We start from the raw sequence: 57,671 nt of genomic DNA on the forward strand, positions 1-57,671 counted from the left end.
GCAGTTGTAACTACGTACTGATAAGTCTAATTCTTCAATTGTCATTTCTAACATTTGAACTTTATTATCTTCTTCTTTAGCTACCAATATTTCAGCAGCTTTTGCTTCTTCAGACATTTCCATGAATAATTCTAAGTGTGAAATTAGAATTTTTGATGCTAATGCTAAAGCGTCGTTAGCTGTAATTGAACCATTAGTAGTAACATCTAAGATTAGTTTATCAAAGTCAGCACTTTGACCTACCCTAGTTTTTTCTACTGTATAGTTAACTTTTGATACTGGTGTATAAATTGAATCGATTGGAATAACTCCGATTGGTAAGTCACGTTTTTTGTTACCATCAGCTGGTACAAATCCACGTCCTTTTCCAACGTAAATAATCATTTCAAACTGTCCACCTTCTGATACTGTTGCAATGTGTTGATCAGTATTTACTACTTCGATATCAGAATCGATAGCGATGTCTGCTGCAGTAACAACTGCTGGACCTTTAACACTGATTGAAACTTGTTTTTCTTCTTCAGAATGAACTACAAACGCAATGTTTTTAACGTTCATAATGATTTCAGTAACATCTTCTACAACACCTTTAATTGCTTGGAATTCGTGTTGAACTCCCTCAATATCGATGCTTCTTGCTGCTGCTCCTGGTAATGATGAGATTAACATTCTTCTCAATGAATTACCTAATGTAGTTCCATATCCACGTTCAAGTGGTTCAACTACAAAGCGACCAAATCTTTTATCTGATGATTCTTCAATGATTTGAATTTTTGGTTTTTCTATTGCTAACATTATGTTAAACCTCCTAAATTTTGTCTATGTTATTATTATACACGACGACGTTTAGGTGGGCGACATCCATTGTGAGGAACTGGAGTTACGTCTTTGATTGATGTAACTTCTAATCCAGCAGATTGTAATGCACGAATTGCTGCTTCACGTCCTGCACCTGGACCTTTAACTGTTACATCTACATATTTCATTCCGTGTTCCATAGCTTGTTTAGCTGCTGCTTCACTTGCCATTTGTGCTGCGAATGGAGTAGATTTTCTAGAACCTTTGAATCCTAGCGCTCCTGCACTTGACCATGATACTGCATTACCATGTTCATCTGTAATTGTTACGATTGAGTTGTTGAATGTAGAACGAATGTGTGCAACACCATTTTGTATATTTTTTTTCACACGACGTTTACGTGATTGTTGTTTACGAGCCATAGTTGTGTTTCTCCTCCTATCCTAATTATTTTTTCTTGTTCGCAACTGTTTTCTTAGGACCTTTACGAGTACGAGAGTTGTTCTTAGTATTTTGCCCTCTTACTGGTAGTCCACGACGGTGACGGATTCCTCTGTAACATCCGATTTCCATTAGACGTTTGATGTTTAATGAAACTTCACGACGTAAGTCACCTTCTGTTTTGTAGTTATCTACGATTTCACGAATTTTATCTAGTTGTTCACCTGTTAAGTCTTTAACTCTCACATCTTCAGAAACTCCAGCTTCTTTTAAGATTTTTTGAGAAGTTTTTAAACCTATACCATATACATAAGTTAGTGATATAACAACGCGTTTTTCACGCGGAATATCGACTCCTGCTATACGTGCCATTAAGTTTGCACCTCCTAATTAATTATCCTTGTTTTTGTTTATGTTTTGCGTTTTCGCAAATCACTAATACTTTACCACCACGACGAATTACTTTACATTTGTCACAGATTTTTTTTACTGATGGTCTTACTTTCATCGTTATTTCCTCCTTGAGTTTATAACTTACTTGAATCTATAAGTTATTCTACCTTTTGTCAGGTCATACGGACTCATTTCTACTGTAACTTTATCACCTGGTAAAATTCTTATATAATTCATTCTGATTTTTCCAGAAACATGAGCTAAAATAATATGACCATTTTCTAATTCTACTTTAAACATTGCATTCGGCAAGTTTTCTACTACTAAACCTTCTACTTCAATGACATCTTTTGCCATACTTTTCCTCCCTGACTATTTCAGTTTATCTAATATATTTTGTACGTCTTGGAAAACTACTTTGATGTCTTGGTCACCATTAATATTTTCAACTACACCTTCTTTTTGACTATAAAAGTCTAATAACGGTTTTGTTTGTTTAATATTAACTTCTAAGCGATTTCCAACTGTTTCTTCGTTGTCATCACTTCTTTGGTACAGTTCACCACCATCATTATCACAAACACCTTCAACTTTTGGAGGGTTGAAAATCAAGTGATAAGTGTTTCCACATTGTTTACAGATTCTTCTACCTGTTAAACGAGGTAACAGAATAGCTGGATCTACATCGATGTTTAATACTTTATCGATTTTTCTATTAGTTTTTGCTAAAATTTGATCAAGGGCTTCAGCTTGTTCTACTGTTCTTGGAAAACCGTCAAGTAAAAAGCCTTCTTTTGCATCTTCTTGATTCAATCTTTCTTCAACTAATCCTATAGTTACACTGTCAGGAACAAGTTGTCCTTTATCAATATAACTTTTTGCTTCTTTTCCAAGCGGAGTCTCATTTTTAATAGCAGCTCTAAACATATCTCCAGTTGAAATATGCGGAATTGGATAATTCGCTTTAATTTGCTCTGCTTGAGTACCTTTACCCGCTCCTGGTAATCCCATTAAAATAATATTCATCATAATTATTTACCACCTTTTCGTCCTGTAATGAAACTTCTATAGTTCTTCTCTGTTAATTGAGTATTAAGTTGTTTAACTGTCTCTAGCGCTACACTGACAACAATTATTAAACTTGTACCACCAATTTGAACAGATGCTGGTAATTTTGCAATGCTGGTGAATATTGTCGGAAGAACCGAAACAGCTGCTAGGAATATTGAACCTACAAACGTTAGTCTGTATAAAATACCTGTAATGTATTGTTCAGTTTTTTTACCTGGTCTAACCCCTGGAACAAAACTTCCTTGTTTTCTTAAATTATCAGCCATTTTTTCTGGGTTAACTTGAACCATTACATAGAAGTAACAGAACGCAATAATTAATACTACGTATAATGTTAATCCTAGAACATGACTGAAATCGAAATATGATACAATTCTTTGTAACTTTTCGTTATTAGGTGCGAATATCGCAATAGTTCTAGGTAATTGTAAGAATGCGATAGCGAAGATTACTGGGATAACCCCTGCACTATTCACTTTTAGAGGCAAGTAAGTTGATCTTGCTCCTAACATTCTACGACCTGCTCTCGCTTGAGAGTATTGAATAGGAATTTTACGGTTTGCTTCTTGTATATATACTACAGCAGCAACGATACCTATTACAATAATTGCTACAATAACAATTTTTAAAATTGCTAATGTTAAGTTCTCAGCATCTTTAATTTGAGATTCATAAACTTGTATGAATTCCATTGGTAAACGAGCAATAATACCCGCTAAGATAATGATAGATACACCATTACCAACACCATATTGAGATATCTGATCACCAATCCATAGTAATAATGCTGTACCAGCTGTTAATACTACGGCTACTGTAATGAATCCTAGAATTGAAGTATCTTTAATTAATCCTTGATAAGCATTATTAAATCCATAAGACATAATAAGCGATTGGATAAATGCTAAGATAATTGCTAAGACTCTTGTTAGTTTTTGAGTTTTTTTATGTCCAACTTCACCTTGTTTAGACCACTCTGTTAATGAAGGAATAACATCCATTTGCATAAGTTGAATTACGATAGACGCTGTAATGTAGGGCATAATACCCATAGCGAATACAGAAAACTGTTGTAAAGCTCCTCCTGCAAATGTGTTAAATATTCCGAATAATCCAGATGCGTCTTGGTTTTTTAGGACGTCTGCATCTACCCCAGGTACCGGTAAATAAGAACCGATACGGAATAATAATATACCAAATAGGGTAAATAAGATTTTGTTACGAGTTTCTTTAACTTTAAATAAATTTAGTGATGCACTAAACATATATTATAGCACCTCGCAAACTCCTCCAGCTGCTTCGATAGCTTCTTTTGCTGAAGATGAGAATTTGTGAGCTTGTACAGTTAATTTTTTCTCTAATTTACCGTTAGCTAATACTTTAACACCTGAAAGTTCTTTTTTAATAACTTTAGTATCTAATAATAGAGCAGGTGATACTACAGTACCATCTTCAAATTTGTTTAAGTCGTTAAGATTTACAACTGCAAATTCTTTTCTATTTACATTGTTAAATCCACGTTTTGGAATACGTCTGAATAATGGGTTTTGTCCACCTTCAAATCCTGGGCGAACTCCACCACCACTACGTGCTTTTTGTCCTTTTTGACCACGTCCTGAAGTTTTACCATTTCCTGATCCAATCCCACGACCTACTCTGTTACGCTCTTTACGAGAACCTTCAACTGGTTGTAATTCATGTAATTTCATTTAGACTAGCACCTCCTTGTATTAATAATTCTTATTTTTCTTCTACTGTTACTAAGTGTGAAACTTTGTTAATCATACCACGAATCGCAGCGTTGTCTTTGTGTTCAACTGTTTGGTGCATTTTTTTAAGACCAAGAGCTTCAACTACTTTTCTTTGATTCTTTGGACGACCAATAGTACTACGAGTTAGGGTTACTTTTAATGTCATGTTCTTTTCCCTCCTCTTATCCTAATAATTCTTCCACAGATTTACCACGTAAAGCTGCTACGTGTTCAACTGTTTGTAATCTTGTTAATCCTTCGATTGTAGCACGAACCATGTTTACTGGTGTGTTTGAACCTAGAGATTTTGATAAGATATTTGAAATACCTGATAATTCTAATACGGCACGAACTGGTCCACCAGCGATAACCCCTGTACCAGGTGCAGCTGGTTTGATTAATACTGAACCTGCTCCAAATTGCCCGATGATTTCGTGAGGTATTGTTCCGTTAACTACTGGTACAGTAATTAAGTTGTGTTTTGCAGCTTCAACTGCTTTTCTGATTGCATCTGGTACCTCTTGAGCTTTACCAGTACCAAATCCTACGCGACCATTTTTGTCACCTACTACTACTAAAGCAGAGAAACGGAAACGACGTCCACCTTTAACAACTTTAGCTACACGACGAATGGCAACTACGCGTTCTTCAAATTCTTTTTTGATTTCTTCTTGACGCATCTACTTATTTCCCTCCTTTATTAGAATACAAGTCCGTTTTCACGTGCTGCTTCAGCTAATGCTTTAACACGTCCGTGATATAGGTATCCTCCACGGTCGAAAACAACTTTTTCAATTCCTTTAGTTTTAGCTACTTCTGCGATTAATTTTCCAACTTCTTTAGCTGCTTCTACACTTGATTTAGAAACATTTTCAAGTTTTAATGAAGAAGCTGATGCTAATGTAACACCTTTAGTGTCATCAATAATTTGTGCGTAAATGTTTGTGTTTGAACGGTATACGTTTAAACGTGGAACTTCTGTAGTTCCTTGAACTTTAACACGTACTCTTGCGTGTCTTTTTTTACGAACTTTATTTTTATCAAGTTTCGTAATCATATTTGAAACACTCCTTTCTGTTATCTATTATTTACCAGTTTTTCCTTCTTTACGGCGAACATATTCACCAACGTAGCGAATACCTTTACCTTTGTAAGGTTCTGGAGGACGTACTGCACGAACTTTAGCTGCGTATTGTCCTACTACTTCTTTGTTAATACCTTCGATACTAACTTTAGTGTTTCCTTCAACACCTAATTTAATTCCATCGATTTCTTCGAATTCAACTGGGTGAGAGTATCCAACACTTAGTACTAATTTTTTACCTTGCATTTGAGCACGGTATCCAACCCCGATTAATTCAAGTTCTTTTTTGAATCCAGTTGATACACCTTCAATCATGTTTGCTAAGATAGCACGAGTTGTTCCGTGTACTGTACGGTGACGTTTTGAGTCAGATGGACGTACTACTGTGATTTCACTTCCTTCAATGTTGAAAGTCATGTCTTTATCAAATTGTTGTTTTAATTCACCTTTAGGTCCTTTAACTGTTGCGAAGTTATCAACGATGCTAACTTCAACCCCTGCAGGTACTGTAATAACTTTATTACCTATACGTGACATTTAATTGGCACCTCCTTATAATATTACCAGATGTAAGCTAATACTTCTCCACCTGTGTTATTTTTACGAGCAACTTTATCAGTTACAACTCCAGTTGAAGTTGATACGATTGCTATTCCTAGTCCGTTTAATACTCTTGGCAGTTCATCTGCTTTAGCGTATACACGTAAACCAGGTTTTGAAATTCTTTTAATTCCTTTAATTACTCTTTCACCTTTTGAGTATTTAAGAGTAAGTTTAAGTTTTCCTTGTTTGTTATCTTCGATGTATTCTACATCATTGATGAAACCTTCTTGTTTTAAGATTTCTGCAATTTGCTTTTTAATATTTGACGCAGGTAATTCTAATGTTTCGTGTTTAACCATGTTAGCATTACGAATACGTGTTAGCATATCTGCGATAGGATCTGTCATTGTCATTAGGATAAATCCTCCTTTCTTCTACTAATATATTACCAACTTGCTTTTTTAACTCCAGGAATTTGTCCTTTGTAAGCTAATTCACGGAATTTAATACGGCTGATTCCAAATTTTCCAATGTATCCGTGAGGACGTCCAGTTATGCTACAACGATTGTGTAAACGAGCTGGAGCTGAGTTTTTTGGAAGTTTGCTAAGTCCAATGTAATCACCTTTAGCTTTTAATTCCGCTCTTTTAGCTGCATACTTGTCAACTAATTTTTGGCGTTTTAATTCACGCTCTACCATTGCTTTTTTAGCCATGTGTCTTTTACCTCACCTTTCTTATTTTGCGAATGGCATTCCACATTGTGTTAATAACTCACGAGCTTCTTCATCAGTGTTAGCTGTAGTTACTATAACGATGTCCATACCACGTACTTTACTTACTTTATCGTAATCAATTTCAGGGAAAATTAATTGTTCTTTAACACCTAGTGTGTAGTTACCACGACCATCGAATGCTTTTTTAGAAACACCGTGGAAGTCACGTACACGTGGAAGTGCTACAGTTACTAATTTGTCGAAGAATTCATACATTCTTTCTCCACGTAAAGTAACTTTAGCCCCGATAGGCATACCTTCACGAAGTCTGTAAGTAGCGATTGATTTTTTAGCTCTTGTTACTAATGGTTTTTGACCAGAAATTAAAGCTAATTCTGCTACTGCGTTGTCTAGGGCTTTAGAGTTTTGCACAGCATCACCTACACCCATGTTAATTACGATTTTTTCAATTTTTGGTACTTGCATTACACTGCTGTACTCAAATTTTGTCATTAATTCTTTTGTTATCTCAGATTTAAATTTATCTTCTAAACGAGCCATCTAAAATAGTGCCTCCTTTCTTCAACTATTATTATATTTCTTTTCCTGATTTTACTGCGATACGTACTTTCTTACCATCTTTTGTTTCGAAACGTACTCTTGTCGCTTTTCCAGTTTCAGGATCTTGTAACATTACGTTTGATACGTGAATTGCTGCTTCTTTTTCAACGATTCCACCTTGAGGTGCATCTTGAGAATTTTTAACGTGTTTTTTAATGATGTTAACACCTTCTACAACAACACGATCTTTTTTAGGTTGTGCTTCGATTACTGTACCAACTTTACCTTTGTCTTTACCAGTAATTACTACAACTTTATCACCTTTTTTAATGAACATTTCTTGTTAACCTCCTTCTTTACTGTACTTTTTTTATATTATAATACTTCTGGAGCTAGTGATACGATTTTCATGTAGTTACCGTCTCTTAATTCACGAGCAACTGGTCCGAAAATACGTGTACCACGTGGGCTCTTATCATCACGGATAATTACACAAGCATTTTCATCAAATTTAATATATGAACCGTCGTTACGACGAGCTCCTGTTTTTGTACGAACGATTACGGCTTTAACTACTTCACCTTTTTTAACAACTCCACCTGGTGTTGCTTTTTTAACAGAACATACAATTACGTCACCAATATTAGCAACTTTACGTCCTGAACCACCTAGAACTTTAATTGTTAAAACTTCTTTTGCTCCTGAGTTATCAGCCACTTTTAAGCGTGTTTCTTGTTGAATCATGCGCTTTTTGCCTCCTTCTTAGGGTTTATCCTAGTTTTATTAGATTATAACTGCTTCTTCTACTACTTCTACTAAACGGAAGTTTTTAGTTGCAGATAATGGACGAGTTTCCATTATTTTAACGATATCATTTAATTTAGCAACATTGTTTTCATCATGTGCTTTGAATTTTTTAGAATATTTTACACGTTTACCGTATAGAGGATGTTTTTTGTAAGTTTCTACTAAAACTGTGATTGTTTTGTCCATTTTATCAGAAACTACTTTTCCAACGTAAACTTTTCTATCATTTCTCTCAGTCATGTTTGCCTCCTATTATTATTTATTCGCTAATTCTCTTTCGCGAATAACAGTTTTCATACGAGCGATTGATTTTCTAACTTGACTAATACGAGCTGTATTTTCTAATTGACCAGTTGCCAATTGGAAGCGTAAGTTGAAAAGCTCTTCTTTTAATTCTTTGATTTTTGCTTCTAACTCTTGTGAAGTTAATTCTCTAATCATTGATTTGAATTCATTTGTTTTCATTATGCTTCACCACCTGTTTCTTCACGTTTTACAAATTTACATTTAACAGGTAACTTGTGAGATGCAAGTCTTAGAGCTTCACGTGCAACTTCTTCACTTACTCCAGCAACTTCGAACATCACTCTACCTGGTTTAACGATTGCAACCCATCCTTCTACTGCACCTTTACCAGATCCCATACGCACTTCTAATGGTTTTTTAGTGTAAGGCATGTGAGGGAAGATCTTAATCCAAACTTTACCACCACGTTTCATATAACGAGTCATCGCTATACGAGCAGCTTCTATTTGACGAGAAGTAACTCTTGCTGCAGTAGTCGCTTGTAATCCATATTCACCGAAATCTACTACGTTTCCGCCTTTAGATTTACCTTTTGTTGATTGTCTGTGTTGACGACGATATTTAACACGTTTAGGCATTAACATAAATTAGTTACCTCCTTTTTCAGATTTTCTAGTTGGTAATACTTCACCACGGTTAATCCAAACTTTAACTCCAAGTTTACCATAAGTTGTATCTGCTTCTTCGTGAGCGTAATCGATGTCTGCTCTTAATGTGTGTAGTGGCACTGAACCTTCTGAGTAGTGTTCTGCACGAGCGATATCTGCTCCACCAAGACGTCCTGATACTTGAGTTTTGATTCCTTTAGCTCCTGCTCTCATAGCTCTTTGGATAGCTTGTTTTTGAGCACGACGGAATGATACACGAGCTTCTAATTGACGAGCAATGTTTTCAGCTACTAATTTAGCGTCGATATCAACTTTTTTGATTTCAACTACATTAATGTGTACTCTTTTTCCAGTTAATTTGTTTAATTCTAATCTTAATTTATCGATTTCAGAACCACCTTTACCGATAACCATACCTGGTTTACCAGTGTGTACTGAAATGTTTACTTTCTTATCAAATCTTTCAATTTCTACTTTAGAAACTGAAGCGTCTTTTAATTGTTTACTGATGAACTCACGGATTTTGAAATCTTCGTGTAAGTTAGCAGCGAAATCTTTTTCCGCATACCATTTTGAATCCCAATCACGAATAACTCCAACACGTAAGCCTATTGGATGTACTTTTTGACCCACAGTTTGTAGCCTCCTTTAACTAGTTTAGCTTTTATAATTTCTTAATTTTTATTATTTGTTATCACTTAAAACGATAGTGATGTGACTTGTTCTTTTGTTGATTGAACTTGCAGCACCTTTTGCTCTTGGACGGAATCTTTTAAGAGTTGGTCCTTCATTTGCAAATGCTTGTGATACTACTAAGTCTTCTACATTCATTCCATAGTTGTGTTCAGCGTTAGCAGCAGCTGATTTAATAACTTTAGCTACTGGTAAAGAAGCTGATTTAGTTGTGAATTCTAAAATTCCTAATGCTTCGCCCACTTTTTTTCCACGTACTAAGTCTAATACTAGTCTTACTTTACGAGGAGCGATGCGGACTGTCTTAGCGATTGCTTTTGACTCCATGAATGTGCCTCCTTGATTTTACTAATTTCTATAATTATCTTCTTGTTTTTCTGTCGTCTGCTACGTGACCTTTGTAAGTTCTTGTTGGTGCAAACTCACCTAATTTGTGTCCTACCATATCTTCAGTCACATATACAGGTACATGTTTTCTTCCGTCATATACTGCAAAAGTAAGTCCTATGAATGTTGGGAAGATTGTTGAACGACGAGACCAAGTTTTAATTACTTGTTTCTTTTCTTGTTCGTTCATTTTTTCAACTTTTGCTAATAAGTGGTGATCAGCGAATGGTCCTTTTTTTAAACTACGAGCCATTGTGTTATCTCCTTTCCGATACTTTGCATACTTAAGGGTGTGGTAAAGAGCACTTGCTCCTCACCAACTAACCTTTGATTAATTTTATTATTTAGTTCTAGCACGTACGATAAATTTGTTTGAACGAGCTTTTTTAGAACGAGTTTTCTTACCAAGAGTAGGTTTACCCCATGGTGACATAGGTGATTTACGTCCGATTGAAGTACGTCCTTCACCACCACCGTGTGGGTGATCGTTCGGGTTCATAACAGATCCACGTACAGTTGGTCTTTTACCTAACCAACGAGTTCTACCGGCTTTACCGATATTTACTAGTCCGTGTTGTTCGTTACCAACTTCACCGATTGTTGCACGGCAAGTTGCTAAGATCATTCTTACTTCTCCTGATTTAAGACGTACTAATACGTATTTACCTTCTTTACCAAGTACTTGAGCACTTGCTCCAGCAGAACGTACTAATTGTCCACCTTTACCAGGTTTAAGTTCGATGTTGTGAATTAATGTCCCTACAGGGATGTTTGCTAGTGGTAATGCATTACCAACTTTAATATCAGCTGTTTCACCAGATACTAAGATTTGTCCTACTTTAAGTTCTTTAGGAGCGATGATGTATCTTTTTTCTCCATCTACATAGTGTAATAGAGCGATGTTCGCTGAACGGTTTGGATCGTACTCGATAGTAGCAACTTTTGCTGGTACGTTGTCTTTATTTCTCTTGAAGTCAATAATACGGTATTGTTTTTTGTGTCCTCCACCGTGGTGACGAACAGTAATTTTACCTTGGTTATTTCTTCCCGCTTTTTTCGGTAGCGGCGCTAATAATGACTTTTCTGGTTTGTTAGTTGTAATTTCTGCAAAATCTAATGATGTCATGTTACGACGACCGTTAGTTATAGCTTTATATACTTTAATTGCCATTTGTCATTTTTCCTCCTTAGTGGTATTTGTTATTCTTAAGCGAATAATCCTTCGATTGTTTGTCCTTCTGCTAACTTAACGATAGCTTTTCTACGTTTGTTAGTGTAACCACCGTATCTTCCAACACGACGGAATTTTGGTTTGTAGTTCATTACGTTTACTTTCTCAACTTTAACTCCGAAGATTTCTTCGATAGCTTGTTTAATTTGAGTTTTGTGAGCGCGTGTGTCTACTAGGAAAGTGTATTTATTTTCTTGCATTAATAAATAACTTTTTTCAGTTAGTACTGGGCGTTTGATAATATCGCGTGCTTCCATTATGCTAATACCTCCCCAACTTTTTCTACTGCATCTTTAGTGAATACAACTTTGTTGCTTCCTAAGATATCTAATACGTTAAGACCAGTTGTTTCAACGAATTCAACTCCTGGAATATTTCTTCCTGATAAAACAGTATTTTCTTCTAGTTCAGTAACTACGAATAATACTTTTTTCTCTAGGCTAAGGTTTGATAACATTTCTTTAAAGTTTTTAGTTTTAATTGTATCAAATGATAAGCTTTCTAATGCAAATACTTCGTTAGCTGCTACTTTTGAAGATAAAGCAGAACGTAATGCTAAACGACGCATTTTACGTGGCATTTTGAAGCTGTAGCTACGTGGTGTAGGTCCGAATACAATTCCACCTCCACGCCATTGTGGTGAACGGATAGATCCTTGACGAGCACGACCTGTTCCTTTTTGACGCCATGGTTTGCGACCACCACCTGAAACTTCAGAACGTCCTTTTGTTTTGTGTGTACCTTGACGAAGTGATGCTCTTTGTAATGTTACAGCTTGGAATAAAACGTGTTGATTTGGTTCAATCCCGAATACTGCTTCACTAGCTTCAACTGCACCAACTTTAGTACCGTCTTGTTTAAATAAATCTAATTGTGGCATTATCTATTTTCCTCCTTCCGTATATTTTCCGATTATTTACCAGATTTAACTGCTGATTGGATTTTTACGAAGCTTTTCTTAGATCCTGGAATACATCCTTTAACTAGGATTAATCCATTTTCTACATCTACGCTTACGATTTCTAAGTTTTGAGTAGTAACTGTAACTCCACCCATTTGACCTGGTAATGCTTTACCTTTGAATACACGGTTAGGTGCTACAGGTCCCATTGACCCAGGACGACGGTGGTAACGAGAACCGTGAGCCATTGGTCCGCGGCTTTGTCCATGACGCTTGATTGCCCCTTGGAATCCTTTACCTTTACTTACTCCTGTTACGTCAACTAAGTCCCCTGCTGCAAAAATATCAACTTGGACTTCTTGACCTACTTCATAATTAGCAACTTCTGCATCTCTGATTTCGCGTACGAAACGTTTTGGAGCAGTGTTAGCTTTATCTGCGTGACCTTGTTCAGGTTTGTTCGCAACTTTTACTAAACGGTCTTTACGTTCTTTATCGTAAGGACGTTTATCGTCGAATCCTAATTGGATTGCGTTGTATCCTTCAACTTCTTCTGTTTTCTTTTGTAATACGACGTTACCTTTCGCTTCAACTACTGTTACTGGGATTAATTCTCCATTTTCAGCGAAGATTTGAGTCATACCTACTTTTCTTCCTAAGATACCTTTGGTCATCGAAAGTCACCTCCTATAATTATAATTTTAATTCGATGTCAACACCTGATGGTAAGTTTAAGCTGATTAAAGCGTCAACTGTTTTTTGTGTTGGTTCAATAATATCGATTAGGCGTTTGTGTGTACGTTGTTCGAATTGTTCACGGCTGTCTTTGTAAATGTGAACTGAACGTAAGATTGTATAAACTGCTTTTTCTGTTGGTAATGGAATTGGTCCAGAAACTTTTGCTCCAGAACGTTTTGCAGTTTCAACAATTTTCTCTGCACTTTGATCTACTAATCTGTGATCATATCCTTTAAGACGAATACGAATTTTTTGTTTTGCCATCATTTCTCCTCCTATACATTTATTCGCTGCTATCTAGTAGCAACTTCTCCACGAAAGTTCTCCAGCACGCCATGCCATGGCAAAGCGGCCGGGCGTGTCAGTAACCTTTCGCTTCAACGCAAGTCTTTTGCAAGACCAACATTTATTATTATACATGGTAAAAGCATATATTGCAAGTATTTTAACGAAAAATTTTTAAAAAAATTTATGAATATGTTTTCTATTTTTTACTTACTTTTTAATCTTTAATTCACTTTCTAATTTTACCTATATTATATAGAAGAAAAAATTTATTTTTCTACAAAAAAATTAAAAATACTTAGAGTTTTTACACCCCAAGTATTTTTAATTTCTATTTTATTTTAAAGGTAAAATATTATATTGAATATCTAAATCAGAAGATAATAAATGAGAAACTTTGCAGCGAAGTTTAATATTATCTAATACCCCTTGTCTATCTCCAGCAGCAAGTTGTTCCTCAGTTCGATCTACATGAACATTAGCTACAATTTTTCTATTATCATAATCTACCACTAGTTCAGTTTCTACCGCTAGATCTACTAGTTCATACGCTCTGAAGAAATATCCTTTTGCACACATACTAACACATCCGTTGTATGCAGTAGCAAATAAATCCATAGGACCATCTTTACTTTCTTCTATAAACATTTTATATTCTCCACCAAGTGGTGTAGTTGCATGAGAAGTAAAACCTTCTTTAATTTTTAAATTAGACGTATACATAACTGTCTCCCCGTATATATTTGATTTTAAGATTACTCTTAATAAGTTTATTATACTCTTACACTAGATTTTTGTACACTATTTTTTCTCGACAATGTTTTTAATAGTTTCCACTAAATCTACATCTTTATACTTATAGTTTACACCAGTGAAATCCATATATTTAGTAATATCATTTGTCTGAAGTATTAACGTTGCACCTGAAGCCGCAGCTCCTAATGCTCCCGGACGTGAATCTTCAACTGCAATTGTATTATTAATATCTGCTCCTAGTTTTTTTGCCGCTAGTAAATAGATATCTGGGGCAGGTTTAGGATTCTTTACCTCTTCTTTTGTTGCAATTGCTGAGATGTATTTCTCAAAACCTTTTCTTCGAAGTCCTGTCTCAATATGTTCTCTCTTTCCATTTGAAGCAACAGCCATCTTTATTCCGTGATTATATAGATACTCCATTACCTCAGCAATTCCTGGTAATACTGGGGCATTATGATAATTATCTAATATACGCTTTGTAATCTCCGCTTCGAACTTATCATAATCTTCACTAGACATACCATATGTATCATTATAATATTTTCTACTCGTTTCTTCATTCGTTCCAGAAACGTTTTTTATATAATCCATCTTATCTAGCTTTTCATTTAACACTTCTTTTGTTAAATCACGCATATTTTCATAGTATACTTTCTCTGTATCTACTATCGTTCCATCAAAATCAAAAATAACCGCCTCTAATTTTTCCACTTTATTTCTCCTTTTTATTATTTATACATATATTTACTATTTTATAATGTAACTAACAAAATGCAAAGTAATTTGGATAAAAAAGAGCACCATAACCACAAATAATTATGATTAAGCACTCTTTCTGTATATTTTTATTTATCTCGGTTTAACTAACACATCACCAAACATTAGTTGCTTCAGTTGAAAACTATTATTCAAATCTCACAAGATTCTCTGCCTTCATTCTTACAGTTGGTCTTGCATCTTTTTCCTTTTTACCTAGGGCTATAAGCATCACAGGAATTAAGTTTTCTTCTAATTCAAATAATTCAGCTACCTTCTCTCTAACAAATCCGCCAATAATATTAGTATCGTATCCTTTAGCATACGCAATGTTTGCAAATTGCATAGTCCACAATCCACAATCAAAATATACACCTTCTCTATTTTTGTCAGTTGGCAAGTTTTCTAATTGAGGTCCCATCCCTTTTTCAAAACCATCTTTTACCTCTTCAGTCATATAACCTTTTTCAACAGCCTCTCCGTAAATTTCATCAAATTTCCCGTAGTGATTCAAGTCTCCTAAGACTATAATCATAGCGGCCGAGGTATCATTTTGAATTTTATTATAATTAGCACTTCCTAATTTTTCTTTACCTTCTGGTGTATCTACAACAATATATCTCCAAGGTTGTAAATTACATGATGATGGAGCAAGATTAGCTTCATTTAACATTTCTATTATTTCTTCACGTTTAATTTTAACATTCTGGTCAAAATACTTAACCGATTTTCTTCCTTTAATTACATCAAAAAACTCTGGCCTTTTCTTACCTAATAGAGTACCAAAAAATTTCCTCACTAGATTTCCTCCTTCTTTAAATAATTAACTCAATAATTTTACTATACTTGAGAATTATTATCAAACAAAAGGCTCAAACAGAAATAATTTATAAAAATGTCAACTATCTCTTAGTCCATATAGTCTTTTACTCCCACTTCAAGTTTACGTGTTCCATTATTTCTTTATATGAAACATCTACTTTTTCCTTCATTTTATCATCAAGCTGATCTCTAAGTTTTCCGCCATTAATGAAATCTTCTAACACCATAATTTTATAGTCGTATAATGGAGCTCCATTTATATTTCTACCGTTAAGTTTAGAATAAACTAGTGTTGGATGAGCTTTTACAGTTTTAACAGTTGTTTTATCGTTTGCTTTTTCAAATGTAACATCCATTAGTAAACCTCTCTCAGGCCACTTGTTTTCCATTCTTTCCATACGTTGGTTTGAAACGAAGTTCCCCATAGAGTATATTATAAATTTCTTATCTCCATCTTTTTCTACAGTCTCAGCAGGTTCTATAACATGAGGATGCCCTCCGAATACTACATCAGCACCCCATTCTATCATCTTGTGATAAAGAGCTTTTTGTTCTTCTGTAGGCTCTAACTTATACTCAACACCCATCTGAGGCATCACTACTGTAACATCCGCTTCTTTCTCAGCTCTTTGGATTTCTTCTTTCATCTTTTCCTCATCAAGATCCGATAAATGATTAGTTCTATCCTCTGCGGTTAAATTAGCATCCATTCCATTATAACCATAAGCATAGGCTAGAATTGCTATTTTAATTCCATTAACCTCTTTAATAAGAATCTTATCTTCCGAACGTTTTTTATCAGCGTGAACTCCAACTGTATCCAAACCTCTATCTTTGAAGACTTTATCCGTATACTTCAATCCATACAAACCTGTATCCAATATATGATTATGAGCTAAATCAACAACATCATATCCTACTTCTTTCATTGTATCTGCAATTTGAACAGGAGCATTAAACAATGGATATCCTCCTAGTGGAGAACGATCACTAATAGTCCCTTCAAAATCTCCTATCGCTAAATCAGCACCTTCAATCCATGGCTTAACATATTCAAAAAATGGATTGAAATCATAACTCCCATCTTCTTTTTTAGCAGTATAATAAAGTGCATCATGAATAAGAATATCTCCATTAGCTACAACTCGCGCAGTTCTCACACTCGAATCGCTATCCTTTTTTGAAGTTCCCCCTTCTTTATCGGATGCTGTTAAAAAATAAATACACGAAAAAATAATACCACTAATACTCAGCACACCTAATAAATATACTAATACTTTCCTCAATATAATATTCCTCCTAATTAAATACTTTATCTATCTATAATAACAAGTAGTTAATAATATTTCAATTAACTACTCGTTTTATATAATTATTTTATATCGCAACAATAATGTGCTCCTCTTACACATTAATAAACTTTCCATTATAAAATATTTCATTATTCTCTATTTCCCTAATAATATATCCAAGATCATCTGCGGTTTAGTAACCATAAGAAGATGATCCGACTCCTCTATTTGTGTATAATTCATCCCTATTAACTTGAAGTAAGAAAAAACTACAAGTTTATTAAAAATATTCCTGCTTCTTTTTAATAGTTCTAAATTATCTACCCCCGCATATAAAGATAAATAATTGTACTCTATTTGCGAGTTCGGTCTTACCATATATTCACTACCTTCTTTTTTGAGTTTTCTTAGAATTAACTCCACTAAAAACTCATCTTGCATCTCTTCTACACTAAGTGTCTTTGATAGATATTCTTCTTTACTAGTGAACTTTATCTCTGGTTCAAAATATGTTTTTAACACCGATTCAGGAGGTATAGGTTCTAAGCCCTCGATGATGATTAAATTAACACCATCAAGGTACTCACTAAAAATCTCTAAACCGTTAAGCAAAACGACCGTACCATAAGAAGCAGTAACTATAAAGCCTCCTCTTCTTACTTTTGTCATTTTATTTAATAGTACCTTCTCAATTTCTTTTTTTGATATAGATTTAAAACTCTCTTCGGTAAATTCAATAAAATCAAAGGTTTGGTCTGGCATATTTTCTAAGACTCTCGCCCAAATACATCTATCCCAACCTAGTGGATTAATAAATAAGATATCTGTCATACTAATCATCCTCTCAAATATCTACACTAAAATCCTAATTCGTCACCAAAATCCTCTAATTTATTTACAAGTATCGCCCCCTCTTTAATGTATTCATTCATTGCATAACTCATCTTATCGCCAAATTTCCCTGGTAGGCAGAATACATCAGAACCTACATCCAAGGCGAAATCCACCGTCCTTTGCGTCCCACTTCTTTTTGCCGCTTCAGTTACTAAAAGAGCACTGGAAAGACCAGCGACAATCCTATTTCGTTCTAAAAATTTATATTTCCTTATAGGCGAAGTTGGAAAATACTCAGATATAATAAGATGGTTTCGTTCTAATTCCTTATAAAGTTTATAACTTTTTTCCGGATAAATTATATTGTGCCCATGAGCTATTACACCGATGGTGTACCCCTTACTTTTTATAGCGCCCTCATGAGCAAGACTATCGACACCAATCGCAAGACCACTAACTATAACAAAATTATTCATAGTTAAATATGGTACTATACTCTGCAAGGCATCATTTGAATATGCGGTATTGTTTCTGCTTCCTACTATAGATATCTTTCTTCTAAATAGAAGCAAATCTTTATTCCCCCTGTAAAATATAACATATGGATAATCATAAATCCTAAATAATTCTTTCGGATAATAGATATCATCGCAAAAAATATACTTTACATTATAAAACTCAAAATAACTCTCGAAATCAAACTCCATATTATTATGAAGCTTAGTATAAATTTCTTCAGCATTATCTCCAAAATATACAGCTAACTCAGGTATAGATAATTCGAGAATCTTCTCTATACTATTTAAATCCATAAAAACTTTATGTAGCTTGAGTGTTGTAATCCTCTCAATCGCTATTAACGAAAACAATACCTTTTTTTCTTTTTCTGTAAAACTACTACTATACTCCCCCATAGTTTTATCCTCTTACTTCTCATTCTCAACCAGTAAAGCATAGTATGCTTTAAATACTTTTAAGAAAATCTCCCCTTGCTGAACATTGTTAATATAAATACTATCTTTAAACTCTATAATATTACTCATTATTCTTATAAGTTCTGAGTAACTTTTACCCTCTTTATAAAATCTATACATCAACCCTTGCCAATAAACAAGTGGAGTTCTAATAAGAACTTGTTCCAACATATTCACACCAATAATTTCAGGTATATTATTTAACTCTATATGTTGGTTATAAAACATACTCAATACTTTATTTTTTACAGTTTTATCATATTTAATTTGCTCGTAGACATAGTTTTCAACATCTTCTGGATATAACTTAGACGTTAAATCTTTATCCAGTAGTTTCAAATCAAGTGGTACATCAAACTCATCAATACTCAAACTAGTTTTTATACAAACAGCATTTCGTTTTTTCAAATTATGAGCCCAAATTTGATAAAATTCAAATTTCTTATTTATATTATCCCAACCATAAAAGAATACTTTTCCTTGATAATAATTTAAAAAATTATCCACAAATGGCGCATACCTAATATAACTTATACCATCGTAACTCTTCAATTCTTTTATAAATTTGTTTGTATCGATTAGCCAGATTAATTTCAATCCAGCTTTCATATATCCTCTCGTTCTCGCTTTAATAAGATTAAATGGAATAACCGATCTTTGATACTCAAAAGCTATACTATTATCTTTAATAAATACATCGGCTATCTGAATGTCATTCTCCCCAGTTTTAAAAATATGTTCGACTTCCACATTACGATATTTTCTTCTAAAATGCTCATAAAGATCCTTCTTCGCTTCAAGATGCTCACTACTCTCTTTCTTGTATGTTTCAAACTCACATGAACAATTCTTAGCATGAGCAAAATGCGATTGAATTTTCACTCCCTTTTTGAAAATTACTTTTCCCCCACATATCGGACAGTGATACTCTTTATTTTTTTCAACTTCACTATCCAAAGCATTAAAAACTTCATCCTTACTATCGTATGCCACGTACATAATGTTTCTCCTTTTTTTCTGTACTACACTTGCAAACTACATCTAACAGCGTCTTATTCAATTGTCATTTTACTTTAATACCCTATACCTTCTATAGGTTGCATCACCTTCTTCTATTTCAACAAACTTATCTAGATTAACCCAGCTTATTTCATCTTTATGGTTATCACTATCTACTAGATATACTCTATCGTCTTTTTTACATAAATAGTAATTTGTCTGACGAATACTAGCCTCTCTCATAAGATATGTATTTTCATCTTTTATAGAAAAATCAAGACAACTTGTTGTCCATGGTTTTTTTACATATTTTTTCACTTCAACAACTTGATCATATTTTTCAATATTCATACTCTATCCTCCTTCATAATTTTCCTTCTGTTACAACTTAACCTACTTCTTACAAACTAAAAGTTCTAGATCTATCGTAATTTCTCTTAATTGATTAATATCAGAATCTGTAATTTCTTTAGAAAATGTTAAAGGTGTCATCTTAAGAAAACTCGCTGCTTGCTCCTTAGTCAATTGGAAAGTATCACTCACCGTTATCCTATCCACAATCTTGCAATTTTCTTCAATCAATTTTACAGTATCACTATTTGTGTATTCCTTCCCACCAATCAACTCTCTAATCTCTCTTAGGTAATTTGTATTCGGAATAATTTTTATCAAATATCCTTCATCACCTAATACTCTGAAAAACTCCTCATAATTAGCAGGTGTTAATATGTTAAGAATGCACGAGACACTTCCATCTTTAAACGGAAGATTAGCTAAGTTAGCCACCATATAAGGATTCAATTTATCCTCTTTAACAGCTAACTCGATCGCATCCTTGCTATTATCTAGCCCATAAAAATATTTCTCAGGAAATACTGTTTTTAACTTTTTAATATAATATCCTTCTCCGCAACCAATATCCAATACAACATCTTTAGCATACTTTTCAATTGAATTTTGAATATTCTTTAATACATTTTCATAAAAACTATTACTAAAAACTTCACTACGAGCTTTAAATAAGTCTTCACTGTATTTCGTTGGTTTATAATTGTTTATCAAATGAATATAGCCTTTTTTTGAAAAATCATAACGATGATTTTCATTGCAAACAAGACTGATACCCTCTATGTGAGATTCTGATAAACACTTTGGACAAAGGTATATTTCCTCTTGATTAAACTTTTTTATTACATTTTCTATTTTCATTGAAACTCCTCTATACTTTCTATGATAATTGTATCAAATTTTTTTTAATAATGATAGCGAAAAACAGTTAAAAAATTAGAAATTTTCGACTTTTTTAGATTTCCTCTTAAGTTTATTTTTAATAAGTAACTATTTATTTTATTACTATATATTAAAACAAAAAATGACGACACAATCCTCTGAATTGTTTTTATCGTCATTATATTTATATATTATTATCTTTAATTATTTTATATTTATAATTTAAAAATTTTTAAATTTATAAATATATTGAATGTTTATTTCTTCTTTCGCTCTCTTAACTCTTTGAAAAAGTTCTTCATTAGCATGGAACACTCTTCTTCGTGCACCCCAGAGATAACCTTAGCTTGATGATTGAATTTATTCTCACCCACTAAGTCAATGCAACTACCACAGCAACCATATTTAGGATCACTCGCTCCATAAATAACATTTTCAACTCTAGCTTGAACAATTGCTCCACTACACATAACACACGGCTCTACAGTAGTATATAAATAACTATTATCAAGTCTCCAAAAACCCTGTTTTTCACAACCTTCTTTAATAACTAACATTTCTGCATGATTCAATGCCTGTTGATTTTCTTCACGAGTATTATGAGCCTTCGCAACAACCTTATCATCAATAACTAGCACAGCTCCAATAGGTACTTCACCTTTAGCGTAAGCTCTCCGCGCTTCTTCTAATGCCAACTCCATATAATAAGAATGATCTTTCACACCACTACATCCTTCCGCAAATATTTTTTCAATTAATTATATCATATTTAGAAATCATTAGGGGAGTAAGTTGCGAAATTACATATAACAATTAGATAGAAAAAGACTTAACAAAACTAATTTCAAAACTAATTTTGTTAAGTCGATCCTCTTAAATTCTAGCTATTATTAGCCCAAAAATATATTTCCACTAGGACAGCTGCTATAAACAAGGATGTCAGCACACCTAGGACTATAGCGTGTATTCTTCTTTTGAAATATAGATACCCTATAAATTCTCTAATGAAAGCATTGAGACTGAAATAGAACTTAGTCGGCGCTCCATAGCCAATACATCTAAAACCTAAAGTTCTTGCTTGAACCAACGCACGATAAACGTGATAATAATTCGTCACCACAGCAAAACTTTTATCAGCTGGAATAAATTTCTTTGAAAAAATAATATTTTCTTCAGTTCGTGTCGATTTTTCTTCTAAGATTATATCTTTTTCATCAACACCTTGCTCAAGAGCATAATTTTTCATCGCAAATGCTTCAGATACTACTTCATCAGGACCTTGACCACCTGACATGATTAGCTTACTCCCAGGATTAGCTTTATAAACTTTTATCCCTTTTCTAATTCTACTAGCTAAAAGAGGCGTTACCCTTTCACCAATCAGTCCTGCACCTAAGACCACTACATAATCAATCTTTCTTGGTAAGATATTAATAAAATTTAAAACACTAGATACTAAATAAGACATCGCAATACATAAAAAATATAAAACTACCAAACTGATATAAACATAAAGTGTATTTAACAGAATATTGTCACGTGTGTAGGTAGCAACACGAGGCCAATATGTAAAATAACCTACCAGAAAGAAAAATACAGCTAGACTAAGTAAGTTACCTACTCTTAATCCTTCTCTTCTAATAAGTATAAACGAATTGTATAAAAACATAATGACTACCGCCATTGGAATCAAAGTCAATATTACCACCGCCATAACAAGTAATACTACACCTAAATTGTATAAAAATCTATTGTCTTGTGCATGGTTAGTAATAAAAGTCATTACATAAAAAATAAAACTTAAACCTGTCGCTATAAAAAATATCCCTAAAAACAAGTTCCTTCTGTCAAAATACAAAACAGATAAGAACAATAAAAGGAATATCACAAAAACTATAAACGAACCTATTATCATAAAAAACTCCTACTTAATATATCTATAATATAAATTATATTGCAAACCAAGATACGTGTCAATCTTACAAAAGAATCAAATTAGCCAATTTCTTAGTAAAAATATAAAAATAAGGAATACTAGATTCGTTTTAACCTCCGAACGTTACATTTTTCAGCAACCTCTGATTATAACACAATCCACTATTCCTCATATTTTTTATTATTCAGTTCTCAATGCTTCTACTGGATCTTTTTTCGCAGCTATTCTCGATGGAATAATACTTGCGATAAGTGTTAGCACTAAGCTAAGAGCTATTAATCCAATTGATGATTGAGCATTCAATGACGCTGTGAATGCTTCAACTTTTAGCGCCTTAGCAATACTTCCACTTATTGGAAGTGATAAAAGCATAGTTACCACTACACCTACAGCACCGGAAACAAATCCGATTAACCCTGCTTCTGCGATAAAGATTCTTGTAATATCTTTTTTACGAGCACCGATTGCACGGAGAATTCCGATTTCCTTCGTTCTTTCCACCACAGATACATACGTTAGTATCCCAATCATAATAGATGATACAATTAACGATATTCCCGCAAACGCCGATAAAATCAATGATATTGTATTAATCATCTGTGACATAATCGTCGTCATTTGCTTCGCTAAATCCGCATACGTAATGCTGTATTTATGATAGTCTGAGCTATCTGAACCATATTTCTCTGCTACTTTCTTGTTAAAGTCATTTATAACCCCAGCTATTTTATCACGATCATTAAAAGACTTTGGATAAATATTAATTGCACTCGGTGCAGTTTTTGCCCCTAATGTAGCAAGCAGTTGTTCAGCTGTATCGCTATCCATCTTCTGATTAGTTATAACATTTCTAGTTTTGTCTTTTTGTTGAGCCACTACAATATCTGACTTCACTTCTTTTTCAATCATTGATTTTTGTAAAGCTCTTGTGTAACCAATCGTCATCTGAGGTCTAGTAAAACTATCTTTAGCTTTTAATATAGCTACTACTTTAACCTTAGTTCCTGAATCATACATCTTACCATCAACATCACGCGGAACAAATCTATCGGCTATTTTTCTGTAATAGTTGTTATTTTCTACAACACTGAACTCTTTTCCTATAACATCTTCATACTTAACCTTTGTATTTTCATCAAATCCTAGAGCTTTTATCGTAGCTTTATCGATTTCGTTATTCTTCGCAGTAAATAACACAACTTCATTATCGCTAGGATATTCAAAATTTTCTTTAGATGATTTCACCACTTCATATTGATTCATAATTAGGTTCTTATCTTCTGGTAATACGCCAAAAATACTATCATTTAATGAAGTCTGTTCTTGTTTTACAGCTACTACATCACCTTTTGCATTTTTAGTTAATGCTTGTAATTTATAACCTTCTGCAAAATCAATCGCAGAGTAATAATCCTTCGCATTATTTTGAATATAATTTATAAATGTTTCTCCATTCCCTAATGAATCAACCGAGTATAAATTTCTATGCACATCACGACGTGACTTTGGCACCAATTCAGAACCATTAGAGTCTTTTTCCGAGTTATCATCATCAACACTTAAACCAAAATTCACTTGATTCGCACTTATCATAATTGGCATAGATGATAAGTTTTCGTTTTGCATCGTTTGGATATACTTATCCATCCCCGATGAAATAGCTAATACTAGACCGATGCTAATAATTCCTATACTGCTCGCAACAACCGTCATAAACGTACGGAACTTCTTCGTGAGTAGGTTTTTAAAACTAGATTTAATCGCACTAGTAAATACCATCGCAGTTTTCTTCAAAGTAAAACCATTATCAGCAACTTCTTCAGCTACATACGGAGTTGTATCTTCTTGAATTTCTCCATCTTTAACTCGCACTATTCTATCACTATATTTTTTCGCTATTTCTGGATTGTGCGTTACCATTATAACTAACTTCGTCTTGCTTATTTCTTTAATAAGTTCCATAATCTGAACACTAGTCTTACTGTCTAACGCTCCTGTAGGCTCATCAGCAAGAATAATCTTTGGATCAGTAACTAATGCACGAGCAATAGCTACCCTTTGCATCTGTCCACCAGAAAGTTGATTAGGTTTTTTATACAGATGATCAGCTAACCCAACATCTTCCAGTACTTTTTTCGCCTTCTCATCATTTTCTGCATTTGACTGACCTGAGATAGATAAAGCTAATTTTACATTTTCAATAACACTTAAATGAGATATTAAATTATAACTTTGAAAGACAAAACCTATAGTCCCATTTCTATAACTATCCCAATCTCTATCTTTAAACTCTTTAGTAGAACGCCCCATAAGAGCCATATCACCAGATGTATATTTATCTAAACCACCTATGATGTTCAATAGTGTCGTTTTCCCACTTCCACTTGCTCCTAAAATCGAGACAAATTCATTTTCTCTAAAATGAATATTTACAGATTTTAGTACTTCTACTTCACTACCACCAGTATTATACTTCTTAACTATATTTTTAAGTTCTAACACTCTATGTCCTCCTAATTTATTATTAGACAAACTTAAACTTTTCACTACACAAAGCTTCTCGTGTATGTAATTATAGCATACAATATATCCCCATTAAAAGAATACTCTCTTCTAGGGATACATGTATGCTACTTATTATAATCGATTACTACGCTTTATATTTTTTAACCAAGTAAAAAGGTAAAACCGTAGAGGCAATTGCAGAAATAACTATTAAAACTAATGCTACTGTTGAACTAAAGAATCCACTAATAAATATAGCAACTCCACTAAAGGTCATAAGCAATGCATAGGCTCTAATCACTTTTTGCTCATTTACACCTTTTTCTAAACCAAAAAGATTAAAATTGTATTTTCCCCAAAATTCTTTTTTTGGTAGGTAATTACCAAGAATAATAAACACTATACCTATAACAAACGCTGTTAATTGTGTAACATTAAAATTATTATCTAAAGCATATGCTATTAATCCACCTTGAACTAGAACACTTATCAAAGGTACAATTCCCTTAATAATTAACGCACCCTTTTTAGGAGTTTTATCAAAATCCACTACTAGTGAAATTATAATCTCTACTACCGTAAAAAATACAGGCATCTCAATAATTGCACGAGTCTTACTCACAAAATTATTAGGCTCTCCATTAAAATTGAAATGTACAGCTATCTGTTCAGGTAGCACATCATAATAATAAACTCCTATTAATATCGGCAATAAACAAATAGCGACACTTAAAAACAAACTTTTTTTATCTACTCTCATCGTTTTTTCCTCCTAAACCATAGATCCAGACAAGCACTTCTTCGAATACACTGGCATTTAATTCATAGTATATAAAATTTTTATGTCTAGATTCTAATATCAAACCTGCTTTTTTTAATTGAGTTAAATGATACGATACAGTCGCCCCAGATAGATTAAATTCTGAAGCTAACTCTCCTGCACTTTTCTTCTCTTCTTTCAACATTTCTAATATATTTCTTCTTACCGGATCAGATATCGCCTTTAAAGTTTCGCTCATCCCATGTATATCACTCCTTTATATAACGAACTGCAATTCTATTTAGATATCTTTCTAAATAGATTATAACTCTATTATTTTTTTAAGTCAATAACTATTTAGAAATTTTTCTAAATAGTTATTATAGTTTGTTTAACACACTCTATTAACTGTACTATAAATTACAATATTTTTATGATTATATTTTAAAATAATAAGATTATATTTATTTTAATAATATTTCAATTATTGTCAATTATGCAATTACATTCTATATCAAACACGTTTTCACAAGATTTTTTCAACTAAATATTACAATAACAACTTTGAAAGCGTATTATTTTTATGGAATATATTCTCTGTACTATATATTTATCACTGTTGACAAACTTTTCTTTTCTCTTTAAAATAATAATTGTAAGCGTTATCTAAAATCTGTTATACTATCTTTATATATTGTATTTTGGATGAATACTAGATACCAAAAAATGATAATTTAATACGTTATTTTAATCTACTATTCATCCAGAATATAAAAAAATTAAAAGGAGATTTTATTATGAAATTAGCACTATTTAACTTGAGAGAAGATGAAAGACCATTTGTTGACGCATGGTTAAAAGAACATCCAGAAGTAGAGGTTGATCTTCACGAAGGAGAACTTCAGGCAGAAACAAAACACTTATTAGAGGGGAAACAAGGAGCAGTAATGTTCCAAAATAGACCTTTTGCTAAAGAAGTTTATGATTATGCAAAAGAGCAAGGTGTTAAAGTTATAGCAAACAGAATGGCTGGATTCGATATTTATGATATAAAATATATGCGTGAATTAGGGATTAGCATGACTAACGTTCCTCGTTACTCTCCTAACGCAATCGCAGAACATGTTGTAACTACTGTTTTATATATAAGTAGAAATATTAAAAAAATACTTAACAATGTTGAAAAGCATGATTTTACATGGAATAAAAATATAATTTCTCGAGAACTAAAAACACTTACTGTTGGTGTCCTAGGAACAGGGAACATTGGACGCCAAGCTGCAACTCTATTTAAGGGATTAGGTTGCAAAGTTATCGGTTACGATTTATATCCTTCTGATGCAGCTCGTGAAGTGTTAGAGTATGTTGACAGTATCGATGAATTACTGGCTCAATCTGATGTTGTGACTATTCACGTACCTGCAACAAAAGAATATACTCATATGGTAAATGATGATTTCTTCAGTAAAATGAAAGATGGATCTATCTTCGCTAACGCTGCTCGTGGGGTTCTTGTAGATACTAAGGCTGTTATTCGTGCTCTAGATAGCGGAAAACTATTAGGGGCTAGCCTTGATGTATATGAAAACGAAGGAAATTATGTTCCTAAAGATTTCTCAAATAAAGAATTCGATGATTCATTAATGCAACAATTAATAGATAGAGACGATATCATCTATACTCCACATACTGCATTCTACACAGAAACAGCAGTTAAAAATCTTGTAGAAGGTGCATTAAATGCTGCTGTCGAAGTGATTACTACTGGAGATTCTCCTAATATTGTCAACAAATAGTTAATTATATTATATTCATTGATTCTGACTTATTTTATAAAGAGGAATATACTTGATAATATTTATCGGTTATTCCTTTTTATATTTTTTCAACTTTCTAAATGATATTATCTGTAAGTTTGCATAACCTAAATATTTTTACTAATTCTTTGTTTAACAGCGTTTAATATTGTATATACAGGATTAAATATATAAAAATATTATATTAAAAAATTTTTATAAAACCTTATTTTATTTGACAACCACACTCATTTTGTTACAATAAAGATGTAAACAGTTAGTAGGATAATTTTATCGTTAAAATATCTTAGTATAATTAATATTATTTATATTTTTTTCGATTATACTATTTGTTGCATTTTGATATTAATTATTACTAAAATATCGTTTCAGAAGTTCTTCAAAAAATCCATATCATCTTAAACATAAATTTTGAAAAATTTCTTAATAGCATATGATAAGCATTATATGAGTTAATAGATAGAAGAGGATATATCTGTACACCTCATACAATCGTCTAGATTGTTCTTAAAACTGTGGAAGTATATTATTCTTCCATTTTTACGGCTATACTTGTTATAGTCATAATTTCCTTTCGATTGTTAAATTTATTTAACAATAAACTTTTAATTTAATATCGGAAGCAATTCCGATTACTACAAAATAACAATTTACCCTAAATTCTTATTTTGTGTTCATATAACGAAAAGCGGTCCATTACGGGCCACTTTTTGTTTATAACGTATTATTTATTAAATATCGCATTCTAATTATCTAAGTTTATTGTATAACGAAAAAAGAAGAAGTAGGACTTAATCCTACTTCTTCTAATTTCATATTTAATATTAGTCGATTACTGAAACTTTTAAGAAGTTTGTTGATCCAACGTTACTTCTTGAAGTGTTTACTGGGATACCTCCAGTGATTACGATAGCATCACCTTTTTTAGCGTATCCTGAAGTTTCTGCGATATTTTTAGCTGTATCTAACATTTCGTCAGTTGATTTAACTTGTTCAGAAATTTGAGCATCTACTCCCCATACTAAGCTTAATCCACGTGCAACTTTTTCACTTGGAGTTACAGCTAAGATAGCTGCGTTTGGACGGTATTTAGAAATTAATCTAGCTGTTTGTCCTGACTCAGTGTAAGTTACGATTGTGTGTAAGTCTAAGTTTAGAGCTGTGTATCCTACAGATACTCCAATTGCGTTTGTAATATCTTTAGAAACGATTTTTTTAGAACGATCTTTTAAGATACGAGAGTAATCTTGCATTTCTTCAGTACGTTTAGCGATTGTAGCCATTGTACGAACTGATTCGATTGGGTAAGCACCTGCTGCAGATTCTCCTGATAACATGATTGCATCAGTTCCGTCATAGATTGCGTTAGCTACGTCAGATACTTCGGCACGTGTTGGACGTGGGTTTTTTTGCATTGAGTCTAACATTTGAGTAGCTGTGATTACGAATTTACCAGCTGCATTACATTTAGCAATGATGTCTTTTTGCATAATTGGTACTTCTTCTGCTGGTACTTCAACCCCAAGGTCACCACGAGCGATCATGATACCGTCTGATACTTCGATGATTTCATCGATGTTATCGATAGCTTCTTGACATTCGATTTTAGGGATGATTTGAACGTGTTCACATCCTTCTTCTTTAAGAATACGTCTAACTTCTAGTACGTTTTCTTTAGTACGAACGAATGAAGCAGCAACGAAGTCAATATCATTTTTACATCCGAAACGGATATCTTCTTCATCTTTTGGAGTAATACCTGGTAATTTTGTAGATACACCTGGAACGTTAACTCCTTTTTTGTTTTTAAGTACTCCACCGTTTTGTACTGTAGTGTAGATTAATCCTGCTTCAGCATCTACGCTGTTTACAGTTAATCCGATTAATCCGTCGTCAAGTAAGATAGTGTCTCCAGCTTTAACGTCGTGTACTAATTCTCCGTATGTGATTGAGAATTTTTCTGGAGTTCCTAGAACTTCTGTCATAGAAACAATAACGTCTTTTCCAGTTTCTAACATGATTGCATCATTTTCCATGTTGTTAGTTCTGATTTCAGGTCCTTTAGTATCTAAAAGGATAGCTAAGTTAGTTCCTGTAGCTTCTCTTACTTCTTTAATTGTTTGAATTCTTGCTCCGTGTTCTGAGTAGTCACCGTGTGAGAAGTTAAGACGACATACGTTCATCCCTAATTCTACCATTTCAGTAAGTTTTGCTTTATCTTCAGACTTAGGCCCAATTGTACAAATTATTTTTGTTTTTTTCTGTATCATAAATATACCTCTTAATTTTTTATCTTTTAATATTTTAACTCATTTTCATTATGTTTTCAAATATTTTCTTGAAAAATACTATTTTTATCTAAAGAAAACGTTTTTTAAACTAAATTGAAAGTTGTTTAGAAACCTCGTAGATAGAAAGATCCACATTATGAACATCACTAAATACGTCTTCAAAACGAGTACTTACAAGTTTGTTGTTTTGAATACCTACTGCACGTCCTGATTCTCCAGCTAATAATAGTTGAACAGCATAGTTACCTAGACGAGATGCTAATACTCTGTCTTGAGCTGTTGGAGTACCACCACGTTGGATGTGTCCTAAAATAGTTGCTCTTACTTCTTCTCCTGTAAGTTCTTTAAGTTTTGCAGCTAGTTCTTGTCCACCCATTACACCTTCAGCAAGTACGATGATTGAGTGTTTTTTACCACGATCTTCACCAGCTTTAATACGTGCAACAACTTCTTCGATATCTTCTTTTTTCTCTGGAATTAGAAGACTTTCACTTCCTCCAGCAATACCAGCGAATAATGCTAAATCCCCTGCATTACGCCCCATTACCTCGATAATGAATGCACGCTCGTGACTTGATGCTGTATCACGAACTTTGTCAATAGCGTCAACGATTGTGTTAAGCGCAGTATCAAATCCGATAGTGTAATCTGTACAACAAATATCGTTATCGATTGTTCCTGGAACTCCGATAGTTTGGATATTCATTTCGTTACTTAAAGCCATAGCTCCACGATATGAACCATCTCCACCGATTACTACTAGTCCATCAATTCCTAATGCTTCTAAGTTCTTAATAGCACCTTTTCTAACTTCTGGGTTAGCGAATTCTGGAAGACGAGCTGAATAAAGCATTGTTCCTCCACGGTTAATGATGTTACCAACATCTCCAACTTCAAGTTTTTTAATGTTGTTTTCTACTAATCCTTTGTATCCTTGATATACTCCATAAACTTCTAATCCATTATAGATTGCTGTTCTTACAACGGCACGCACAGCTGCGTTCATTCCTGGTGCATCCCCACCACTTGTTAAAACTGCTATTTTTTTCATGTAGTCTTACCTTCCTCGTATTTGTTATTAATTATTTTTTAATTTACTTATCAACAATATCATATTTTTGTTATTTTTTCTAGTAAAAACATAATTTTGTTTAATTTTTGTTCGATTTTTTTTGTTTTTTTAAGAGTATGCTATTTTGATACGTTTTCCTGGGAAATTTTCAAAAAATTTATGAACAAATTCCTGTTCGTTTTCTATTGATATCGTTTTACCTCTGTTAGTATCATTGTTCAGCAAAGCTACAACCTTGACTTTACCTACCTCCGACTTATACTCATTTAAAAATTTAAGTATTTCTTCATCAACTATCGTATAGATAATTTTTATATTACTAAGGCAGTACTCTCTATAATTTCTAAGACTTGCAATTTTTTCTAAGATATATTGTTCTCTTCCATTTCGAATCTGTTTTTTCAATGTCATTACCGCAAAACTCCCTACTTTTATAAATACATTAGCGTACTTATAAACACTTGGGAACACAGTAACATCATAATCATTCTTCCCATCATTTACAGTTAAAAATGCCATATAATCACCGTTTTTAGTCTTAATTTCTTTTCTTGTAATTATTTCAACATAACTATCACTAAGTTCAGCTCCTATATACTGTAATGGCAGATAAGAATATTTCTCTTTTTCAACTTGAACGGGATGTTTTAAAAAGTACGTACCCGTCACTTCTTTTTCCATTTGGATTCTTTCAGTAATAGAATAATCTTCTACCTCTTCGACTTTCAGTGTTAATCCACTTTCAGCGGATAAGGCAACTCGAACATTATTTATATACTGCCTATTATCTGAATAATAATCCTCCACTTTCTTCATTAACGTAGCACGATTATATCCAAAAGTGTCCATTGCTCCCGCCTTAACTAAAGAAACCGCCGCTTGATAGTCTACTTTTTTATTCATACGTTTTAAGAAATCATCTATATCTAAGTAGCGTCCAAAATTTATTCTATCTTGTACTATTTCATACCCACTTCTATATCCAACATTCTTAATCGCAGTTAGAGCAAATACAATATCATTTTTATAAACACTAAAATTTGATAAACTTCGATTCACATCAGGTTTTACCAGATTTATTCCTAGGTTATTAAGTTCTTGCTTATACTCGTTAATTTTTTTCTCACTACTAATTACGTTGTTTAATAAAGCCGTCATAAAATACTTAGTATAATAAACTTTTAAATATGCCAAGCGATACGCAAGCATACTGTATACAACCGCGTGACTCTTATTAAAACCATAATTCGCAAAAGTTACAATAAGATCAAAAAGTTTCTTGGCAACTTGCAGATCATATCCTGCAGCAACACTCTTCTCTACGAAGATACGTCCATAGTACTCTAAGTCTTCTTTTTTCTTTTTACTTACAGCTCTTCTCATATTATCCGCTTCATTCAAACTCATATGAGCGAAATTCACCGCAATCAGCATAATCTGTTCTTGATAGACTATTACCCCGTAAGTATCTTTTAATATTTTCTCTAAATGAGGATGCGGATATACCACTTGCTCTTCTTTATTTTTTCTTCGCACATAGACTTCTATCTGAGCCATTGGCCCCGGTCTATAAAGAGCATTCATCGCAACAATATCATTAAACTCCGTAGGTTTCAAAAGATTTAATTTCTCTTTCATCCCACTAGATTCAAATTGGAAGATACCTTCTGTTTTACCTTTAGCAAATAATTCATACACTTTAGGATCTTGGTAATTTATCTTCGTTATATCAAATGTCGGATTTTCTTTTTTTATCTCTTCAACAATACTCGATACCATCGTAAGATATCTAATACCTAAAAAATCTATTTTTAATAAACCAACACTCTCAACATCATCCATCGTCCATTGTGTTAAATACTTCGTCATATTTGATTCAGCAAGTGGTGCATAGTTGACCAAAGGTTTATCATCACTTATTACTATCCCAGCTGCATGCACCGATGGATTCTTCGGTAAGTTCTCTAAACTCAGCGCTATACTAAACCAACGTTTATTAATATTACTCTGATTAATAAACACCCTTAACTCTTCTGATATTTCGTAACATTCTTTCAATGTTCTTGTCGAACTAATATTACTACTAATAAATTTTAAAGTCTGTTCATCAAACTGCAATATTCTCGCCGATTCTCTTGCAGCACTCTTCGATTGAAATGTAGTAAAAGTAATAATTTGTGCAACCTTATCCTGACCGTACTTCTCTTCTACATATTTTATAACTTCATCACGTCTAGTATCTTGGAAGTCAATATCAATATCAGGCATAGATATACGCTCTTTGTTTAAAAATCTTTCGAATAGAAGACTGTATTCTAATGGATCCGCTTCTGTTATATCTAGTAAATAACAGACTAAACTTCCCGCAGCACTACCACGTCCTGCTCCTACTAGGATTCCATTATCTTTCGCATATTTCACAAAATCATAAACAATTAAGAAATAATCGTTAAACCCCATCTCATCAATAATCTTAAGCTCATAACTATAGCGTTTTTTATAAGGATATAAATCTTTGCCAACTAGCTTTTCTTTTACACCTTTTTGAACCAAGTAATGCAGGTACTCTTTAGAAGAAAACTTAGAATATATGTCTTCTTTTTCTCCATAAACATACTTAGGAAGATGATAGCCCGAAAAGTTCAGCTCATATTGACATTTATCAACAATATTTTGCTGATTTACAAATGACTTCTTAAAAATCAAATGTAATTCTTCATCACCGGGTGCTAATATTTCTTCAAAATCCTTCTGTTCTCTTACGAATTCATCTCCTGAAATAGTTGTCAGTTCTTGTATATTTAATTTTTTATTATCGCGAATAGCACGACTAACAATGACTTGCTGATAGTTCTCTTTATTAAGATAATAACTAGGCTTCGTATAAACAACATTTTCATAAAAACTATACGGGCTTACTTGAAAACTTTCATTAAAACCGAAGTAAAAATCATAATTGCTAAAAAGATTGTTTAAGTATGAAAATTCCATACTGTCTCTAAGTTCATCAACAACTATTAAAACAAAGTCTTCGCTATATTCTTTCATCTCGCTAGAAAAATCTTCTATAGTCCACTCTTCTCCATTCATAAACTTAGTCGAAATCTCTAATAATTTATAGAACATCTTCTCAGATTTACACAGTATGTTGAATTTTAGAAAACCAATCCCGTATCCTAAGCTTACTTCTAATCCTTGAATAAGGTTAATTCCAGCTTTCTTAGATTCTTTATGAGCTTTTATCGCTCCGTACATATTCGGATCAACGATAACAACAGCTCTTTGATTATCTCTTGCTAATTTTAAAAACATACTTTCATACTTTATAGTACTGTTCAAAAGATCATACGCACTATGCACCTGCAAATTGTAATACATACTAATATCCTCCTTTCCTCAATATTTCTAGTTCTGTTTAATCGATATTATCCGCAAAGTGGATTATACTCATCTTCTTCTGAAGAACATCCCATATTTTCTCCATAATTTTTACTTTGTTCATTAAAATATCGATATACTCGTTTGTTATCATCACCCATAAAGTAAATTGGGTTAAACTGTGTATATTTCATATTTCCTTCTTCGTCTAAAAGATTCTCACAGACTACTCTACGTTTTATAGAAGCTACAAAATTCGTATACTTTCCATATTCTGAAATATTTTCTACTTTACATTCAAGTGACAAAATACATTCATCCATTACCGGTGCATCAATGTATTTTGCTGGATCATACGTCATATCCGCCATTCCAATTTTATTCTGACCTGAATGGAAACCTGCAATCTCAACCTTGCTAAGTATTTGTTGACACGGTACGTTAACAGTAAATTCTCCATATTCTTTAATGTTATCGACCGCATTACTATCTGTCGAAAGTCCAACTGTAATCATATCACCTAAAGAATATGATGAACTACAAGCTGTCACATTGTATCTCCATTTTTTATCTTTATATCCTATTAATATTACTGGAAAGCCGTAATATAACTTACTGGTTTTAGTTTCTAATTTCATCTTCCTCTATCCTCTTTATTTTTTCCTTTCATAGTATACTCTTCCTTATTTATCCTATCTCTTAGCTATGAAAGCTAATACTTTTTCTTCTGAATGTTCTTTACTAAATTCAAATCCATCGAACTTTATTTTTTTCATCTCTTCTACTGATGAAACTTTGTTTTTTACAAGTTCTGTTAAAAATTTACCTCTTGCTTTTTTAGAAATCGTAGAGTGTACTTTTAATTTTCCTTCTTTTTCTTCCATAAAGCTGATTTTAATAAATTTCTCTTTTTGATTTTTTGAAAATACTTCTTCAAATTCACTAGATAATAATGAAACAACAAACTCTTCACCTTTAATACTTTCATCATAACTAGCTCGCCAGAAATTCTTTAAAGACTCTCCTGAGATTTTTACATTTTGTAAAAAATCTAGTCTATGTTCTTGGATCAAATCATAAGCACCAATTATACCATATAACGACGTTGTAATAAATACATTTTTCTCTATATACTCTTTATCTGCTTCATCAAAATTATCTCGATTTATATTTCTATACATTAGTCCATTGAATAAGTCTAATGCTTTATAACTTTTTGCTGTGTTGTTTTTTATATCTTGCCAGCGAGAGAATTCTTCCATCGCCTTATCTTCTTTAATTTTATAAACTTTAGCTAAATCTTGTGCACTAAACTTAGCAAATTCAGCAACTATTTCATTACTTTTTTCACTAAGTTCTAACGCTTCTTGCGGCGTTGCTTTTTTGTTTAGTTCTTTAGCTGTCGGTATTAAAATTTTCATTATTATTCCTCTTCTTCAGGTAACTCTAAGAAGCTGTTTTCGATTAAACTTTCTACTTCCATTAATACGAAATTGTATTCTGTTGCCTCTATTGCAGGATTAATAATTAATGTATTGAAGTACCCAACTACAAAATCACGATTAGCAACTTCAAGTTTGAACATATACTCACTAATTTCATCGACTAAAAATGCTGTTTCTTTTAGTACTTTATCCTCATAAGTATTCGCATAATGAACTTTTTCTAAAAGTCTACGAATTTCTAAATCGGCATATTCTTTTGCGAAACGATCGCGAATATGTTTTGCAAGCTCCTCTGTTTTAAGCGCTACTGTGTTAAATTTTTCTTTTTGTAAAACACCATTTTCCTCTAATTTCTCTAATAATGCTGTTAAAGATTTGTGTAAACTATTCATTGTATTTCTCCTTTATTTTATAATAAATTATTTTAAAAACTATCATTCTCTATTTTATAAGAAAAATACGAAAAACGCTAATAATACGCTATATAATAATCTATTCTCTTTGTTCTATCCCCCACTTTCAATATACAATTATACATTGTCTTCAGCTTTTAAACATTATTAGAAAATGATATAATATTAGTGACATAACTATTTCGAGGTGGAGTATGAAAAAATACATAATGGCAATAGATCAAGGTACTACTAGTTCTAGAGCGATAATTTTTAATAAGAAAGCAGAAATAATAGCGAGTAGTCAAAAAGAGTTTCCTCAGATTTTCCCTCAATCTGGATGGGTTGAACATGATGCTAATGCAATTTGGAACTCTGTTCAATCAGTAATCGCAGAAGTATTTATCGAAAGTGGAATAAAACCGAATCAAATTGACAGTATCGGTATTACAAATCAACGCGAAACAACTGTAATTTGGGATAAAAATACTGGGTTACCTATTTATAATGCAATTGTTTGGCAAAGTAGACAAAGTGCTGATATAGCAAGTAAGCTTGTTAACGATGGTTATAAAGACATGATACATCAAAAGACTGGATTAGTAGTTGATGCATATTTCTCAGCTACTAAGATACGTTGGATTTTAGATAATGTTCCTGGAGCTCAACAACGAGCTGAAAATGGCGAACTACTGTTTGGAACTATCGATACATGGCTAGTTTGGAAACTTACAGGTGGGAAAACTCACGTTACCGACTATACAAACGCAGCTAGAACGATGTTATTTAATATCAAAGATTTAACTTGGGATAAAGAAATTTTAGAAATTCTTAATATACCCGAATCTCTATTACCTGAAGTAAAATCTAACTCAGAAGTATACGGAAAAACCATAGACTATCATTTCTACGGTGGGGAAGTTACGATTAGCGGGCTTGCCGGAGACCAACAAGCTGCTCTTTTCGGACAACTTGCCTTTGATAAAGGAATGATAAAAAATACATACGGTACAGGATCATTCATTATTATGAATACTGGAGAAAATATGGAACTTTCTAAAAATAACCTGCTAACAACTATTGGTTTTGGAATAAATGGTAAAGTTTATTACGCTTTAGAAGGATCTATTTTTATTGCAGGAAGTGCTATTCAATGGCTACGAGATGGTTTACGTTTAATTAAAAAATCATCTGAAACAGAATCATTAGCATACAATTCTAAAAATAACAACGAAGTATACCTAGTGCCAGCTTTCACAGGATTAGGCGCTCCTTATTGGAATCCAAATGCTCGTGGAACTATTTTTGGTCTAACACGTGCTACTTCAAAAGAAGATCTAGTTAAAGCTACGTTACAATCTATCGCTTATCAAGTACGCGATATTATCGATACTATGAAAATTGATGCGAATGTAGAAATACCCCTTCTTAAAGTTGATGGAGGAGCTGCTAACAACGATTACTTGTTAGAATTCCAAGCTAATATACTAGGTGTTAAGGTAGCTCGTGCAGAAAATCTCGAAACAACGGCATTAGGTGCTGCATTTTTAGCAGGTCTTGCTACTGGTTACTGGAAAAACTTAGATGAACTAAAAAACCTAAATACAGCAGGGAAACTATTCATTCCTACTATGGAAAAAGAAGAACGAGAAAAACTATATAAAGGTTGGAAACGCGCAGTAAGAGCTACACAGATTTTTGCGGATGGACGATACTAATTTTAAGAGATTTATTTACCAGTACTAAACGTTTTGGAAAATAAAAAAAATCACTTAATTGAGTCAGCCAAAAAGTATTAACTGCTAACCTTTACTCGTTAGAGGAGAAAGGAATTATAGAAAGAGAAGTGCCCCCAGAAGTGCCACCTCGCGTCGAATACAGATTTACAGATTTAGGGAAAACTCTAGACCCCATTATTAAGAGTATGCATGACTGGGGAGAATTTTACAAATCTATATTTTAAAAAGAAGTATCTTTACTCATAATGAGTTAAGATACTTCTTTTTAATTATTTATACTTTGGAATCCATTTAAAATCTCGAACCGCTTTCGCCATATCTTTTTCTTGAGCACGAGCCAATCCTTGTTCTTGTGCTTTTTTAGCGACCGCTTCTGCTACTTTAATAGAAACATCTGCAACATATTTGAACGGAGGCAACACTGGAGCTCCAGGTTTAGTAATATCTGTAATTCCACTTAATGAGTGTGCCGCTGCACCAATCATTTCATCTGTTAAAAGGCTAGCTTCTGATGCCAACACTCCAAGCCCTAACCCTGGATATATAAGGGCATTGTTAGCTTGACCAATAATGTACTCTACACCTTTATACATAACATTATCAGAAGGAATACCTGTTGCTACAAACGCTTTACCATCAGACCAAACAATCAAATCTTCTGCTGATGCTTCTGCTAATTTAGTAGGATTTGATAACGGAAATATACATGGACGCTCAGTATTTTGACACATAGCTTCGACTACCTCCTTAGTAAAAGTATTCGGCTGTGTCGAAGTTCCTACTAGAATAGTTGGTTTAACAGTTTTAACAACTTCTAATAAATCTGTTAATTTATCAGCATTTGGAAAATTAGCACGGTTTTTAGCAAACGGTTTTTGTTCAGGAGTTAAATCATCCATATCATCGAAGAGAAGCCCTTGTTTATCTACCATAAAGAAACGTTCATATGCTTCTTCTTCAGATAACCCTTGACTTACCATCTCACATAGCACACGTGATGCAATTCCTGCACCTGCGGTTCCCCCACCATAACAAAGATATACTTGGTCAACTAATTTTTCACCTGTAATATCCATAGCTCCAAAAATACCTCCTAGAGTTACGATACCTGTCCCTTGAATATCATCATTAAATGTTGGGATGTTTTTTCGATATTTTTCCAGTATATTCGCCGCATTCATTCGTCCAAAGTCTTCCCAATGTAAATAAAGTTTAGGGAATAAACGTTCAGCAGTTTGGACGAATTGGTCAATAAACTCATAATATCGCTCTCCTCGTACACGTTCATGACGATTACCTAGATAATTCGGATTATTACGTAATTCCTCACGATTTGTTCCTGCATCAATAACTAACGGAAGAACCATAGAAGGATCAATTCCTGCCGCTCCTGTGTAGACCATAAGTTTACCTACAGAAATATCTACTCCATTAACACCCCAATCTCCTATCCCCAATATACCTTCTGCATCAGTAACTACTATTAGACGTATATCACGGTTATCTGCTGCATTTTTAAGGGTTTCTTCTATATTTTCAGGATGATTAATATCTAGATATCCTGCATATTGTGGCTCAACAAAAAGATCGCTATAACCCTCGATAGTATCTGCAATTGTTGGGTCATACACAATTGGATTGAACTCTTCTAAGTGTTGAGAAAATAAATAATAGAAAAGCGTGCGATTTGTATTAAAAATCTCCATCAAAAATAGACGTTTTTCTAAATCGTTTACTTTTGTTTGCATTTGCGCATAGGTTTGTGCCACTTGTTCTTCAATAGTTTGAATATAAGGGGGCAATAACCCAATAAGGTCTAGTTCCTTTCGCTCCTCCTGTGTAAAGGCAGTTCCTTTATTAAGGAACGGATCATTTAAAATGCTATGTCTTTTCATTGGAAAATCCTCCATTATCTTTAAATTATTATATTACACCCTTATGTAAATTGATATTATAACTATACTCCCATTTATTAAAAATTAATTAAAAGAATTACAAATCTCCTAAACTAAAATATACAAAATAGATAATAATTCTCACTCCTCTTTTATTTATATATAGTAAGAAGCATCTTTACTCATAATGAGTGGGTCCTGCACCCAAAAAATTGGACAAAATATTAAGTTATTTTTGTTTAGTGTTTTAAACTTTAAAGTCAGTAAATTTTATTACTTTTAGTGACTTTCATTCCTTACAGTTATTTTAAATTTTTCAAACTATTTAGTCAAGAATTTTTTAAAATATGATGAATGAGATAAGCCTAAAATTTCTAATGGTATATTTAATTTATATGTTTTCTTTAATTCTTCTACTATTTTTGTTTTCTCTTCGTTTGAGATTGTTTTAACCTTATCTCCCTCAACTTTTTTAAAACTGCATTTTCTACACGTAAGTACTCAAGTTCCTTCTCTAATTGTTCAACTTTTGATAATTCTTTATTTTCAATATTTTTATTATTTTTCTTCATCTTACTAGGTCTTCCTTTCGGTTTCTCTAGTATAGTATACCCGTTTTCTTTAAACTTTAAAATCCAATTACATAGTAAACCATGATTTGGTAATGCGTACTTTAATGAAGTAGCGTGTATAGAATTTCCAAATATTAACACTTCATTGATTATATCTAGTTTTAATCGTGGTGGATAATATGTATTTTTCTCTTTAATCAGTATTAGCTCACCATGTAAATCAGCTAATCTAATTATGTAGTTCACATTACTAAGATTTATTTTAAACTTTTTAGATAGTTCTTTGTTTGAGTACCCTTCTTTCTTAAGTCTATACATTTCTATCTTATTTTCATCTGTTAATTTCATAATAAATATCCCCAAAATTTGGATAAATTTTGGGGACTATTACCTATTCTATTATACTTTTTTCTTATTCTATTCATGTCTTATTTCTTAATAACCTTTCGACTAACTATCTAATTCTAGTTAGTTTATTTTAATTATTCCCTTCCTTCACTACTTTTACAATATCTATTACGCTTACTATTATATCATATTTTTTATACATAAAAAAAGACACGTACTAGTAAGTTTTATCTAACATATTTCACTATTTATATAAGTAGTATAGCCAATTTCTTGAATTCAAATTTTTACAGTGATATAATTAAAGATAGGAGTGAAAACGTTCGCTTCTAGATTGTTAAACTATTTTAAAGTTACAATTATATAGATAGAGGTGGTTTTATGAAGATAAATAATTTTACAAAATGCACATTGGCAATTGCATTAGGTTTTGGCCTTAACTCTCTTACTGTAGTAGAGGCAGCAGATAACACTACAGGAACTACGAGCGAAACTATAAACAAAAGTTTCATCGAACAGTTCCCATTTGCTGAAAAATTCACTGATAAAGATGGAATTACAGCAGTAAGAATGAAGAGTCCCGACGTACCTTTAGTTAACAAAGAAAAGGGGTATTCTAAAGAAATTGTTAGGGTCATCAACTACAAACAAGGAGCAGCTGGGACTGTAATTAACAGAATTTATCAATATGTTAGATTCTACGGCGCACCTGTACACGAGGTTCCAAAAGACTCTCCAGTTAATGATGTACCAGAATACAATGGTGGTGCTAAGCCTATTGATCCTCCGGTATTGGAAAAACCAGAGTTTGAGTTTGGATACAAACTTATAGATCCTCCAGTATTAGAAAAGCCTGAATTTAATGGTGGAGTCAATCCTATTGATCCTCCAGTATTGGACAAACCAAAATTAGAGGTTCCTAATACTCCTGACATCCCTAAAGAATCTACTCCGGAAAAACCAAACACTCCTGAGATTCCTAAGGAGCCAACTCCGGAAAAACCAAACACTCCAGAGGCTCCCAAAGAATCTACTCCAGAAAAACCAAAATTAGATAAACCTACTAACCCAACTAAACTAAATCCAAAAGAAAACAAGTCACCAGACAATAAAAAAATTCTACCAAATACTGGTATAGAATCAAGCTCAACTGTGGCTACTATTGGAACTATAATTTTATCAATTATTGGCCTTTCAATATTTAAACGTAGAAATAATTAAACATTCTTTTATTATAAAACAAACAAAAGAAGATTATAGAACAGCAACATCAATTTGATGAATTACAATCCTATAATCTTCTTTTTATTATCCCTTAACCTAATATGTTTTCATAAAATTTTTTATCTAAATCTTTAAATACATTGAATACTACTTTTAAATTAACATTAGGGTTTTCTATAAAGAATTTCCTAACTTCAACTACCGCTATTTCAGCTGCAAGATCATTCGGGAATCTAAATTCTCCCGTACTTATACAACAAAAAGCAATGCTCTTAAGATTATTCTCTAAAGCTAATTTTAAAGAATTTCTATAACATGATGCGAGAAGTTCCTTATCGTCATCTTCAACAACACGATATATTATCGGCCCAACAGTATGAATAACATGTTTAGCCGGTAGGTTATATCCCGCTGTTATCTTCGCTTGTCCCGTTTTCTCAAAACTTCCTTGCTCTTTTATTATTTCATCGCATTCTTTTCTGAGTTGTAATCCTGCTTGCGAGTGTATAGCATTGTCGATACATCTATGTAGCGGAATTAAACATCCTAATAAAGCTTTGTTTGCCGCATTGACTATAGCATCTACTTCCAATGTAGTAATATCACCTTGCCATAAGTAAATATTTTCTTCAATCTCAGTTAATTCTTCTAGCTTTGTTATTCCTTTAACTTTTAGAACTCCTTGCAAGTACTCATCTTGAACTTCGTAGAATTCACTCGGTAGCTCCGACACTTTCCATGTGTTCATCAGTGTTCTAAATAAATCTTTCTTTTCTTTTTCCGTTTCTGGTATTTCTATTTCTGAATTTAGTGTTTTTATTAAAAAATCTAGTTTTTCCATGTTCTAAATGCTTCCTCCATGTCACTTGTTTTTATTATATACCCTACCCAGATACGTGTCTATTATAAAGTCACACTATAATTTTTTATAGACTTAGTAGGTAACTCTAAATTTTAAAAATGTTATATGAGAACTCATTTACACAGTGATTTATTGATATAAAAATTCGACTTCAGAAGCCAGGGTTTAAATCCTAACTTATGAAGTCGATATATTTTATTTTATTTTTGTTTACGACGTTTTACATAAACAGTTAATCCTACTAAGGCTAGAACTGCTATTCCAGCGTAAGCTGTCGCATTATTATCTAATCCTGTTTTTGCTAATAGTGAATTAGATTTTGAAACTTTTCCGAAATCTTCATCTACATTAAATGTATTTTCCTTCTTAGCTTCTTTTCCAACAAAACCACCTAGAATATCTTTTATTGATTTTTTATAGACTTTTTTCTCAGCTTCTTTTAATGCTTCTAATGCTTTATCTACTTCTTCTTGAGTAGAAGTTGCTGAAGCCAATAGTTCTTGTGCTTTTTGAACTGCATCTAAATAAGCTTTCTTATCTTCTGAACTTGCACTTTCAAAACTATCTTTCTCTTTAACCTCTGCTAAATGACTTAATTGTTCATTTAATTTTTTCTTATCTACTTTTGGTGTTTCAGGTTGAGGTTTGTTGCCTTCTTCTTTCTTAGGTTCCTCAGCTGTTGGTTTCGGCTCCTCTTTCTTAGGTTCTTCAGTTGCTGGTTTTGGCTCCTCTTTCTTCGGTGTTTCAGCCGCTGGTTTTGATTCTTCTTTCTTAGGTTCTCCAACCACTGGTCTTGGCTCTTCTTTTTTCGGAGTTTCAACTGCTGGTTTTGATTCTTCTTTCTTAGGTTCTCCAACCACTGGTCTTGGCTCTTCTTTTTTCGGCGTTTCAACTGCTGGTTTTGGATCTTCTTTCTTCGGTGTTTCAGTCGCTGGTCTTGGATCTTCTTTTTTCGGAACTTCTACTTCTTTACCGTCAAGAGTATTTTCAGCTTGTTGTAATTTTTCTAACACTGCTGTAACTTCTTCTACAGTTGCATCTTTGTTATCAAGAACTGCTGTCGCTTCTTTTATAGCATTTACAAAGTTATCTTTTTTCTCTTGTCCTGCATTTTTGAATTTAACCTCAGTTTGAAGTTTTTCAGTTTCTTTTAATTTTTCGATTAATTTAGCTTTATCTACTTCTTTTTTCACTTCTGGTTGTTGTGAATTAGCTAATGTTACTTTAGCTTCATTTAGACTCGCTACTGCACTGTTTACTTCCTCTTGAGTTGCATTTTCGTTTTCAAAAACTTTCTTAGCTGCCTCTAATGCTTTATTATATGCATCTTTAGCTTCGATAGTTGCATTTTTGTATTCCTTAGTTTCATCTAACGCTTTATCCGCTTCTATTGCTTTTTGAAGCTCTGCTTTATTCACTTCCGCTTTTTTCTCAACTGGAGCATTTTTTGGAGTCAATGCTACGAAGTTACTGAAGCTATCAGTAGTAAATGTAAGCTTACCATCAGCATAATTAACACTGCTTACAGCTGTTAATTTCCCATCTTTTTCATGGAAGAAGCGCTCTGGAGCTTTCGCTAAATCTAAAGTTACCGCTCTATCACCAGGAACTTTAACTTCTTTTCCTGTTGCATCTACAATATGAATGTTAAAGTATTCAACATCATATTTTCTTAAGTCTACATTACCTTCTGTTAATTGTTTTTGAATATTTGCTTTCTCTTCTGCAGTTGGTTCTGTTACAACAAGTTTGTAATTATTATAAAGTTTTTTCTCAGTGAAATCTACTGTACCTTGTGCTTTAGAGTTCTCAGTAGTCCCTACACTTACTACTTTTTCTGCAACATTCAGAACAACTTGCTTTTTGTTATGCCCATCTTTTACTACTAATTCAAAATTGTTTTCTGCTGGAGTATATCCTTCAGGTGTCACTATTTGAATTGTGTATGTTCCATTTTCTAAGTTTTTCTGGAAGGCATTTTTTCCATATAAACTTTTTGGAAGTAATACTTTAGTGCCATCTTGAGCTACTGCATAAACTTTTGTTCCTTCTGGAACTTGTTTGTCGAAACTGATTTCTGTAGCATTTCTGCTAATTTCATCTACCCTGAATTCAACCTCTTTTGTTGGTTTATCTTTTGTTATTTCGAAGTCAACTTTTGATGGTGTAAGTAGTTTGTACTCTCCATCTACCATTACTACTTCAACAGTATATTTACCGAATGGTAATGCTTGGTATGTACGTTTATTTCTAGAGAAGTCTTCCCCTACAATTTCACCTTTTTCATTAGTGATCTTGTAACGCAAGCGACGTGAATTGTTTCCAGTTCCATCACCTTTCTTAACTTCTACTTCTAGGCTTCCTTTACCATTACCTTCAACATTTGATAAATTAATACTATCCTTGTTATCTGCAAAGTCTTTAACTTCAAAAGTAAGATCTTTTAATTCTACACCTTCTGGAATTGTATAACTTCCATCTTCATTTGCTGCAATAGTATTTTTACCATAGCTTAATTTTTTGTAGAATATTCCACTTCCATCTTCTAGTACTGGATATGGTGTGAATTTACGAGTTACTTCGTCATAGTAACCACCGTTAGCACCTGTGATTTTCGGAGCTTTTCTATCGATTACTACATTGAATGTTGTCTCTTGCATATCTGCACCACTTACTGCTGCGCTATAAGAAACTACATATTGATATTCTCCATCCGGAAGAGGGTTACCGTTATTGTCAACACCTTTCCAGTTTGTCATAGTTAATGATGTGTATTTTTTACTTGTGTTGTTGTAAAAGTTTTTATTACCAGAACCATTTCCATTTTGGTAAAGTGGGTTTTTACGTTCTACATCATCCTTAGCATATACTGAAAGTTTTAAGTTTTCGAAGTTACGATAGAATACCCCTCTCATTCCTATTTCATCATAATTCTCATCACCATTTGGTGAAAAGAAAATTTTATCAGTAAAGAATCTTTCACCAGTAACAGGATTTACATATGCTCCTGCTAGTGTTCTCTTATCTTTTTTATCTTCTTTATAAGTTGTTAACATTCCTGTGAAGTTCATTTCTGTTAATGAATCCCAGTTATTAGGGTTTGAAGTATAACCGTACTCATATGTTGGTTTTTCTCCATTTTTCATAGAATAAATTGGTTTTTCTAGTACAGGTAGATTTTGGAACTGACCTTTAAATCCTACAAATGGAATATTAGCTTTTAATGCACTTTCTTCATCATAGAAAGTTACAAACCCTTCTAGATAATATCCATTAGTGAATACTTTTTCTAGTTCTTCTTTGAAACTTGCAGCATCAACAGTAATTTCTACTTCTTTTTCACCTTTTGCTGGAACTTCTACAGTAGCCCAATCAGTTGTCAACAACTTCTTAGGAGTCATTGTAAGTTTACCATTCCAATCTACTCCAGCATCTTCACCATAATAATTATCTGTAGTAAGGTGAGCTGCATATTGTAAGTTTTGAGCTTTATCTGATAGATTATGTAATACTAATTTAAAAGTAAATTTATCTCCAACATTTCCTAGAGAAACACTTCCGTAGTTGTTTTCTCCAGTCACATAAAGATCTCCATATGCTGCTTTATTCGCATCTATTAAACCTGCACCTTGAAGACGTGGCGATCTATATGCTGTTGTGTAACCATCAGAGTATACCTGAGGATTTGCTGTACTCATGATTAATCTCTTCGCTAATCCTTGAATTTCTTCTGCACTTAAGTTCGGGAATCTTTCTGATAATACTTGTTTCACAAGAGTTATAGCTCCCGCAACGTGTGGTGAAGCCATACTTGTTCCACTATCTAGACCATATCTTCCATCATTATAAGATGATAGTATATCTCCTCCTGGTGCTGTTACGTCAGGTTTTAAGTATCCATCAACACTCATTCCCCAACCAGTAGATTCATCAAATTCACCTTTTTTAGGATTATCTTGTTTATCCCATGTTCCATTGAATGTTATTTTATATTCTCCTTCATGAGTAGAAAGTTCATTACCAAATTTATAGTATGTTGTTACTACAGGGAAATCTTTATCCTGACCATTTAACGTTAAGTTGTAGATTGTGTCTCCTTCATTGAAGTAGATTACCGCTCCAGCTGCTCCGTACTGTTTAGCTAATTTAACTTTTTCTTCAAAGCTATTACCACCACGTTGAATAAGGGCGATTTTCCCAGTTAAATCTTTGTCAGCATAGTTTTCTGCTTTACCAACTCCAACATATACATAGTCATATGCTTTTTTCTCAAATTGTTTAGTATAACTAAAAATTGGCATTTTTCCATTATCAAAATCAGCATTATCTTTAAGCTGCTCGATATTCGCTATTTCTCTGTTAAGAACACTGTTGCTTATATTCGCTACAGAAATCGCATCTTCAGAAACCGATGGTCTTCCTACAGTTCCATAATCAGGATTAGCTGCACTTGGGTTTGTTTGTCCACTAGCAAAGAATGCATTATTCCCTGCCGCTGCGACTATATTAACCCCGGCTTTTTTCGCGACATCCATTGCACGAACTAGACCATCACCCACTTCTACAACTGAACCAGCTGGTGAACCTAAACTTAGATTTATAGTATCTGCACCTAATTTAATAGCATCTTCTATAGCTTTTGTATAAATATAAGACTCTGTTCCAGCATTTTTAGTATCTGAGAATACACGCATAAAAATTAACTGTGCTTCAGGTGCTATACCTGTTACGTAATCACCATTTGTGAATTTCTCCTTAGGATTACCTACTGCAGTCCCAGCAACGTGCATCCCATGTGATTTATATGCACTTTGTTTAATATCATTATTCCAGTCGTTATAGTTAAATGCAAATGGTAATTTTTCACTATACCACTTACCGTAGTCTATACCCGCTTCTTTTTTTATTTTTTCAATTTCATCTTTAGATTTGTATTTAGATTTTGAATTATCTGATAATCTAAGCACTGGATGATTAGGATCAAGTCCAGAATCTAATACAGCGACAACTTTTCCTTGTCCTCTGTATCCTTTATTCCAAAGAGGTTGTATATTAATAAGATTATAACTGTCTAAAGCTTTAGAAAAATCATTAGCTTCTGTGCTTTCTTTCTTCTCTTCTTTACTTGCTACATTTTCTGGTTTATTGTAGCTAACACTCATTTCAACAGTATCTACAAAGTCTAACTCTTGAATTTTTTTAGCATTCGAGAATGTAGTTTCTAAGGCAAAACCATTCATCAATGTATCGTACTCAAACAGTTTTTTATACTCGATACCTTTATCTTTAATATCTTTTAATGCCTTTTCTCTAGGTGCTTTTGTTGATTCTGTAACTTCTTTAATTCCTTCTTTGGTTTTTAACTTGTTAGGATCAACATCACCCTTTAACTTAACAATAACTTTTACCTTATCATCATTCTGGAACTTATGTTCTTCACTTTTTGAAACATTTGATAGCTCGTCTTTTTTTTCTTCTTGAGCTAGTGTTATCTTTGATGGTACTCCATAATTAAATGTACTGATATTTCCTAGTAGTAATGCTGCACTTAGCACACTTACTGCTGTTTTCTTAGCCAGCGTCATTTCTTCATCTCCTATCTTTTCAAGTATATTTAAAGTATATTTCTATATTTTAACATATAATTTCTGAAAATCAAAATTAATATTCAGATATACAAGTAAAATTAACTAATAGATATAATGTTTTTAATTATTCCTTATTATTTTTTAATAGACTCAATATCAGTTAACCACAGCTACCACTATATTTTTTAATACATCATCCTTTAATTTTCCAAACTGTACTAAAGTGTGATAAAATAGAAACTAATTAAAAAATATAGTTATGGCGGAGGTAGAATGAAATATTTAACTAGTGAAGAAGTAACTAAAGCGAAAAAAAATATTAGTGAAATAAAACCTTATAAAACTACTAAAGAGATTATCTTTTCTAATATTTTTACTTTTTTCAATGCTATGAACTTAGTCTTAGCAGCATTTATAGCCACGACACTTAGATTTGAAAATATGTTGTTTTTAGGTGTAATTACTATAAATACTGCAATTGGTATTTTTCAAGAAGTTCGTTCGAAAAATGCCCTTGAAAAGCTCAGTTTGCTAGGGAGAAGTAAATATCGAGTAAATCGTGATAATGAAATAATAAATATAGATTCTGAAGAAATCGTCCTTGGAGAATATTTACACTTAAATCTCGGTGATCAGATTCCTGTTGATGCTGAAATCATTGAGGGTAGTATAGAGGTCGATGAATCCCTGCTAACTGGTGAAAGTGACAATATCTTTAAAACTGCTGGTGATAAAGTAATGAGTGGTAGCAACGTAGTAAGTGGTAGTTGTTTAGTAAGAACTATTGCTGTTGGTGAAGATAGCTATATCAATAAGCTTGCTAAAAGCACTAAAGAGTTTAAGAAATATCCATCTAAACTTCGTGACTATATGGATAAAATCTTAAAAGTTATATCTATTCTATTAGTTCCTGTCGCAATTATGCTGTATATGCGTGGAGCTAGTCTGGGACGTGGTTATGTAGAAATAGTCTTGCGTAGTGCTGGAGCTTTAGTAGGTATGATTCCTGAAGGTTTAATCCTACTTGTCAGCGTTTCTCTTGCAGTTGCTGCGATGAAACTCGCTAAAAAGAAAATTCTAGTTCAGGAATTATACTGCGTGGAAACTCTTGCTAGAGTTGATGTTCTTTGTTTCGATAAAACAGGAACTATCACTACAGGTAATATGAATGTGGTAGAAATTAATGAAGAAGTTGCAGAAAAACTATCAAGCTATCTTGCATACTTCGATGATGAAAATGCGACATCTAGAGCTTTAAAAAATTATTTAACATGTGAAAAACAGTGGGATATAGAGGAATTAGGAGCCTTTTCTAGTAAAAATAAATATTCATTTATAAAGCTAAAAAATGGTAGAACATATTTCTTCGGGGCATATGAATTTTTAGGTTTCTCAGATAAAATGGATGAATATTACGAAAATCTAAAAAGAGAAGGTTATAGAATTTTATCATTAGCCTATACTGAAGACAGTACAAACGTCCCTACTAATATGAAACTTGTGGGACATGTAGTTCTATCGGATGAAATTAAAGAAAATACACAAGAAACATTCAAATACTTCGAGTCACAAGGTGTTGAAGTGAAAATAATCAGCGGAGATAACCATATAGCTGTTTACGGTGTAGCTAAGAAAGCTGGTTTCAAAGAAGATGCTAAGGCTATCGATATGACTAAAGTAACTGACGAGCATTTCGAAAAAACTGTTCTTGAGAATGATATTTTCGGACGTGTTACTCCTGAACAAAAACAAAGAATGGTGGCCGTATTACAAAAAGCCGGTAAGACTGTCGCTATGAGTGGTGACGGTGTTAACGATGTTCTTGCCTTGAAAAAGGCTGATATTAGTTTTGCTATGAATGGTGCTACCAGCGCTGCAAAAAGTGTATCAAATATCGTATTTTTAACAGATGACTTCGGAGTATTTTACGATATACTCATGGAAGGACGTCGTGTTATTAATAACATTCAAAAGGTAGCTTCTCTATTCCTAACAAAGACATTCTTCTCGATTGTCTTCTCAATACTTAGTGTAATCTTCGCCTTGGAGTTTGCATTTATACCGATTCAATTTACGATTATTTCAGCGATAACAATCGGTATTCCATCATTCTTCCTAACTTTTGAAGCGAATAAGGAAAAAGTAAGCAATAACTTCATGAAGGATATACTGACAAACGCTGCAATCGGGGGGGGTATTTTAGTAGCTACAGTACTACTGACAAACTTTGCCATCACAGATAATTCACAAGCAAAATTCATCTGTTTCCTTCTTGCGTTAATAAATGGATTATGTATGGTTGCAAAAGTCAGCCTACCTCTTAACAAATATAAAGTTGCACTACTTTCTATGTTAAGTATCGCTGCAATTATAGGTGTGGGAGTTAATATATTTATCCTGAAAAATCACTTTACACCATTAGTATTTTCTCAAATAATTTATATAATTATACTTGCAATAGTAATCTCAACAGTCCACTTCTTTACGAGAAGAAAAATCAAATAAAAAATAGAAGATATCAGAGCATTAATAGAATCTAGCATCTATTTTCATACTTCTCTCTGATATCTTTTTATTTATTTTTTCAACGAATATCTTCTATCCTTATTTTCTCCATGAGATTCTAATAGCTCATACTCAACAAATTTCGAAATATATCTTCTAACAGTTGGCTTAGATTTTTCGATTAATTTACAAGCTATTGTCACAGTAATATATTTCTCATTTTTCAAGTATTCTTTTATTTTTTCAAAAACATCCTGTTCTGCTTTAGACAGTTCTTTTATCTTATCATCAGGTTCCTTATATGCTAGTAGCGTTTCTAATATGACACCTAACATAAATTCAATGAATATTGTTGAATTATTGTTTCTGTCTGCCTGCGCTAAAACCTTATAATATCGCTGTTGATTTTCATATATTATAGTTTCAATGGGAATCCAACTAAATAATGGATTCCAATTAGCTAAAATAACATTTTGCCATAACCTTCCCATTCTACCATTTCCATCTTCAAAAGGGTGAATCATCTCTATTTCATAGTGAAATACACAACTCTTTACAAGTTCTGGAGTATCATCTTTACGTCCCCAGTCAAATAATTCTCCCATTAGATGACCAATAAACTGGGGTCTTGCTCCTAGATGAACCATATTCCCCTGTTCATCAAAAATCCCTACATCTGAATTCCTATATTTTCCAGATTGTCCCACTATTTCTGTAGTTAATAATTTATGAGCGAGTAAAAAATCTTTCTCACTATATGGATTCAAGTTCAATATTTTTTCATATGCTTCATATGCATTTTTTACTTCTTTAATTTCCTTTGGATCTCCCAGAACTCTCTTTCCATCGATAATTGCTGTAATCTGTTCTATTGACAAACTATTATTCTCAATTGCTAAAGATGAGTGGATAGACTTGATTCTATTTTCTTTTCTTAGATGCAAATTTTTCTTTGTTTCTATTTCAAGATTACCTAATACTTTAGAAATCTCTATAAGGTAATTAAGAATTGTACTCGTAATGGTAAATGGTGGTTTCATAGCATTCTCCTATCAAGTTCTTTTTATTATTATATCATAAATAACAATTTATCGCTCATTTATCGCTCATTTATCGCTCATTTTTGAGTATGAGCATTCACTGAACGTTACTATAATAGTACTAAAAGAGTATAACAAAAACCCTAGACTTGGTTAGTTCCAAGTCTAGGGTTTCTTTATTATTCTTCGGCTGAAGATTTATCGTCGTTTGAGTCAGTTTTTTCTTTCTCTACTTCGGCCTCTTCTTGAGCTTTTTTCTCAGCTTCTTCTTTGGCTTTACGAGCTTGTTCTTCGTAATATTTCTTATTAACTACTTTATCTAGTTGTTCTGCTTCTCTTTCATCTAAGTCTTTTGGCATTTTTCCAAATTGGTAAAGAGCAACGATTTCTTTTCTATCGATTGTTTCAACTTCGATAAGAGTTTGTGCAATAAGTTCTAATTGTTCTCTGTGAGTCTCAATAATGTGAAGAACTTTTGAGTAACATTCGTTAATAATTTTACGAACTTCTTTATCGATTTCTTTCAGCATTTCTTCTGAGTAGTTACCGATACTTGAAAGTTGACGTCCACCATATGGATCGTGGAATGGAGCTTGCATTGGACCTACAGCTTCACTCATACCGTATTCTGTAACCATCGCACGAGCAATAGCTGTTACACGTTCGAAGTCGTTATGAGCTCCTGTAGATACTTCATTAAAGAAGATTTGCTCTGCAGCACGTCCACCAAGTAATCCACAGATTTTGTCGATTAAATCTGTACGAGTTTGGAAGTATTTTTCTTCTTCCGGAATCATTAAGTTATATCCACCAGCATCACCACGTGGGATAATAGTAACTTTTTGCACTTTATCAGCACTATCAAGTACCATACCTACGATTGCGTGACCTGCTTCGTGGTAAGCTACTAAACGTTTTTCTTTTGGAGTATATACTCTACTACGTTTAGCTGGACCACCAATTACTCTGTCCATAGCTTCATCTAGATCTTCTTTATCAATACTAGATTTGTTTTCACGAGCTGCTAATAATGCTGCTTCGTTAAGAATGTTAGCAAGGTCAGCACCAGAGAATCCTGGAGTTTTTTCTGCTAATGAACGAAGTTCAACACCTTTAGCAAGTGGTTTGTTTTTAGCATGCACTTTAAGAATAGCTTCACGACCTTTTACATCAGGTGTAGAAACTTTAATTTGTCTGTCGAAACGTCCTGGTCTTCTAAGGGCGTTATCTAATACGTCAGCACGGTTAGTAGCTGCAATTACGATAATACCTTTTTCACCATCGAATCCATCCATTTCAACAAGAAGTTGGTTAAGAGTTTGTTCACGTTCGTCATTTCCTCCACCTACTCCGCTTCCACGTTTACGTCCTACAGCATCAATCTCATCGATGAAAATGATACATGGCGCATTTTTTTCAGCTTCTTTGAATAGGTCACGAACACGACTTGCCCCTACCCCTACGAACATCTCAACGAAGTCAGATCCTGAGATTGAGAAGAATGGTACTTTCGCCTCACCAGCTACAGCACGAGCTAGTAAAGTTTTACCAGTCCCTGGAGGACCCTCAAGTAGGACACCTTTAGGGATTCTAGCACCCATCTTAGTGAATTTACGGTGATCTTTTAAGAACTCAACCATTTCTGCAAGTTCTTGTTTTTCTTCATCAGCTCCAGCTACATCTTTGAATGTAACTTTCGCTTCTCCGCCATCTATTTTTTTAGCTTTAGATTTTTGGAAGCTCATTACTTTGCCTCCACCGCCACCTTGCATTTGTGACATAAAGAAAACTAATAGTCCCATCATTAAGATAAATGGAATAATATTACCTAAGAATGATAAGATTGCTCCAGTTTTTTCAGCTGGTTTATATTCTACTACACTTAGCTTTCCATCTTTAGCTTTTTCATTAATTTGTTTTTGTACTTCAGAATCAGATGCTGCAACTACACTCTCGAAGTTCTTATTACCATCTGTGTAAGTACCTTTAACATTGTAGTTCTCATCTTTTCTTTGTAGACTTATTTCTTTAACTTTGTCATCTTTAATAGTCTGAACAAGTTTAGCATAGTCTATTTTTTCAGTTGTCCCAGGTAAGTCTTGTTGCCAATAAGCAAATAATCCAATCGCAATAACGATTAACGCAAGCATACCAAGGATAGGGTTTTGCCTTTTTTTATTATTCATATAGACAATCCTCCTCCTATCATTTTTCTAAACATAATTTATTTTACCATATGTAACTAAAGTTTGACTAATATTTTGACCTTTTTTGATTAAAATATTATTATGAGTAAATTTCTTCTTTTAGAACACCGATATAAGGTAAGTTTCTATATCTCTCATCATAGTCTAAACCAAACCCTACTAGGAATTCATTTGGTGAAACTATTCCGATGTAGTCAGCTTCAACATCAACTACACGAGTTTCAGGTTTATCTACTAGTGAAGCACATGCTACAGAAGCAACATTTCTTCCTTTTAGGTTTTCAATAAGAGCTTTAAGAGTTCTTCCTGTATCTACGATGTCTTCAACGATAATTACGTGACGACCTTCGATATCCATTCCACAATCTTTTTTGATTTTAATTACACCTGAAGATTCAGTTCCTCCGTGATAACTAGACACATCCATGAAGTCAGTAACTATATGAATATCAATATGCTTCATAAGTTCTGCCATAAAAGGTAATGCACCTTTTAATGTACAAATTAGAACAGGAGATTTATCTTTATAATCCTCTTCAATTTGTTTAGCGATTCTTTTACTAGCAACTACGATTTCCTCGTGTGTAAATAGAACTTTCTCGATATCTTTTAATAAATTTTCCACTGTTTTATCCTTTCATGTTTATATAATAATCATATTTTTTATTTTTGTTGACTTTAGTATTTATTCCTAAAACTCCTAAAACCCCATCTTTATTGCGAATTACTGGAAGTTTATCTCTAAGTTCTCTAGGGATTTTTTCATCGATAAAAAGACGGGAAAGTTTTTTACTAACTTTACCTCTTTGAATCCTATCTCCATCCCTCTTAGTAGTAACTACAAGCGGCAAGTCTTCCCTGTTAAATCCTACTTCAGATGAGTTATTCATTGTCGTTATTAGAAAATTACTCTGATGAAACGTATAAACTTTATTTATATCCACTTCATCTATTATTAATTCTATCCTATCATTATAACATTTTTTTTCGATTTTATGAATATAAATACTATTATATTCGCTAATTATTTTTAAATTATTTTTCAAATCATAACTTTTATTGTTATTTCTGTTTTTTAAGTCATCTATTATTGTAAATAAGGCTCTTTGTTTCACATCAAAAATACCAAAATTATTTGCTAATATGTTTTTTAGCAAGAAATAAATCTCTTCTTTGGTATTTTTTAATAATTTTTCTTTATCTAATTCGACTTTATCTTCTTCTAGTGAAATCACATAGTCATTTTTAGCTTCTAATACTTTGTTTTTCAGCTCTGTATTAATATTTTGATAATAACTAGAAAAATTAATCAAATTATCAAAACTCGCAGCATTTACATCGTTCAACAATGGTACAATGTTATGCCTTATATTGTTTCTAGTGTAGTCAGTATCGAAGTTTGTTGAATCAACGTAGTATTTCAAGTTATTTTTAGCAGCATACTGCTCAAGATCAATTTTTAATATATTTAATAACGGACGATAAACTTCTAAGTTTCCAATAGTAGTCTGCTCTTCTATCATCAGATTATAATCCATACTACGTCCGCTAAGCAGTCTCATAAGAATATTTTCTACCTGATCATTTTTGTGATGAGCAGTTACTAACTTCACTCCACCTTCTAACGAAGACATCTCCTCAAATGCTTCATAACGCAGTTTTCTTGCGAGCATTTCCTCTGATGTGTGGCTATCCCTTACTAAATCATTCATATTTAGCTCTTTTTTATAAAATTTCACGTTATAGTTTTTAACAAAATTCTCTACAAATTCAGCTTCTTCATAAGACTCTTCTCTTAGTCCATGATTTATGTGAAATGCCACTAGTTCCTTATAACTTTCTTTATACTTCGTTACAAGTAGATGAAATAAAACTATAGAGTCTACCCCTCCTGATAGACCTAGAGCTATTTTATCAGTTTTTTGCCATAAAAGATTAATGTCCATCTAGATAACCTCTCTCTTGAAGACCTTTCTTGATTTTCTCAAACTTATCTTCAGCTTGCTTCGTCGTTAAGATTATATTTTCTAATAGTCCTTCTGGTGCTGGTGGAATTTCTTTTTTCTCTTCTTTTTCCTCAGATAGCTCAGTAATATTACTCTTCTTACCTTTTCCTACAGAAATCTTCATATTACCTATAAATTGAAGTTTTTTCAAATCTTTTAGAGTTTTTGTCTCTTGCTTAGGCTCTTCTTTTTCTTCCTGTACTTCTTGCTTTTTCTGAGCCTCCTGTTGCTCTTTGACTTCTTTTTTTATCGGTGTCTTCGGTTTATTTTTCTTTTTATTCTGTTTTTCTTTAGAGTTTTTCTCTACTTTTTTCTTCTCACCTTCAGTTTGTTTTAACTCTTTTTGTGTTAAGACCACTAAAGAATCCTTTGTACTTTTCTCCTCAGCCTTAATAACAAAGCCAACAGAAAAAATCTCCTCTAACTTTTTCTTTTTACCTATAAACATATTTTCCTTTGGTAAAAATGCATCTTTACCATTTTCTAGTTTTATATACAGTCCTTTACTTTCAACCTTTGTTACCTTACCTGAAACTTTACTCATTCAATCACCTCGCTATCAACTTAAATATAAACTATATAATCTCAATAGTTCAAACCTCTTAAGTCATTCCTATTTGTTTCACTTAAATATTATACCACACTCTATTCATCTATTGAAATATCAAAGACAATTCAAAGCTATATCCTCAAAAATATTAATCTGTATCATTAAGTAACAATTGATTAATATAAATTTTTTTAATATTACTATAAAAAAATACAATTAGTAAATTTTGTGTAAATCCATTATAATTAAAGTGTAGAAATCGTTTTCAATAATACAAAATTTAAGGAGTGATAAATTATGAAAATTGTTAAACAAGGACCATTTACATTCGAAGATTCAATAAAGAAACCGGCTGAATTGTTTCCTATGTATCAAGTTCTAAACGAAGATGGTGAAGTTACTAATCCAGATTTGTTTCCTGATATTAGTGATGAAAAACTAGTGGAATTAATGAAAGTTCTAGTTTTCGGTAGAACATATGACGAGAGAGTAATTATTTTAAATAGACAAGGGGCTCTAGGTAACTATCCACCCGCCGGTGGTCAAGAAGCTAGTCAATTAGC

General features: G+C 32.9%; 62 protein-coding genes and 1 pseudogene (2 of these 63 cut by a window edge). 6 read left to right on the plus strand and 57 right to left on the minus strand.

Features of this window, described 5'->3' with window-relative positions:
* The 42 genes from O5Y44_RS02860 to O5Y44_RS03065 all read right to left on the minus strand — a co-directional run.
* Positions 1–795, minus strand: the 5' portion of a protein-coding gene (locus O5Y44_RS02860; RefSeq protein ID WP_271987248.1) for a DNA-directed RNA polymerase subunit alpha. The gene continues 147 nt to the left of window position 1, outside the view; only the first 795 of its 942 coding nucleotides appear in the window; its start codon is at positions 793–795; the stop codon falls past the left edge of the window.
* 35 nt (positions 796–830) lie between these two features.
* The gene (gene rpsK / locus O5Y44_RS02865) at positions 831–1,220 is read right to left on the minus strand and encodes a 30S ribosomal protein S11 (protein ID WP_003144405.1); all 390 of its coding nucleotides are present in this window, start codon (positions 1,218–1,220) and stop codon (positions 831–833) included.
* Between the two features lie 25 nt (positions 1,221–1,245).
* The gene (gene rpsM, locus O5Y44_RS02870; RefSeq protein WP_003147638.1) at positions 1,246–1,611 is read right to left on the minus strand and encodes a 30S ribosomal protein S13; all 366 of its coding nucleotides are present in this window, start codon (positions 1,609–1,611) and stop codon (positions 1,246–1,248) included.
* Positions 1,612–1,633: 22 nt separating this feature from the next.
* Positions 1,634–1,747, minus strand: coding sequence for a 50S ribosomal protein L36 (rpmJ, locus tag O5Y44_RS02875; RefSeq protein WP_003144208.1), 114 nt, complete (start codon positions 1,745–1,747; stop codon positions 1,634–1,636).
* 26 nt (positions 1,748–1,773) lie between these two features.
* On the minus strand, positions 1,774–1,989 hold the full coding sequence (infA, locus tag O5Y44_RS02880; protein ID WP_003144387.1) for a translation initiation factor IF-1: 216 nt from the start codon (positions 1,987–1,989) through the stop codon (positions 1,774–1,776).
* 15 nt (positions 1,990–2,004) lie between these two features.
* Positions 2,005–2,658, minus strand: coding sequence for an adenylate kinase (locus tag O5Y44_RS02885; protein WP_271987297.1), 654 nt, complete (start codon positions 2,656–2,658; stop codon positions 2,005–2,007).
* Positions 2,659–2,663: 5 nt separating this feature from the next.
* Complete coding sequence (gene secY / locus O5Y44_RS02890; protein ID WP_271987249.1) at positions 2,664–3,968, minus strand: preprotein translocase subunit SecY; 1,305 nt, start codon at positions 3,966–3,968, stop codon at positions 2,664–2,666.
* A gap of 3 nt (positions 3,969–3,971) precedes the next feature.
* A complete protein-coding gene (gene rplO, locus O5Y44_RS02895; protein ID WP_271987250.1) occupies positions 3,972–4,412 on the minus strand; it encodes a 50S ribosomal protein L15 in 441 nt (146 codons plus the stop codon).
* Positions 4,413–4,443: 31 nt separating this feature from the next.
* Complete coding sequence (rpmD, locus tag O5Y44_RS02900) at positions 4,444–4,620, minus strand: 50S ribosomal protein L30 (RefSeq protein ID WP_003144406.1); 177 nt, start codon at positions 4,618–4,620, stop codon at positions 4,444–4,446.
* Between the two features lie 16 nt (positions 4,621–4,636).
* Entirely contained in the window at positions 4,637–5,134 is a 498-nt protein-coding gene (rpsE, locus tag O5Y44_RS02905) for a 30S ribosomal protein S5 (RefSeq protein WP_003144191.1), read from the minus strand.
* Between the two features lie 20 nt (positions 5,135–5,154).
* Entirely contained in the window at positions 5,155–5,511 is a 357-nt protein-coding gene (gene rplR, locus O5Y44_RS02910) for a 50S ribosomal protein L18 (RefSeq protein WP_003147634.1), read from the minus strand.
* A 27-nt stretch (positions 5,512–5,538) separates the two neighbouring features.
* Positions 5,539–6,075, minus strand: a complete 537-nt coding sequence (gene rplF / locus O5Y44_RS02915) for a 50S ribosomal protein L6 (RefSeq protein WP_371465498.1) — start codon at positions 6,073–6,075, stop codon at positions 5,539–5,541.
* 23 nt (positions 6,076–6,098) lie between these two features.
* Positions 6,099–6,494, minus strand: a complete 396-nt coding sequence (gene rpsH / locus O5Y44_RS02920) for a 30S ribosomal protein S8 (RefSeq protein WP_204641669.1) — start codon at positions 6,492–6,494, stop codon at positions 6,099–6,101.
* Between the two features lie 32 nt (positions 6,495–6,526).
* Complete coding sequence (gene rpsN, locus O5Y44_RS02925; RefSeq protein WP_003144337.1) at positions 6,527–6,796, minus strand: 30S ribosomal protein S14; 270 nt, start codon at positions 6,794–6,796, stop codon at positions 6,527–6,529.
* A gap of 21 nt (positions 6,797–6,817) precedes the next feature.
* Positions 6,818–7,357, minus strand: coding sequence for a 50S ribosomal protein L5 (gene rplE / locus O5Y44_RS02930; protein WP_003144426.1), 540 nt, complete (start codon positions 7,355–7,357; stop codon positions 6,818–6,820).
* Positions 7,358–7,388: 31 nt separating this feature from the next.
* Positions 7,389–7,694 (minus strand): 50S ribosomal protein L24, encoded by a 306-nt coding sequence (gene rplX / locus O5Y44_RS02935; RefSeq protein ID WP_003144415.1) that lies wholly within the window; start codon positions 7,692–7,694, stop codon positions 7,389–7,391.
* Positions 7,695–7,732: 38 nt separating this feature from the next.
* A complete protein-coding gene (rplN, locus tag O5Y44_RS02940; protein ID WP_003144098.1) occupies positions 7,733–8,101 on the minus strand; it encodes a 50S ribosomal protein L14 in 369 nt (122 codons plus the stop codon).
* Between the two features lie 39 nt (positions 8,102–8,140).
* On the minus strand, positions 8,141–8,404 hold the full coding sequence (rpsQ, locus tag O5Y44_RS02945; protein ID WP_003144356.1) for a 30S ribosomal protein S17: 264 nt from the start codon (positions 8,402–8,404) through the stop codon (positions 8,141–8,143).
* A 15-nt stretch (positions 8,405–8,419) separates the two neighbouring features.
* Positions 8,420–8,629 carry a 50S ribosomal protein L29 gene (rpmC, locus tag O5Y44_RS02950; protein WP_003147630.1) on the minus strand — a complete coding sequence of 70 codons (210 nt, stop codon included), beginning with the start codon at positions 8,627–8,629 and terminating at the stop codon, positions 8,420–8,422.
* Positions 8,629–9,054, minus strand: coding sequence for a 50S ribosomal protein L16 (gene rplP, locus O5Y44_RS02955; RefSeq protein ID WP_003147629.1), 426 nt, complete (start codon positions 9,052–9,054; stop codon positions 8,629–8,631). The genes rpmC and rplP overlap by 1 nt, the downstream gene beginning before the upstream one ends.
* Positions 9,055–9,057: 3 nt before the next feature.
* Positions 9,058–9,711 carry a 30S ribosomal protein S3 gene (rpsC, locus tag O5Y44_RS02960; protein ID WP_003144348.1) on the minus strand — a complete coding sequence of 218 codons (654 nt, stop codon included), beginning with the start codon at positions 9,709–9,711 and terminating at the stop codon, positions 9,058–9,060.
* Between the two features lie 51 nt (positions 9,712–9,762).
* Entirely contained in the window at positions 9,763–10,098 is a 336-nt protein-coding gene (gene rplV, locus O5Y44_RS02965) for a 50S ribosomal protein L22 (RefSeq protein ID WP_003144105.1), read from the minus strand.
* Between the two features lie 34 nt (positions 10,099–10,132).
* Complete coding sequence (gene rpsS, locus O5Y44_RS02970; protein ID WP_003144310.1) at positions 10,133–10,411, minus strand: 30S ribosomal protein S19; 279 nt, start codon at positions 10,409–10,411, stop codon at positions 10,133–10,135.
* An 87-nt stretch (positions 10,412–10,498) separates the two neighbouring features.
* Positions 10,499–11,329, minus strand: coding sequence for a 50S ribosomal protein L2 (gene rplB / locus O5Y44_RS02975; RefSeq protein WP_003144367.1), 831 nt, complete (start codon positions 11,327–11,329; stop codon positions 10,499–10,501).
* A 35-nt stretch (positions 11,330–11,364) separates the two neighbouring features.
* On the minus strand, positions 11,365–11,646 hold the full coding sequence (gene rplW / locus O5Y44_RS02980; RefSeq protein ID WP_003144216.1) for a 50S ribosomal protein L23: 282 nt from the start codon (positions 11,644–11,646) through the stop codon (positions 11,365–11,367).
* Complete coding sequence (gene rplD, locus O5Y44_RS02985; protein ID WP_003147625.1) at positions 11,646–12,269, minus strand: 50S ribosomal protein L4; 624 nt, start codon at positions 12,267–12,269, stop codon at positions 11,646–11,648. The genes rplW and rplD overlap by 1 nt, the downstream gene beginning before the upstream one ends.
* Before the next feature lie 32 nt (positions 12,270–12,301).
* Positions 12,302–12,964 carry a 50S ribosomal protein L3 gene (gene rplC, locus O5Y44_RS02990; RefSeq protein ID WP_003144195.1) on the minus strand — a complete coding sequence of 221 codons (663 nt, stop codon included), beginning with the start codon at positions 12,962–12,964 and terminating at the stop codon, positions 12,302–12,304.
* Positions 12,965–12,983: 19 nt separating this feature from the next.
* Complete coding sequence (gene rpsJ, locus O5Y44_RS02995) at positions 12,984–13,292, minus strand: 30S ribosomal protein S10 (RefSeq protein ID WP_003147624.1); 309 nt, start codon at positions 13,290–13,292, stop codon at positions 12,984–12,986.
* 357 nt (positions 13,293–13,649) lie between these two features.
* On the minus strand, positions 13,650–14,036 hold the full coding sequence (locus O5Y44_RS03000; RefSeq protein ID WP_271966225.1) for an OsmC family protein: 387 nt from the start codon (positions 14,034–14,036) through the stop codon (positions 13,650–13,652).
* A gap of 78 nt (positions 14,037–14,114) precedes the next feature.
* Positions 14,115–14,780 (minus strand): HAD family hydrolase, encoded by a 666-nt coding sequence (locus tag O5Y44_RS03005; protein ID WP_371465500.1) that lies wholly within the window; start codon positions 14,778–14,780, stop codon positions 14,115–14,117.
* A 193-nt stretch (positions 14,781–14,973) separates the two neighbouring features.
* The gene (locus O5Y44_RS03010; RefSeq protein ID WP_371465501.1) at positions 14,974–15,624 is read right to left on the minus strand and encodes a nitroreductase family protein; all 651 of its coding nucleotides are present in this window, start codon (positions 15,622–15,624) and stop codon (positions 14,974–14,976) included.
* Positions 15,625–15,751: 127 nt separating this feature from the next.
* A complete protein-coding gene (locus O5Y44_RS03015) occupies positions 15,752–16,933 on the minus strand; it encodes a CapA family protein (protein WP_271987256.1) in 1,182 nt (393 codons plus the stop codon).
* A gap of 162 nt (positions 16,934–17,095) precedes the next feature.
* Complete coding sequence (locus O5Y44_RS03020) at positions 17,096–17,770, minus strand: hypothetical protein (RefSeq protein ID WP_371465502.1); 675 nt, start codon at positions 17,768–17,770, stop codon at positions 17,096–17,098.
* 26 nt (positions 17,771–17,796) lie between these two features.
* Positions 17,797–18,687 (minus strand): DNA-processing protein DprA, encoded by an 891-nt coding sequence (gene dprA, locus O5Y44_RS03025; protein WP_371465503.1) that lies wholly within the window; start codon positions 18,685–18,687, stop codon positions 17,797–17,799.
* Positions 18,688–18,699: 12 nt separating this feature from the next.
* Complete coding sequence (locus O5Y44_RS03030) at positions 18,700–19,746, minus strand: competence protein CoiA (protein ID WP_371465504.1); 1,047 nt, start codon at positions 19,744–19,746, stop codon at positions 18,700–18,702.
* A gap of 69 nt (positions 19,747–19,815) precedes the next feature.
* Complete coding sequence (locus O5Y44_RS03035) at positions 19,816–20,097, minus strand: hypothetical protein (protein ID WP_371465506.1); 282 nt, start codon at positions 20,095–20,097, stop codon at positions 19,816–19,818.
* A gap of 42 nt (positions 20,098–20,139) precedes the next feature.
* Positions 20,140–20,955: a methyltransferase domain-containing protein gene (locus O5Y44_RS03040; RefSeq protein ID WP_371465507.1), complete on the minus strand. Its 816-nt coding sequence runs from the start codon at positions 20,953–20,955 to the stop codon at positions 20,140–20,142.
* Positions 20,956–21,233: 278 nt separating this feature from the next.
* On the minus strand, positions 21,234–21,698 hold the full coding sequence (tadA, locus tag O5Y44_RS03045; RefSeq protein WP_271966234.1) for a tRNA adenosine(34) deaminase TadA: 465 nt from the start codon (positions 21,696–21,698) through the stop codon (positions 21,234–21,236).
* Between the two features lie 158 nt (positions 21,699–21,856).
* A complete protein-coding gene (locus tag O5Y44_RS03050) occupies positions 21,857–22,660 on the minus strand; it encodes a YdcF family protein (protein ID WP_371465508.1) in 804 nt (267 codons plus the stop codon).
* A gap of 432 nt (positions 22,661–23,092) precedes the next feature.
* On the minus strand, positions 23,093–25,414 hold the full coding sequence (locus O5Y44_RS03055; protein ID WP_371465509.1) for an ABC transporter ATP-binding protein/permease: 2,322 nt from the start codon (positions 25,412–25,414) through the stop codon (positions 23,093–23,095).
* A gap of 148 nt (positions 25,415–25,562) precedes the next feature.
* Positions 25,563–26,177, minus strand: a complete 615-nt coding sequence (locus O5Y44_RS03060; protein WP_371465510.1) for a DUF1648 domain-containing protein — start codon at positions 26,175–26,177, stop codon at positions 25,563–25,565.
* Positions 26,164–26,436 (minus strand): autorepressor SdpR family transcription factor, encoded by a 273-nt coding sequence (locus O5Y44_RS03065; RefSeq protein ID WP_048803215.1) that lies wholly within the window; start codon positions 26,434–26,436, stop codon positions 26,164–26,166. The genes O5Y44_RS03060 and O5Y44_RS03065 overlap by 14 nt, the downstream gene beginning before the upstream one ends.
* A gap of 538 nt (positions 26,437–26,974) precedes the next feature.
* On the opposite strand from O5Y44_RS03065, the gene O5Y44_RS03070 reads away from it, so the two are divergent.
* Positions 26,975–27,973, plus strand: a complete 999-nt coding sequence (locus O5Y44_RS03070; protein WP_371465511.1) for a D-2-hydroxyacid dehydrogenase — start codon at positions 26,975–26,977, stop codon at positions 27,971–27,973.
* Between the two features lie 845 nt (positions 27,974–28,818).
* Here O5Y44_RS03070 and pyk read toward each other — a convergent pair.
* The 6 genes from pyk to O5Y44_RS03100 all read right to left on the minus strand — a co-directional run bounded on the left by pyk (position 28,819) and on the right by O5Y44_RS03100 (position 36,572).
* The gene (gene pyk, locus O5Y44_RS03075) at positions 28,819–30,264 is read right to left on the minus strand and encodes a pyruvate kinase (RefSeq protein WP_271966240.1); all 1,446 of its coding nucleotides are present in this window, start codon (positions 30,262–30,264) and stop codon (positions 28,819–28,821) included.
* Between the two features lie 109 nt (positions 30,265–30,373).
* The gene (gene pfkA, locus O5Y44_RS03080) at positions 30,374–31,336 is read right to left on the minus strand and encodes a 6-phosphofructokinase (RefSeq protein ID WP_271966241.1); all 963 of its coding nucleotides are present in this window, start codon (positions 31,334–31,336) and stop codon (positions 30,374–30,376) included.
* 129 nt (positions 31,337–31,465) lie between these two features.
* A complete protein-coding gene (locus tag O5Y44_RS03085) occupies positions 31,466–34,735 on the minus strand; it encodes a DNA polymerase III subunit alpha (RefSeq protein ID WP_271966242.1) in 3,270 nt (1,089 codons plus the stop codon).
* Positions 34,736–34,782: 47 nt separating this feature from the next.
* A complete protein-coding gene (locus O5Y44_RS03090; RefSeq protein ID WP_271987270.1) occupies positions 34,783–35,373 on the minus strand; it encodes a flavin reductase family protein in 591 nt (196 codons plus the stop codon).
* 54 nt (positions 35,374–35,427) lie between these two features.
* Entirely contained in the window at positions 35,428–36,156 is a 729-nt protein-coding gene (yaaA, locus tag O5Y44_RS03095) for a peroxide stress protein YaaA (protein ID WP_271966244.1), read from the minus strand.
* Between the two features lie 2 nt (positions 36,157–36,158).
* Complete coding sequence (locus O5Y44_RS03100) at positions 36,159–36,572, minus strand: hypothetical protein (protein ID WP_271966245.1); 414 nt, start codon at positions 36,570–36,572, stop codon at positions 36,159–36,161.
* Between the two features lie 215 nt (positions 36,573–36,787).
* On the opposite strand from O5Y44_RS03100, the gene glpK reads away from it, so the two are divergent.
* Positions 36,788–38,290: a glycerol kinase GlpK gene (glpK, locus tag O5Y44_RS03105; protein WP_271966246.1), complete on the plus strand. Its 1,503-nt coding sequence runs from the start codon at positions 36,788–36,790 to the stop codon at positions 38,288–38,290.
* A gap of 74 nt (positions 38,291–38,364) precedes the next feature.
* Positions 38,365–38,535, plus strand: a pseudogene (locus tag O5Y44_RS03110) (winged helix-turn-helix transcriptional regulator); the annotation flags it as partial.
* 45 nt (positions 38,536–38,580) lie between these two features.
* On the opposite strand, the gene O5Y44_RS03115 reads toward O5Y44_RS03110, so the two are convergent.
* Positions 38,581–40,206 (minus strand): malolactic enzyme, encoded by a 1,626-nt coding sequence (locus tag O5Y44_RS03115; protein ID WP_271966247.1) that lies wholly within the window; start codon positions 40,204–40,206, stop codon positions 38,581–38,583.
* 416 nt (positions 40,207–40,622) lie between these two features.
* Positions 40,623–41,126: a hypothetical protein gene (locus O5Y44_RS03120; protein WP_271966248.1), complete on the minus strand. Its 504-nt coding sequence runs from the start codon at positions 41,124–41,126 to the stop codon at positions 40,623–40,625.
* A 381-nt stretch (positions 41,127–41,507) separates the two neighbouring features.
* On the opposite strand from O5Y44_RS03120, the gene O5Y44_RS03125 reads away from it, so the two are divergent.
* Complete coding sequence (locus O5Y44_RS03125) at positions 41,508–42,347, plus strand: SIALI-17 repeat-containing surface protein (RefSeq protein ID WP_271966249.1); 840 nt, start codon at positions 41,508–41,510, stop codon at positions 42,345–42,347.
* Positions 42,348–42,441: 94 nt separating this feature from the next.
* On the opposite strand, the gene O5Y44_RS03130 is transcribed toward O5Y44_RS03125, so the two are convergent.
* Together O5Y44_RS03130 and O5Y44_RS03135 are read right to left on the minus strand one after the other, a co-directional pair.
* Entirely contained in the window at positions 42,442–43,191 is a 750-nt protein-coding gene (locus tag O5Y44_RS03130; protein WP_271966250.1) for a protein-ADP-ribose hydrolase, read from the minus strand.
* 221 nt (positions 43,192–43,412) lie between these two features.
* On the minus strand, positions 43,413–48,797 hold the full coding sequence (locus O5Y44_RS03135) for a S8 family serine peptidase (protein WP_271987271.1): 5,385 nt from the start codon (positions 48,795–48,797) through the stop codon (positions 43,413–43,415).
* Between the two features lie 276 nt (positions 48,798–49,073).
* Between O5Y44_RS03135 and O5Y44_RS03140 the strand changes: the two genes are divergently transcribed.
* A complete protein-coding gene (locus O5Y44_RS03140) occupies positions 49,074–51,305 on the plus strand; it encodes an HAD-IC family P-type ATPase (protein WP_371465513.1) in 2,232 nt (743 codons plus the stop codon).
* A gap of 71 nt (positions 51,306–51,376) precedes the next feature.
* Here the strand turns inward: O5Y44_RS03140 and O5Y44_RS03145 are convergent, their stop codons facing one another.
* From O5Y44_RS03145 to O5Y44_RS03165, 5 genes are all read right to left on the minus strand, one after another.
* Entirely contained in the window at positions 51,377–52,345 is a 969-nt protein-coding gene (locus O5Y44_RS03145; RefSeq protein ID WP_271966253.1) for a Fic family protein, read from the minus strand.
* A 179-nt stretch (positions 52,346–52,524) separates the two neighbouring features.
* Positions 52,525–54,531, minus strand: coding sequence for an ATP-dependent zinc metalloprotease FtsH (gene ftsH, locus O5Y44_RS03150; protein ID WP_271966254.1), 2,007 nt, complete (start codon positions 54,529–54,531; stop codon positions 52,525–52,527).
* Between the two features lie 100 nt (positions 54,532–54,631).
* On the minus strand, positions 54,632–55,177 hold the full coding sequence (hpt, locus tag O5Y44_RS03155; protein WP_271966255.1) for a hypoxanthine phosphoribosyltransferase: 546 nt from the start codon (positions 55,175–55,177) through the stop codon (positions 54,632–54,634).
* A gap of 4 nt (positions 55,178–55,181) precedes the next feature.
* Positions 55,182–56,498, minus strand: coding sequence for a tRNA lysidine(34) synthetase TilS (gene tilS, locus O5Y44_RS03160; protein WP_271966256.1), 1,317 nt, complete (start codon positions 56,496–56,498; stop codon positions 55,182–55,184).
* Positions 56,488–57,102, minus strand: a complete 615-nt coding sequence (locus O5Y44_RS03165; protein ID WP_371465514.1) for a S1 RNA-binding domain-containing protein — start codon at positions 57,100–57,102, stop codon at positions 56,488–56,490. Before O5Y44_RS03165 ends, tilS begins: the two co-directional genes overlap by 11 nt.
* A 303-nt stretch (positions 57,103–57,405) precedes the next feature.
* Between O5Y44_RS03165 and pdhA the strand changes: the two genes are divergently transcribed.
* Positions 57,406–57,671, plus strand: partial view of a pyruvate dehydrogenase (acetyl-transferring) E1 component subunit alpha gene (gene pdhA, locus O5Y44_RS03170; RefSeq protein ID WP_371465515.1) — the 5' portion only. 841 nt of this gene lie beyond the right edge of the window; 266 of the gene's 1,107 nt are visible here — the first part of the coding sequence; it begins with the start codon at positions 57,406–57,408; its stop codon lies beyond the right edge, outside the window.

Origin of the sequence: Gemella sp. 27098_8_155 (assembly GCF_041433725.1) — a bacterium.
In the GTDB taxonomy this organism is placed as follows: domain Bacteria; phylum Bacillota; class Bacilli; order Staphylococcales; family Gemellaceae; genus Gemella; species Gemella haemolysans_D.

What these genes read in the sequence shown, in the direction of transcription:
- rpsK (WP_003144405.1), bottom strand. Translation starts at nt 1,220, where the DNA reads ATGGCTCGTAAACAACAATCACGTAAACGTCGTGTGAAAAAAAATATA.
- rpsM (WP_003147638.1), bottom strand. Translation starts at nt 1,611, where the DNA reads ATGGCACGTATAGCAGGAGTCGATATTCCGCGTGAAAAACGCGTTGTT.
- rpmJ (WP_003144208.1), bottom strand. Translation starts at nt 1,747, where the DNA reads ATGAAAGTAAGACCATCAGTAAAAAAAATCTGTGACAAATGTAAAGTA.
- infA (WP_003144387.1), bottom strand. Translation starts at nt 1,989, where the DNA reads ATGGCAAAAGATGTCATTGAAGTAGAAGGTTTAGTAGTAGAAAACTTG.
- O5Y44_RS02885 (WP_271987297.1), bottom strand. Translation starts at nt 2,658, where the DNA reads ATGAATATTATTTTAATGGGATTACCAGGAGCGGGTAAAGGTACTCAA.
- secY (WP_271987249.1), bottom strand. Translation starts at nt 3,968, where the DNA reads ATGTTTAGTGCATCACTAAATTTATTTAAAGTTAAAGAAACTCGTAAC.
- rplO (WP_271987250.1), bottom strand. Translation starts at nt 4,412, where the DNA reads ATGAAATTACATGAATTACAACCAGTTGAAGGTTCTCGTAAAGAGCGT.
- rpmD (WP_003144406.1), bottom strand. Translation starts at nt 4,620, where the DNA reads ATGACATTAAAAGTAACCCTAACTCGTAGTACTATTGGTCGTCCAAAG.
- rpsE (WP_003144191.1), bottom strand. Translation starts at nt 5,134, where the DNA reads ATGCGTCAAGAAGAAATCAAAAAAGAATTTGAAGAACGCGTAGTTGCC.
- rplR (WP_003147634.1), bottom strand. Translation starts at nt 5,511, where the DNA reads ATGATTACGAAACTTGATAAAAATAAAGTTCGTAAAAAAAGACACGCA.
- rplF (WP_371465498.1), bottom strand. Translation starts at nt 6,075, where the DNA reads ATGTCACGTATAGGTAATAAAGTTATTACAGTACCTGCAGGGGTTGAA.
- rpsH (WP_204641669.1), bottom strand. Translation starts at nt 6,494, where the DNA reads ATGACAATGACAGATCCTATCGCAGATATGCTAACACGTATTCGTAAT.
- rpsN (WP_003144337.1), bottom strand. Translation starts at nt 6,796, where the DNA reads ATGGCTAAAAAAGCAATGGTAGAGCGTGAATTAAAACGCCAAAAATTA.
- rplE (WP_003144426.1), bottom strand. Translation starts at nt 7,357, where the DNA reads ATGGCTCGTTTAGAAGATAAATTTAAATCTGAGATAACAAAAGAATTA.
- rplX (WP_003144415.1), bottom strand. Translation starts at nt 7,694, where the DNA reads ATGTTCATTAAAAAAGGTGATAAAGTTGTAGTAATTACTGGTAAAGAC.
- rplN (WP_003144098.1), bottom strand. Translation starts at nt 8,101, where the DNA reads ATGATTCAACAAGAAACACGCTTAAAAGTGGCTGATAACTCAGGAGCA.
- rpsQ (WP_003144356.1), bottom strand. Translation starts at nt 8,404, where the DNA reads ATGACTGAGAGAAATGATAGAAAAGTTTACGTTGGAAAAGTAGTTTCT.
- rpmC (WP_003147630.1), bottom strand. Translation starts at nt 8,629, where the DNA reads ATGAAAACAAATGAATTCAAATCAATGATTAGAGAATTAACTTCACAA.
- rplP (WP_003147629.1), bottom strand. Translation starts at nt 9,054, where the DNA reads ATGTTAATGCCTAAACGTGTTAAATATCGTCGTCAACACAGACAATCA.
- rplV (WP_003144105.1), bottom strand. Translation starts at nt 10,098, where the DNA reads ATGGAGTCAAAAGCAATCGCTAAGACAGTCCGCATCGCTCCTCGTAAA.
- rpsS (WP_003144310.1), bottom strand. Translation starts at nt 10,411, where the DNA reads ATGGCTCGTAGTTTAAAAAAAGGACCATTCGCTGATCACCACTTATTA.
- rplB (WP_003144367.1), bottom strand. Translation starts at nt 11,329, where the DNA reads ATGGCAATTAAAGTATATAAAGCTATAACTAACGGTCGTCGTAACATG.
- rplW (WP_003144216.1), bottom strand. Translation starts at nt 11,646, where the DNA reads ATGGAAGCACGCGATATTATCAAACGCCCAGTACTAACTGAAAAAAGT.
- rplD (WP_003147625.1), bottom strand. Translation starts at nt 12,269, where the DNA reads ATGCCACAATTAGATTTATTTAAACAAGACGGTACTAAAGTTGGTGCA.
- rplC (WP_003144195.1), bottom strand. Translation starts at nt 12,964, where the DNA reads ATGACCAAAGGTATCTTAGGAAGAAAAGTAGGTATGACTCAAATCTTC.
- rpsJ (WP_003147624.1), bottom strand. Translation starts at nt 13,292, where the DNA reads ATGGCAAAACAAAAAATTCGTATTCGTCTTAAAGGATATGATCACAGA.
- O5Y44_RS03000 (WP_271966225.1), bottom strand. Translation starts at nt 14,036, where the DNA reads ATGTATACGTCTAATTTAAAAATTAAAGAAGGTTTTACTTCTCATGCA.
- O5Y44_RS03020 (WP_371465502.1), bottom strand. Translation starts at nt 17,770, where the DNA reads ATGACAGATATCTTATTTATTAATCCACTAGGTTGGGATAGATGTATT.
- dprA (WP_371465503.1), bottom strand. Translation starts at nt 18,687, where the DNA reads ATGGGGGAGTATAGTAGTAGTTTTACAGAAAAAGAAAAAAAGGTATTG.
- O5Y44_RS03030 (WP_371465504.1), bottom strand. Translation starts at nt 19,746, where the DNA reads ATGTACGTGGCATACGATAGTAAGGATGAAGTTTTTAATGCTTTGGAT.
- O5Y44_RS03035 (WP_371465506.1), bottom strand. Translation starts at nt 20,097, where the DNA reads ATGAATATTGAAAAATATGATCAAGTTGTTGAAGTGAAAAAATATGTA.
- O5Y44_RS03040 (WP_371465507.1), bottom strand. Translation starts at nt 20,955, where the DNA reads ATGAAAATAGAAAATGTAATAAAAAAGTTTAATCAAGAGGAAATATAC.
- O5Y44_RS03050 (WP_371465508.1), bottom strand. Translation starts at nt 22,660, where the DNA reads ATGGCGGTAGTCATTATGTTTTTATACAATTCGTTTATACTTATTAGA.
- O5Y44_RS03060 (WP_371465510.1), bottom strand. Translation starts at nt 26,177, where the DNA reads ATGAGAGTAGATAAAAAAAGTTTGTTTTTAAGTGTCGCTATTTGTTTA.
- O5Y44_RS03065 (WP_048803215.1), bottom strand. Translation starts at nt 26,436, where the DNA reads ATGAGCGAAACTTTAAAGGCGATATCTGATCCGGTAAGAAGAAATATA.
- O5Y44_RS03070 (WP_371465511.1), top strand. Translation starts at nt 26,975, where the DNA reads ATGAAATTAGCACTATTTAACTTGAGAGAAGATGAAAGACCATTTGTT.
- pyk (WP_271966240.1), bottom strand. Translation starts at nt 30,264, where the DNA reads ATGATACAGAAAAAAACAAAAATAATTTGTACAATTGGGCCTAAGTCT.
- pfkA (WP_271966241.1), bottom strand. Translation starts at nt 31,336, where the DNA reads ATGAAAAAAATAGCAGTTTTAACAAGTGGTGGGGATGCACCAGGAATG.
- O5Y44_RS03085 (WP_271966242.1), bottom strand. Translation starts at nt 34,735, where the DNA reads ATGTATTACAATTTGCAGGTGCATAGTGCGTATGATCTTTTGAACAGT.
- O5Y44_RS03090 (WP_271987270.1), bottom strand. Translation starts at nt 35,373, where the DNA reads ATGAAATTAGAAACTAAAACCAGTAAGTTATATTACGGCTTTCCAGTA.
- yaaA (WP_271966244.1), bottom strand. Translation starts at nt 36,156, where the DNA reads ATGAAAATTTTAATACCGACAGCTAAAGAACTAAACAAAAAAGCAACG.
- O5Y44_RS03100 (WP_271966245.1), bottom strand. Translation starts at nt 36,572, where the DNA reads ATGAATAGTTTACACAAATCTTTAACAGCATTATTAGAGAAATTAGAG.
- glpK (WP_271966246.1), top strand. Translation starts at nt 36,788, where the DNA reads ATGAAAAAATACATAATGGCAATAGATCAAGGTACTACTAGTTCTAGA.
- O5Y44_RS03115 (WP_271966247.1), bottom strand. Translation starts at nt 40,206, where the DNA reads ATGAAAAGACATAGCATTTTAAATGATCCGTTCCTTAATAAAGGAACT.
- O5Y44_RS03120 (WP_271966248.1), bottom strand. Translation starts at nt 41,126, where the DNA reads ATGAAATTAACAGATGAAAATAAGATAGAAATGTATAGACTTAAGAAA.
- O5Y44_RS03125 (WP_271966249.1), top strand. Translation starts at nt 41,508, where the DNA reads ATGAAGATAAATAATTTTACAAAATGCACATTGGCAATTGCATTAGGT.
- O5Y44_RS03130 (WP_271966250.1), bottom strand. Translation starts at nt 43,191, where the DNA reads ATGGAAAAACTAGATTTTTTAATAAAAACACTAAATTCAGAAATAGAA.
- O5Y44_RS03135 (WP_271987271.1), bottom strand. Translation starts at nt 48,797, where the DNA reads ATGACGCTGGCTAAGAAAACAGCAGTAAGTGTGCTAAGTGCAGCATTA.
- O5Y44_RS03140 (WP_371465513.1), top strand. Translation starts at nt 49,074, where the DNA reads ATGAAATATTTAACTAGTGAAGAAGTAACTAAAGCGAAAAAAAATATT.
- O5Y44_RS03145 (WP_271966253.1), bottom strand. Translation starts at nt 52,345, where the DNA reads ATGAAACCACCATTTACCATTACGAGTACAATTCTTAATTACCTTATA.
- ftsH (WP_271966254.1), bottom strand. Translation starts at nt 54,531, where the DNA reads ATGAATAATAAAAAAAGGCAAAACCCTATCCTTGGTATGCTTGCGTTA.
- tilS (WP_271966256.1), bottom strand. Translation starts at nt 56,498, where the DNA reads ATGGACATTAATCTTTTATGGCAAAAAACTGATAAAATAGCTCTAGGT.
- O5Y44_RS03165 (WP_371465514.1), bottom strand. Translation starts at nt 57,102, where the DNA reads ATGAGTAAAGTTTCAGGTAAGGTAACAAAGGTTGAAAGTAAAGGACTG.